Source organism: Gottfriedia acidiceleris, from assembly GCF_023115465.1.
In the GTDB taxonomy this organism is placed as follows: Bacteria; Bacillota; Bacilli; order Bacillales; family Bacillaceae_G; genus Gottfriedia; species Gottfriedia acidiceleris_B.
Window position 1 is genome coordinate 3,574,727 of record NZ_CP096034.1, and the last position, 57,671, is coordinate 3,632,397.

Here is a 57,671-nt window from a genome sequence, read left to right on the forward strand (position 1 = left end):
ACTTAGCTGTTTCAATTAAGTAATTAGCTACTTCTTTGTTTTCTTGATTAAAATCAGGTAACCCATTTATCCATTTCTTTTCTGAACTTGTACTATTTTGAGGATTAAACCAATCCGTTTTTTTTACAAGTTCACTATTTGGCGAAGCATTATTTGCAACAAAATCAATATAAACTTTTATATTTCTTTTATGCGCTTCTTTAACTAACTTCTTAAGTTCTTTATTTGTTCCAAACCTTGGATCAATTTTTCTAAAATTAACGACTGAGAATCCATCATATGAATTTTCGTCATTCTCAAAAATAGGTGAAATAGAAATAGCATTATATCCAAAATCCTTAAGATAATCTAATTTTTGGGTAATACCATCTAAATCCCCGCCCTGAGATTTATTTAAATCTTTCGGGTCTGTATTTTTATCATTCAAAGGATTACCATCAAAAAAACGATCAACTAAAATTCGATAAATCATTTCTTTTCTTAAATCAGTTGTATTTTTTTCTGCAAAACCAATACTTGGTAATGTACTAAAAAATAGTACAGACACTAGTATTAAAAAACCAAATCGCCTCATTTTTTCTCCCCCTGCAAGACACTCGCATGTACAAAAATTTCACTCTCTACATTATTTTGCAAAATATTACAATGAAATTCAAATGTTAAATTAAATTTCATATAAATGGAAGCGATTGCACACACTATTTAATTATACTGTTACTAAATTAGATAGCAAGTTAATTCCTTGCACACATTAATAATAAAATTTACTAAAAATAAAGGGTGGGATCATGCAAATTGAATCAATATATCATCAGCCATATGATCAATATGCTTTTTCAATAGATGATAAAACCTATCGTTTAAGAATTCGAACAAAAAAAGGTGATTGCACAGAGATTATTTTTTATTTCGGAGATCCATTTAAATATAATGATTCAGGTTGGCAAATTGAATCCCCCCTTACCATGTATCTTGCATTTTCCACAGAACTATTCGACTACTGGGAAGTAAATGTAATCCCTCCAAATAAACGAATGAAATATCAATTTCTTTTAAAAAATGAGCAAGATTCTCTATTTTATGGTGAGGGCGGATTTTCAAACAATTTTAACCCTAATGATCAGTCAAACTGTTTTACATTGCCATTTCTTCATAAAAATAATCTAATATCACCTCCAAGTTGGATTAATGATACGATTTGGTATCAAATTTTCCCCGATCGATTTGCAAGTGGCAATAACAAGAATAATCCTATCAATTCGACTCCGTGGGGCTCTACTTTACCAACCAGTTCTAGCTATTTCGGTGGTGATCTAGAAGGTGTTATTCAAAAAATAGATTATCTTAAAAATTTAGGAATATCCGGTATTTATTTAACTCCAATTTTTGAAGCAAATTCAAATCATAAATATAATACAATCAATTATTTTAGAATAGATCCTACCTTTGGAGATGAAAAAGTCCTAAAAACATTAATCGAAAAATGTCATGAAAACAATATCCGAGTAATGCTTGATGCAGTATTTAACCATACAAGTGCATCCTTCCCTCCATTTCAAGACGCATTACAAAACGGAAGGGAATCCGCCTTTTTTGACTGGTTTCACTTTTTTAAAGATGAACAGAACAATACAGCGTATGAAACTTTTTCTTTTGTAAAGGAAATGCCAAAACTAAATACAGAAAATAAAGAAGTACAGAATTTTTTATTAGAAATAGGTTCTTATTGGATAAAAGAATTTAATATAGATGGTTGGCGTTTAGATGTAGCAAACGAAATCGATCATTATTTTTGGAAACTATTTAATAAAAAAATGAAGGAACTAAAAAATGATTTGTTTATTGTAGGTGAGATTTGGCATCATGCAATGCCATGGCTAAGAGGTGACGAATTCGATTCTGTTATGAATTATCCTCTTATGAAATCACTTTTTGCTTATTTTGGGTATCAATCAATTTCAAAGATACAATTTCAATATTCGATTAACGATTTAATAGCTCAATATCCATTACCTGTAATCAAATCACTCTTCAATGTATTAGGTTCACATGATACACCAAGAATAATGACACAATGTAATCAAAACGAAAAACGAGTGGTACTATTATATGTCTTTTTATTTACTTTCTTTGGAACTCCATGTATCTACTACGGAGATGAAATTGGTTTACAAGGTGGAAATGACCCTGAATGCCGAAGCTGTATGATTTGGGACAAATCTAAATATAATTTAAGTATCTTTGATTCAATAAAAAAATTGATTTCGATAAGAAAAAAATACTCAGTTTTAGAAAATGACGGTGAGTTTAATTGGGTACAAACTGAACAGCCCGACATTGTTATGTATGAAAGAAAGAATAATCAATTTCATTTTTTTATCATAATTAATAACTCAAGCGAAAAACAGACAGTTAAAGTACCGATAAATTTAAGTAAGAAAAGAATTACAAATAGATGGAATGGCGAACAGTTTGCAACTGAATCTGATTCAATAGCTGTTGATTTACTAGAGACCGACTTTTTAATCTTGCAAGTAGAAGATACAGACTTATTTAATTAGATCTGTTAACCTGACATCAAATTTTCAAATACAGACTCATTTACGTGAGTCTGTATTTCATGCTGTTGAAAAACTACCTTGTCAATTAATTATCAAATTTTCGTAAAAGGAGTAGAGTGATGTTGATTTCCACTACATGGTGCTCGCTTTCCATGGGGCGAGATTCTTTAGCCTCCTCGGCAAGCCTGTGGGGTCTCAGCCTTCCCGCTAATCCCATAGGAGTCGATCACCCCTTTCGTTCCAATCAACTTATTCAATCAAAAAAGTCTGTAATAAATACTAGTCAAATAGCCTTTACTTAGAGTAATCTAACTGTTGTATATTAATCAGCTTGTAGATCAATTAATATCGAACAATTATTAAATCAAACTTTAAAATTTGTTTCCTAAAAATTGCCCATAATATTTTTAACTTCTAAAAAAAATCATTATTAGTGTTATTGGAATAATGAAATTGCTCAAACACTTTTACATTTAAAACCATTAAAGATCATCCAAAAAATGCTAATTTATCATTATTAAATGTTCATTTAAAATCCGTTTTCCCTATTGACGACTTTATATTTCAACACTCTGAAATACAGACTCATTTACGTGAGTCTGTATTTTTATTCACTTATTTACGATATGTTAGATTTTCTAACAAATAAGATATATGTTAGCGTTTTCATTATAATTTTATATATTTTTTTGGGATTTTCGTGAAATTAATATTGAATTTTGCATATATTCTGAATATGATAACTTATATAACAATTAATGTTATAAAAACTAACATTAAAGAAATGGGGAATGAAGATGAACGGTATTCAAGCTGCGGATAGTGTATTTCTTTTTATTTCAACTGTTTTAGTCATGATTATGACACCTGGTTTGGCACTTTTTTACGGCGGTATGGTTAAAAGTAAAAACGTATTAAGTACTACAATGCACAGCTATTCTGCTATGGCAATCGTATCAATCCAGTGGGTGTTAATTGGTTACTCTTTAGCATTCGGTCCAGATTTTCATCATTTGATTGGTAACTTTTCTTGGGCAGCATTAAAGGATGTTGGTTTTACTCCAAATGATAACTACAGCGCAACAGTCCCTCATAATCTTTTCATGATGTTTCAACTGATGTTTGCAATTTTAACCCCTGCTCTTATTTCAGGTGCCTTCGCTGAGCGCATGAAATTTTCAGCATTTCTATTATTTACTCTTTTATGGACAACATTTGTTTACGATCCATTAGCTCACTGGGTTTGGGGAGTGGATGGTTGGCTTCGAAATCTAGGTGCTTTAGACTTCGCTGGCGGAACAGTTGTTCATATTTCCTCCGGTGTTTCAGGGTTAGTTCTGGCTCTACTTCTTGGCAAAAGACGAGATTTCGGATCTACCTCACCTCATCATTTACCACTAACTGTATTAGGTGCTGGACTATTATGGTTTGGGTGGTTCGGATTTAATGTCGGAAGTGCCTTAACATTAAATGATGTGGCATTAACTGCATTCATTAATACAAATACCGCGGCTGCTGCAGCTTCAGTTGCTTGGGTACTAGTGGAATGGTACGTAAATAAAAAACCTACTATTTTAGGTGGAGTTAGTGGTGCCGTAGCTGGATTAGTTGCAATTACACCTGCTTGCGGATTCGTCACACCTCTCTCATCAATAGTGATTGGATTTTTAGGTGGAGTCATCTGCTTTTTAGCAGTAACATACTTAAAATACAAATTTGGATATGACGATGCTTTAGACGCATTCGGTTGTCACGGAATCGGTGGGACATGGGGAGCTATTGCAACAGGATTATTCGCCACAAAATCAGTAAATAGCGCTGGTGCAAACGGACTTTTTTACGGTGACATATCACTTCTTTGGAAACAACTACTCGCTATCGGAGCAACCTATCTTTTTGCAGGAGTTATTACCTTTTTAATTGTGAAAGTTATAGGCTTTTTCATCCGAATTCGTGTCGATCAAGAGGAAGAAAACCTTGGCCTTGACTTAAGCATACACGGAGAAAAAGCATATCACGACGCAAGTATATAAGGAGGGATAAAAATGACTGCAAAATTAACAAAAATTGAAATCATTACTCGACCAGATAAATTTGATGTTTTAAAAGATGCACTTTCAAAAGTAGGAATCACAGGAATGACCGTAACGAACGTTTTAGGATGTGGAATGCAATCAGGCTATACGGAAGTGTATCGAGGAAAAAAACGAACAATCAATTTACATGAAAAAATAAAAGTTGAAATAGTCGTATGTGACGTTCCTGTTCAAGCTGTAATTGATGAAGCAAAAAGAGTGTTAAAAACAGGAAAACCTGGGGATGGAAAAATATTTGTATACCCTATTGAAAACGCAATTAAAATCCGCACAGGAGAAGAAGGAAGAGACGCATTACAAAACGATTATTAGATTTTTAAAACCTAGTCATTCTATATGGCTAGGTTTTCAGAGTGTTGAAATATAAAGTCGTCAATAGGGAAAACGGACTTTAAATGCACATTTAATCATGATACATTAGCATTTTTCGAATGATCTTTAATGGTTTTAAATGTAAATATGTTTGAGCAATTTCATGATTCCAATAACACTAATAATGATTTTTTAGAAGTTAATAATATTATGGACTTTTTTTAGGAAAACAAATTCGATTGTTTAGTTTAATAATTGTACGATATTAATTGATCTACAAGCTGATTAATATACAACAGTTAGATTACTCTAAGTAAAGGCTATTTGACTAGTATTTATTGCAGACTTTTTTTGATTGAATAAGTTGATTGGAACGGAGGGGTGATCGACTCCTATGGGATTAGCGGGAAGGCTGAGACCCCGCAGGCTCGCCTAGGCCGCTGAATAACTCTATGATTTTTGAAAAAGTTCAATTCCCTAAAATTTCCATCCCCACTTTTGTCTCAAAAATGGGTTAAAACTTAATGTGTCATCCCCACTTTATCTATAAAAATCGAGGTTTTTATGGGAATTGATTTTTCGTAAAAAGCAAAATTTGATCAAAATTTACTTTTTCAGTGGCCTCGGCTCGCCGAGGAGGCTAAAGAATCTCGCCCCATGGAAAGCGAGCACCCTGTAGTGGAAATCAACATCACTTTACTCCTTTTACGAATATTTGATAATTAATTGACAAGGTAGTTTTTCAACAGCATGAAAACCTAGTCATTCTATATGGCTAGGTTTTTTATGATTAATTATAAGACTAATGTGATCCCTTTTCTTAATTGCGATTCCACTTTTTTAATTGCTCTTTCCAACTTTTTATTTGTAGTCCCGCCGTACCTCTTCTTAGCTTCTTTATTTAACCATACAAAAAAGAGGTGAAAAAGATCACCCCTATACTTTAGGCTTTCACATTAATATTGAATTTTTTAAACCAAACATGAATTTGATATAAATGAGCTAGTAATTGAGGTCCAGACATTAATTGTCCGTACCATGGAACTTGAAATGCTTTTCCTTCACTTTCAACTAAACTAGTTAATTGCTCTTTATCAAGAAACTCGTAAAGAGCTGAGCTTTTATCTTTTAAGGCTTCTTTTAATTTTTGAACAACTAATTTTGTATATACTGGGTTATGCGTCTTTGGATATGGGCTTTTTTTGCGGTATAAGATATCATCTGGTAACAGACCTTCAAGAGACTTTCTTAAAATGCCTTTTTCACGGTCGCCATACATTTTAAGCTCCCACGGGATATTCCATACATATTCGACAAGTCGGTGATCTGCGAAAGGAACACGCACTTCAAGGCTCGCTCCCATACTCATCCGATCTTTTCGATCTAATAATTGCGCCATAAACCACTGACGATTTAAATAAAACAGTTGTCTTCTTTTAGCTTCTAATGGACTTTCTCCTTCAAGGATTGGCGTTTCTTTTACAGTCTCATTGTATCGATCTTGAACATACTGTGCTAAATTTAGTTTCTTACTCCATTCGTCTTTTAAAAGCTTTTGACGAAGTTCTGTTGATCTCATCCAAGGAAACGCTGGTCTATTCAAATCATCTTCTCGATGAAACCATGGATACCCACCAAAAATTTCATCAGCACATTCTCCTGATAAACCTACTACAAAGTTCTGTTTAATTTTTTGACAAAACCATAATAATGAAGAATCGACATCTGCCATTCCTGGAAGATCACGACACTCTGTAGCTTCATCTAAATATTGAACCAGTTCTTCATTCGTAATGACACATCTTTGATGATTTGTATTAAAGGTTGCAGACATTAACTCAATCCAAGGTACATCTGAATTTGGTTGGAATACACTTGATGTAAAATATTTATCATTTTCCTCATAATCGATTGAATAAGTGGTTAATTGTCCTTTTCCTTCTTTAGCGTAATGATTTGCAGCGATTGCTGTAATCGTACTAGAATCCACTCCACCTGATAAAAACGTACATAAAGGCACATCTGAAACCAATTGTCTTACGATTGCATCTTCAACATAAAAACGTACTTTTTCAATCGTTTCATCAACTGAGTCTGTGTGTATATCGCTTTTAACATCCCAATATTTCCATATTTTAAGTCCATTTCTTGAGAATGTCATAGCATGACCACCACGGAGTTCTTTAATTCCATCAAAAACACCATTTCCAGGCGTACGAGATGGACCAAGTCCAAATACTTCTGAGAGCCCTTCTTCAGTTAATTCAGCCTTTACCCCAGGGTTTGCTAAAATTGCCTTTACTTCTGAAGCAAATAATAATCTTTTATAATCTTCTTTATAAAATAAAGGTTTAACACCTAAACGGTCTCTTGCAATGAATAAACTTTCCTTTTCTTCATCCCAGATTGCAAAAGCAAATATTCCATTAAATTTGTCTACACATGCTTCCTTCCACTCAATATAGCTTGTAAGTAGAACCTCAGTATCTGAATGCCCTTGAAACGTGTAGCCTCTCTTTAAAAGTTCTTTTCTAATATCCTCTGTATTATACAACTCACCATTGTAACAAAGCGTATACGTGAAGTTACCTTTCGTCTTACGCATCGGTTGTTTTCCACCTACTGGATCAACTACAACTAATCTTTTGTGACCAAAACTACAATGATTAGACGTCCAAATATTCGTATCATCTGGACCTCGTTTTGACAATGTTTCAGCCATTTTTTTTGTGACTGAATTTACATCGGATAAATCCTTTTGAAAATCTGCCCACCCAGTTATACCGCACATGCTTTTTTCTCCTTTCTGGGCTATTTCCCTATAAAACTAAAGTTAATTCTATATCGTATTATTGTTTTTTAAAATAGGTGCGTTAATTCTCAAAAAAAGTTTGTAACTTATCATTATTTGTCCATACGTTTTTTTAATTTTTGCATAGTTATAAAATAGTTAAGTTATGTCAATAAATGAAAAAAGTAGCAGCTTTATTCAAATCGAAATAAACGCAGCTATTTTGATTTATAAATCCTAATACCGGTCGGAAAATAGAGTAAAATTTTTAATCCATTTAAACAATATTCGAGATTCAAAAAAAGGTTCGAACGAAAAAAAGATTCTATTAGATACTTAATTTTATGATTCAATAAAATGTCCGAATCACTACTTTTCACTCGAACCTATGTAATTAAACAATGAACAGCAGAACGCTTGTAACTGGAGGTTACTTAATGCAATTTAAGCACCGATCACAATTATTTCAAAAGCAACCTCGCGCTTTTACTATTGGAGCAATTGAAGAAATAAATGATGAATGGGTCTTTTTCGATGATGAAACTGATGAGGCATTTTTACTTGAGGATCTTATCGATGAAGATTTTGAAGTTTCTATAAATGAAGAGTGGGTTCCAGCTTCTTTAAAAAATGGTAATTTTCTTATTCAGTATTCCAAAAAGAAAAAATTACAAAATGGCGATATCCTTCGTATTCAAAGAAAGCTTTTATATAGCTTCGATTCACTATTGAAAAATTTGAGCGATGAATCATTTTATACTTTAGCGTACTTATTAAATACGCATAGTTTTTCCCTATACGATTGCTTGTACTGTCACAACTTCCTTTCATTTCAACCTGAAGGTTCACCTTCTGAAGGAGTAAATTTCATCGTATTTGATAATGGAGAACTTGTTTGTTCAGTATATCACCAATTTAGAATTTCATCTGAAGAACAAAACCATCGATTTGAACTTACGAAAGCAACAGGTAACCGCTACCTATTAACTCAACTTTCATAAATACAAAAAACTGTCACAAGAAATTTGTGACAGTTTTTTTATTATGCAAAGAAGTGAAAACCTTGTGGTAATCTAAATCCTAAATATAATAAAGCTAAAATAAATACTGTAAAAATAGTTGCCGGAACAACCATTTTACGGTGTTTCTTAGATGACACTGTGAAATATTCAAACACACCTAACATAAGAATACCAAGTGTCATTTTTACGTTATAAAGCATCATCATATTAGACGGCATATTTTCTTTATTAGAAATATGAATAAATAAATACAGTCCTGTTCCTAAAATAACGAAGTATAAAAGACGTAAAATCATATGAGCAACTTTCACATTCCAACCATTTTTGTATCCGTGCCCAACAATTAAAGCTAAAATAATAGCGATTACCCACGATGTAATATGTAAGTGAATCATTTCATTTCCTCCCAAATATATAGTCTAAATAATCATAACATAAGTACTTGAATAAGGAAAAATGTAGATGAAATGGAAATGGAAAAGATTTTAAAAAAATTCACAAATTGTTCAAAAAAAGCTATGATTTTATACCTATTAACCATTATAAAAAGCATGACTTACTATTCATTTTTAAAAATCATAAATTATATTAATCTAGGATTGTAATCTACTGTCGAAAATAAATTCAATATCATCTATAGCTCCTTACAATTCGACACTCAGTATAGTTTATCCTACAAAAACCTTTCAATTTCCACTATCCCAAGATGGAATGCAGATGAATATTGTAGTATTTTGTAAGTTTTACACTTCTTTTAGCGAATGTCTTCTCATATGAAAATGATTTTGTATAATAGCATTACATACATCGTGAGACCTAGACATAATTCCCTATTCTTGAACAAAGTTGGTGACTAAATTGCTGCTTCATGTTATAGAGAAAAAACGGGCCCGAATGGTATATTATGCGGGACGATATGGCTTTACGAACAAGAAAACAGTCTTATGTAGCCAGGAATTGGACAGGCTAATGAATATGATCTCGACCTTTACCTCTTCTAAAAGGAGAGCCTAATAGCTAGCTTGCGATTAGTTTATTCTAATTGCAGCTAGTATTTTTTTGTTAAAGAATAAGATATCCCATTTCTTTTTATTTCCCCCTAAATCCTTTTCTTCCTATTATAAAAATTAATACTTCTGAACAATACATAGTCTACAATCACGTTTTTGGTTAAATAGCCATATAATACATAATCATAAAAAGAACAAAGGGTGTACAGTCATGCCTGCTTATGTTGGAGTAATTAATATTATAAGTATCGGTAGTAGCGGTGTAGTTAACGTAGGTGACGCATATAATATCTTACCTAAAAGTAATGCTCAAACGTATGCCGGTGCTGGTTCGTTTAATACAGGTGATCATGTAACTGTTTATAACAATAAAAGTATTTCGAACGTATATGATCAAGATCAAGTTGATCAACCAATGATTGGCAACATGTAAAGGAGGGTGTCGTTTGAATATATATATACATCAAACAATTATTATTAATCAACTAAAAACCGGTGGGATCGTAAACTCATCTGTTTTTCAAATTGGTACAACAGGACATATAAATGCTAAAACGATAACAAATAATACTGGAGATTATTCAGAAGCAGCACCACCAATTACTGAACCAGGTCAAATTGTTCAAACTTCGCAAGAGACATAATATTATTCCTGTAGCAAATTGAAAGCGAGGGAATGCTATGAATCAACTTGAATTAAGACAGACTCAGATTGAGCAATTACTATATGAGCAATCTCAAATAATTGAACAATTAAAGAATAGAATAGCTCAACTTGAAGCTACTGTTATTGAACTTTCTCAAAGACCCGAGACAAAAATTGATAAAATTGAATATAAATTTGACCAATTAAAAGTTGAAAATTTAAATGGTACGTTAACAATTGGACTGAATCCTCTTCAAGCTCCAACATTCGATGATTTAACAGTAGAAAACCAACAAATTGATATTAAACCTGACAATAATTTGAAAGCCTTGAAAGCATATATAGAAGAAAGAATTCATTTCCACTTGAAAGAAGAGGCACTAGAAACAATCCTCCAATTAGAAGCAGAACTTAGGGTTTCAGTAGATGATTATTATCGTCAAATGATGATTGATGATATTCGAAATCAAATGGATATAAGAATACCTTATTATATCGACCTATACAAAAATAAGCCTGACTTTACTGAAAATCCACTCCGATATTCTGAAGAAGTCGTATTACACATGTTAAATGATATTCGAACTGCGTATAGTGCCTTTTTACAAAACTTACCACATAATATTGGAAAGGAGAATAAAGGATGAATTTAAATGTAACAAATTGCAATTTACAAGTAGAAGAAATAAAGTTTACTGCCATTGCTTCATCTTCATTATTTTTAATTGGAGACGCACATAATATTTCACTATCCTCTTTATATGACACACCACCAGAATCTTTAATTATTGGACCATTTGTACCTTTATCTGTAAGTTAATGTTTAAAATTGATCCAAGATTTCGATTAGCCTCAGTAGAGTCTTATAATGTTAACACAGTATTATTTTCAAGCGTTCTACAATTTGGAGATGCATTTTCAATCAATGCAGAATCAAATGCTCTTGCCTTACAGGAAGAGGGAAACATATTAGCAGTTCCAAACAGAGATGTTTTTGAAATTTATCCTATCTACAAAGTAATTCCAAAGCATCTTCCTTATGTTCCTAATGTGAATTTGAATCGGATAAATCTTAATCCTACAATCCAAATTGGTTTAATTAATTATATGGGTATAAGTTCAGCGAGTGCTTCTGTTATTGGGTCGGTTCATAGTGCTTCTATGTTGTCCCGTGTTCATCAAGTACGACATTTTATATCACCGATTACTATACATTATCAAACCCCAGGTCACCATGCACAACCGACTTTTTCTCAGTTAATGCAACCATTAACTACAACATCGACACAAATAATTCCTGCACAACCTGTAATACCGGTTCCTCCAGTTGCCTCAGTACAACCGGTGTTACCAACTGCGCGAACACAAAAAACAGAAACACCAGAAACAATAATACCAGATTAAGAAAGGAGAATTATAAATGCCAACATTTCTAGGTGCAGTCGTAATCCAACTCAATCAAGGAAATATCAATACTGGAGATCTTAATAATATCTCACCAAAATCTCAAACAAAAGCATATTATGGCTCAGGTTCAGGAAATACAGGTTTTCTAACACCAACAGTAAGTGGTGCTAATGCCACTAATACACTTGATGCCGATTTAGCAGATCAAAATGAAGTTGCAACTTTATAAAAAAAAGCGTTGCAGGAGCATCGCTTCAGATTGTCGACAAAAGGGGTTCGGAATGCTCTTATTCCGAACCCCTTTGTCATTTTTTTATGTTTTGAGTGAGGATTGGCTTCTATTATCCTCATTTTTTATGCTGTTTTTGGACCACTCCATGTCCAGGTGACCATCTTTTTTAAATTCATGGATGCAAAAGTAAGCATCGCCTGCATCGACAATTTTTTAAGTCCCCTTAAAGTTGTCCAACGCATACCATGCTTTTCTTTTGCGTCTGCGAAAACGCGCTCTATTATTTTTCGTTTCGCATAGATCGGTTTTACTTCTTCATGATGACGAAGATGTGCTACTTCTTCGATGTATTGTTGCCAAATACAAATATGACGAGTCACCACTTTTTTGATGATCTTTACTCTCCGTACATTGCGCTAAATAAAGGCATGTCGTACAAATCTTTTAGGTGATTTGTACTCACGATAGCCTTCTTTCGTAGTTGTCGAATAAGCCAAAACTTCTCCTGCAGGACAAAGATAACAATCATAGTGCTCATCATAAACATACTAGTGTTTTCGAAAAAAACCTTCTTTTGTTCGTGGTCGTGTGTATGGTAAAACTGGTGTCATTTCATTATCAATCAAGAATTTCGCAATAGCTGGTGTTTTGTATCCTGCGTCTGCTGCAACCGCAGTAGGTTTTCCGACTTTCTTAATCACTTCTTTTACTAATGGTTCCAACATTTGACTATCATGTATGTTCCCCGGAGTCACTATACTTCCTAAGACAAAGCCGTTAGGGTCTGAAGCTGCATGAAAAGAATAGGCAAATTGTTTGGTCAGTTCATCTTTTACATAGTAGCCACTTTCTGGATCAGTTGTACTCTCTTTGATTGCTTTTTCTTCTTCTTTCTCAGGGGGAAACAGCTTTTTTCCATGGTCCTCACGTTCATCATTAATTTCTTTTTGTAGCTGTTCCTGATACGCTCGGGTCTCTTTACGAAAAACTTTCTTTTCAAACTTATGCTTATTTGCACTCGCTATCACATTGGTAGAATCAATGAAAACGTGTTCGGAACTAATTAATTTTTTCTCCAGCTAATTTTAAAATACGATAGAAAATCTGTTCAAATAAATCGGAATCTTGAAAGCGACGCTCATAGTTTTTACTAAAGGTCGAAAATTGAGGTGCTTTATCGTAAAAGCCATAGCCTAAAAACCAACGATAAGCCATGTTTGTTTCCACTTCTTCAATCGTTTCGCATGGAACGAATACCAAATGTATATTGAATAAAGGTTAATTTTATTAAAATAACAGGATCGATGCTTGGGCGACCCACAGGAGAATACATGTCTTTCACCAAATCATAAAATAAAAGAAAAATCAATTGATACTTCTATTTTTCGAACTAAGTGATTTTCCCGTACAAGTTGATCAAGTGTGATCATTTCTAATTGATCTCTTTGAATTGAATGATGTTTTGAAAGCATAGATCTCACCTCTAGAAAATTTTACTAATTCTATTTTAAAATAAAAAAGACTGTAGGCAAACTCGATATTCATCGAGTTTGTCTACAGTCTGAAGCGATGCAGGAGCATGGCTTTTTCCTATAACTCTACAATATGACCACCATCGAAAAAGTAAAGATATTTAGCTTTAACCTTTTTATCCATCCCCGCTTCAATTGCCTTTGAATAAAGATCGAGTTGAATACCATATCTTCTAATTGCTTCTTGCTTCAAGGCATCAATTGTTGCAAATGCACCAGTTCGATCGGTTTTATAATCAATTAATATAACCTCGTCTCCATCAATTAAAAGTAAGTCAATGATCCCTTGGATTAATACAACTTCCTCTTCATCTTCCCAATCTTTATAAATTTCATTTGTTGAAACACCATAACTAAATGGTACTTCGCGCAGATTTTGATTTGCGTTTGCCACTAATTGACCAAGATGTGATTGACAGAATTCAAAAATCTCCAAGCTATTTACAGCTTTTCCTTGCTCTGGGGTAATTAATTCTTTTAAAACCATATTATTTATCTGATCTATGATTTCTTCATGAGATGAAACAAATTGATAATCTAGATTTTGCATTATAGCATGGGTAGCAGTTCCTTTTTCAGCTGAGTTCATTTTTTGTTCTGACATAAATTTCGGTCTTTCAAGTGGAAAATCTTTTGTTTTAGTCGCTGTAAAACTTTGACTATATGGATCTTCCTCTTGCATTTTTCTTTTTAATTCTGTAACAGATTGTTTTGGTCGATAAAGAGTTGATTGTCTATGATAATATTGCCAGTTTAATTGATTCTCTAGTTTTTCATGCAGCTCATCATTGTTAATTTGAATCGGTTCCTTTGACTGAAAAGCTTGAAATACTTCGATTTTATTATTTTCCACTTCCTCAGTTTCCAATGATTGAATTGTAGAAGCATCTACAATAGAATAATTCCAGCGACATGGGTAAAACTGAATTTCATTTTTTGTATGCCACAAATCATCTTCGAGTCTAATTGCATTACTAGAATCGTGCCGAATGATAGACGGACCAATCCAATCTAGATAACTTTTAGCACCACTAATAACGTTTAATGGCAGTAGCCATTCTTTATGGTTTTCAACTTCCTTCCAATTTTCAATCATTTTTTGTGCATCATTTACCTTACCTACTAAAATAAGCTTTTCTCTTGCACGAGTTAATGCAACATAAAGAATTCGTAACTCTTCGGAAATTAACTCTGAATGCTCCTTGCGCTTGATTGTTTCCTTCAAAAGAGTTGTATTAGTCGTACGATACGCAGGATGTACAAAATTCATACCTAATCCTAATTCCTTTTGTAAAATGAATTTTGCTCTTAAATCCTGCATATTAAATTGCTTAGATGTATTCACGACAAACACGACAGGAAACTCTAATCCCTTACTTTTATGGATTGTCATCATTTGAACGACATTTTCTTGATCACTTAAAATACGAACCTCATCTAGCTTTTCATCTCTTTCTTGCATACGATCTAAAAATCTTAAAAACTGAAATAAACTTCTATAATTTGATTCTTCTAAAACCTTAGCACGATCAAATATCGTAATTAAATTTGCTTGCCTTTGTTTACCACCTGGTAACCCTCCGACAAAGTCATAGTATGTAGATTCCTTTAATACCTTCCAAATAAAGATTGAAAGTGTCTCCCTTTTAACGAGTCGTTTCCATTCCTTTATCTGTGCAAAGAAATTTACTAATTTAATTGAAAGCTGTTTATGACGGTTTTCATAATTATTTAGATAATCTTGACACGCATCGTAAAAGGATCCATTTTTATGATTAAGTCTAATCATCGTTAATTCTGGTTCCGAAAGTCCTACAATTGGAGAACGTAGGACAGACGCAAGCGGAATATCCTGAATCGTATTATCGATTAGCTTTAATAAATTTAAAAAGACTGCCACTTCAATTGTTTGAAATAAGTCCTTTGATTTCTCCGCATATAATGGTATACCTAGCGCTTTGCATTCTTCGATATATAAATCAGCATTCGATAATGAACGGCCTAAAATAGCAATATCATTATATTTTACTGGTCTCATTTCTCCAGTCTTTTCCGTTACTAAATATTCGCTTTCAACTAAATCCTTTATTCTTCTTGCTACGTATCTTGCCTCAATTTGTTCAAGCTTTTCTTCAACAAGATCATCTTCTTCTTGTTCACTGTACTCAGTCACATTTTCTTCTTCATCCGAATTCGTTAATAAGATTAATTCAGCAGCGCAATCTGAGTATTCAGGATAGCTAGCACCTAGCTTTAACATTGCATCTTCATCATATTCAATTCCACCAATTTCACTTCCCATGATTTGTTGAAAAATAAAATTGGTTGCATCTAATACTTCCGCTCTACTTCTAAAGTTTTTAGAAAGATCGATTCTTAAACCAGTTCTTTCATTTTTCTCTTTTTCATATAAATTGTATTTATTTATAAAAAGTTGGGGTTCTGCTAATCGAAAGCGATAGATTGATTGCTTAACATCTCCAACCATAAAAAGATTACCAGAAGCTCCTGAGCCTTTTGTGATTAATCTTAAAATCGATTCTTGTACATAATTCGTATCTTGGTATTCATCTACCAATACTTCGTTAAACTTTTCTTGATAAACTCTTGCAACCGATGAAGGTACTAATAAATCTTTTTCGTCTTTTTCCTTTAAAATTTCAAGTGCATAGTGTTCTAAATCATTAAAATCTAAAATTCCATTTTCTAATTTTGCTTCTTTAAATAACACGATGAAACGATTAACTAGTTCAATTAACTTTTCAACTAGGGGCTTTAATTCACTTATTTGTTTTAATTGAACGTCAATACTTCGATTAAAATACTTATCTTTTAGATCATCAATCTTCTTCTTTACATCTTTTCGGAAATTCGCTACTAATTCCTTTTTCTGTTGATCTCCCTCTGTCTTTTTAATAGTGGGCAATCGATTAAATACTATTTTTTGTAGACCAACATTAATTTCTTCCCATGATTTTTCTGAAGCATAGAATAAACATTCTAAATTACCATACTCTTCTTTAAACACTTCAGCATACTTGATTGGGCCATCAGGACTTTCTATTATATTCAATGCTTGTTTATAAGTGTTTATACAAGCAAACATATCATCTTGAATAAATTTCTTAAGCTCTTGAATAAAAGGAATCTCATCAACTGGTTTACCGACTACATTATATTGATGAATGAATGCATTTAAAAACTCACTTGGGTTTGGGTTAGAAATTGCATGACGATATAGCTTTAATATTAATTTTGGTAAATCATTATCATCTCGATCACTAGTATATCGATCAACTAAATCAAAGAAGACTAAATTAGACTCATCACTGTATTCTGACTCCATCAACTCTTCTAATACTTCATCCATCAGTAATTGAATCTCAATTTCTTCTGCAGTACGGAAGTTTGGATCTAATTCTACCATATAGTAATTTGATCGAATGACTTCAGTACAAAAAGAGTGAATAGTTGAGATTGAAGCTTTATTTAACAAAGACGCTTGTTTCCTTAAATGATCAGATTCAGGATTATTTACAAGTTGTTTCTCTAATGCCATCCCGATCCTTTCTTTCATTTCCTGGGCACTTGCTTTTGTAAAAGTAACAACAAGTAATTCATCAACATTTATTGGATTTTCATCACGAATGATTTTTTGAATAATTCGTTCAACAAGAACAGCCGTCTTTCCAGAACCAGCAGCAGCGGCTACAAGAATATCTGACCCTTCGAAATCGATCGCTTTTTGCTGGTCAACTGTCCATGTTGTTTTACTTACGTTATTTTCTTCTTTACTCATCTTTATTCACCACCTCGATCATTTTTTGTAATGCTTCGCTATCTTCTAAAGGAGGTAGAACACGATATTCATTTCCTTTTACATTTGCATCAAATTGACATACTGATTGGTACGAGCAATATGTACATGGTATTTTATCCTTTTGCTGATATGGATTTGCCTCTACAAAGCCTTTATATATTTGCTGACCAGCTTCAGTAAATTTTTGCTTTATATAATTCGTCATCATTGGGTATTGTTCCGGCTTTACCGTTTTTGAATATTTTGCCATGTACTCTCCGGTTTTTTTAAGCCTAATCGGCACAATTTTTGAAGTGCTTCCGTCTTGAATTAATGCTTCATCCATTAACGTATTACTTTCACGATCTTCTAAAAGTAATCCATTCATTTTAAACTTTTTAAAGATTTCATCCTGAATTTCATCGAGTTCAATATTATTTTTAACTTTAACAATCGGATTTTGTACATGGAAATAAAGAATACCAGCCGGGTCCGCGTTTTTTCCAAGTAATGTTGTTGAATTTGCTACAGCTATATCTAAATATGTTAGTAACTGTAAAGCAAGTCCGTAGTATACATCTGATAATTTTAATTCCTTTTTCGTTGATTTATAATCCAATATTCGTAGGTAATCGCCTTTTTCACTTGTTGCTTTATCAATTCGGTCAATTCGACCATTTAATACCATTCTTCTCTTCCCATCAATCGGAAGTTCATAAGAATTTAACTTTTTACCTATACCAAAAGGTACTTCTAAAGCAACAGGGACGAATTTACCTGCATGCTCTTGTTGACTTAAAATTGAGGATACTTTAGCAATAACATCCTTCATTTTTTTCTTTAAAAACATATATCGATTCGTACTTAGCAAAATCTCACGTTGAAACTTTGGAGAGATTTCATCTACTACTTTTGCTGCTAATTCATCACATTCTGAATTCGTTAAACTACTCCAGCTTTTTCCGGTCTGTAAAAGATTCTCTCCAATAATTGTTAAAGCACTGTGGAATAATTGACCCATATCAAATGATTCAAACTTATAAATTTCACGTTCTTGTAGCTTGAGACCATATCGTGCAAAGTGGGCATATGCGCATTGATGGAAAAGCTCAATTCGTGAAACCGATCCACTCAATTCTTCCCCATATAATTCTGTACTTAAATCTTCTCCAAGATCTTTCGCAACATTGTTATACATTACACTACTTATTACTTTATACAGTTTATCTTTTGAATCAGAATTTTCTCGTAAAACATTATAAAGCGTCCACCATAAATCCATATTCGCTTCAGTTTCCTTAGTCGACCAAACTTGAAGCTGAGAGACTAAATTCGTTAACGCTGTATTATAATTTGTAATAGATGTAAGCTGTTCTTCTACGGAACTAAATGTTAAGTCTCCACTTTCAAAACGTTGATGTATATTTGGAAAAATCGATTTGATCCTTTGAATAAGACTTGATGGGGCAAGACTTTTCCCATCATCACTTGCTAAAGGATAACTAATGATTAACTCATGACTTGCTCGATTAATTCCAGTATAGATATTAAAATTTTCTACAAATAATTGGTGCTTACTTGTTGGTGCTACTTCCACACCAAATGATTGTAAAAACTCTCTGGCAGTGTCGCCTAATAATCCGTCTTCATTAGCCTTCCTTGGAATAACCCCTTCATTTACACCAATGATATAAGCACACTTTACATTTTGTAATCTTGAATGATCAAAATCAGCTATGTTTACTTGATCTAATGATGCAGGAACATTCGCAAATTGAAGAGATTGAAAACCAGTTTGAAGAATTTCAAAAAATGTTTTACGTGATAGTTTTTCTTCTCCTATTAATTCAACGCATTCATCTAAAAGTTGAATAAACCCTTTCCAAACTTGCTCATGATCTTTGCTTTCAATTAAATTGGATCGATTTTCTGCCTCATCCTTTAAACGTTGAAGCTTCCTTGAAATATCTACTGATTCAACAAATTCATATAATGCTACACACATTTCTCTCGCATTTTTTGCTTGCTTTAGATTGCTTTGAAATGTAAGAATTGGCTTAACTAATAAATCTCTTACTGAATTGATTAATGCCTCGAATTCTAACTCTTCATTTGTTGTCCCTCTATCAATACCTTCAGTTGAGCGATACTTTCGATACTTCCATGGCTCTTCAACCGTCCACCTTTTTCCTTGCTTACCATACGCTATGCAATAATTCTCAAATAACTCGAGCTGTTCACGATTCTTATCACGATTGCTTTCAAATGGATAAACTAATTCAGTTTTATATGCATTAAAAACTGATTCATATCGCCAATTTTTTTGAATGATATCGAAAGTAGCTTGTAAAAACGTAAATAATGGATGCGTTAGCATTGAACGCTTTTCTTCTATGAAAATGGGTATTTCGTACGCATGAAAAATAGTTGAAATCAAATGTGAATAGGAATCTCCATTTCTTAAGTAAATGGCAATATCACGATATCGGTATCCTTGATCACGTACCTTATTAATAATATCTTTTGCAATCCCATTTACTTCGGCTCGACGATTAGATGCCGACATAATCTTAATTCCATCTGATTCAAACGAAGGCTTAACTGGTCTGTTATCAAAATTCGTTTCGAAATACTTCAAATCATTCGATTGATTTCTAAAGTTATGATGACAAAGAACAGGTTGCTTTATTGTTTTCTTTGTATTTAAAACAATCTCTTTAATTTGTTGATATAGAAGCGCTGGTTTATAAAATAAATTTAATTCATGTGGTAAAAAATCATCATATGGTCGATCGAGTGTTAAAGAAAAATTCACCTCACTACAACATCTCAATAGCTCCTCAACTACATTTCGCTCTTGAGGTGCCAAGTCATAATATCCATCGATATAAATAATGCTGTCTTTTATATAATCACTTTTAGGTAATTCTTGAATCAACAAATTTAAATAGTCTTCTGAATCAAGATACTTATCTTTCATATATGCATTAAAAGCATCAAACACTATTTGTATATCATTTATCTTTTGTTGAATAAAGATATGATCCTTTGATGAATCTTGCTCCATTTGTAATATAACGGAAGATAATTCATCTGAAGAAACTTGAAAACCTTTAAACTCAGCAATAAGACCTGTTAGTTCCTTATAAAATCCTTGTCGATCAGCAACGTGATGAAAAACTTTCAATTCTTCTTTCTTTTCCTCAATAATCTTTCGAAGTATCATTGAAATTCCAATTTCACCAATATGAATCCGACTGATTCCACCTGTTTCTTGTAGAACCTTCCATGCTAATCGAGTAAAGCTAAAAACTTGGGAATTAATAATTGCTTTTTTTTCCTGCCTCTTAACTAATTCATATTCCATCTGAAAGGTCATTTGGTCAGGTACAATAAAGATGATATTTTTTGTTTCAATCTTTAATCTATCTGTCATTTCATTTAAAATGTGATGCGTTTTTCCACTTCCTGCACGTCCTAATATAAATTGAAACGCCATATAATTCCCCCCTTAATGTATTAGAATAATGGTTGTTTTTTTCAGTAAAATTGTTTTGTTGATTTTCATTTCAACGTCTCGTTTATATTACAATCTAATGTGTAATTAATAAGAAAAGCCCCCATAAGGAGCTTATTTGTTAAAATTCGTATTCAAACTTGAAAGCGGCCAATAAAGTAGGTCGACCTTCCCTACAATTTTATCAATTTTTACAAATCCAAACAAACGACTGTCATAACTTTTTGGTCGATTGTCCCCTTCAACAAAAACATAGCCAGGTGGAACTTTCGTTTTACCTGTAACTTCGTTTAAATTAAAATCAGGTGTAAAAGTTGTTCCTTTTAAAGAACTCTTGTAATCATTTAAATATGGTTCATTCCATTTTTTATTGTTAACATAAAGCTGATCATCTTTATATTCGATTGTATCTCCAGGTAAACCAATGACACGTTTAACATAATCTTCTTGCTTATTTGCATGAAATACAATTACATCAAATCTGTTAATATCACCAATTTCATATCCAAATTTATTAATAACTAGTAGGTTTCCATCCTTTAAAGTTGGCATCATAGATTCTCCATCAACTACATATGTAGAAAATAAGAACGTTCTTACAATAAAAGCAATTGCGATCCCAATAATGATCGCTTTTCCCCAGTCTAATACTTCTTTTCTTAGCATAAAGTTGCTCTCTCCCTTTTGAGTAATAATGCTTTATTGCTCATCAGATGATTCAGACGCACTCTTTTTCTCTGTTGTTTTTTCTTTGATGTCCATACGTTTCTCAATCACTTTTCCAACAATCCATAATACGAATATAAAAATTCCTATGTACAATGCTTTAATCGGCTTTTGAAATACTGAAGTTAAATCTTTCCCTAAATAACTAATCATCGCGATCATCGTAAACTTTCCAAGTACTAATGCGATTAGAAATTGTGATATTTTGATACGTGACAGACCAGCTACTATATTTATTAAAAAAGATGGTGAAAATGGAAACGCAAACATAATAAAAATTGGACCAAATCCCCTTTTTTCAATCCACCCTATTGATGATTCTACTTTCTTATGCTTACTTACAAATGAAAAAAATCGTTTCTGACCAAATTTTCTAACAACATAGAATAGTAAAATGGAACCTAAGCAAGAACCAATCCATGAATATAAAAAACCTAATAGTGGCCCAAATGCTGCTGCATTAGCAAATACAAAAATGACCAAAGGTAGAACTGGACAAATTGCTTCAATAAAAGGGATTGATATTCCAACTAATGGACCATAATCTTTGTATTGTTGAATGAGATGTAAAAAATGTTCTTCTGTAAAAAAAGCCTTTAAGTCAAAAACGTTCATTTAAATATGAATCTCTCCTTAAGCCGTATTTCTAAATAGATATCCTTACTGTTAACATTATCACATATAACTATTTATTCAATAATAATAAATGATTCTAACTAGTATTTTTGTAATAATTTGACTGATTATCTTATAAAAAAATTTTTACTAATTTGTTCCTAAATAATGCTTAATGTAATTCTAATAAACTATTTTAAAAATAAATAAAAAAACTACTTCACTGGATGGAAAAGTAGTTTTTTCATTCATTGAAATAGAATTTGTAAATTTAATAAGTAACATCATGTTGATTACTACTACAGGGTGCTCGCTTTTTTAGTTGAGAGAGATGTGAGCTCTTCGGAACGCCTGCGGGGTCTCACCCTTCTTTCTTTTCCCATAGGAGTAAAGTTTAACAAAGCCTATATGTTCAATTGAATCAATTGTTTAGCAAAGGTCGCTCTTGCAAGTATAGAGCTAAATCTGGACAGTTCCCTTCAACAATTTCCTTTACAATAAGCTTCGACAGCAGCTGGCTGTAAACCGTCCCGTTATCACCAAAGGCAAATAGGAAATAGCTATTTGGAATTGCTTCATATTTTCCGATAATCGGAAGGCCATCGATTGTGCCTCCATAAAATGCAGCTAAGTAATATTCTGGCTGTACTTGAATAGTTGGAAACATTTTATTAAACTCTTCAATCAGTTTCTTCTTTTTGTGAATCAGTTTACTATCACGATCTTCAGAGTACGAAGTATTATCATCAAGTCCGCCTATGATAATCCGGTTATCTCTAGTTGTACGCATAAATAAATAGGGACGAGCCGTTTCCCAAATGAGTGTTCTGTTATACCATTCGGAAAGATCTTTGACTGGTTGGGTAGTTACCGTATATGTACTCACAAAGGAAGCTTTTTTCTCCTTTTTAATCTCTATTCCTTCATAACCTGCTGCGAAAATAATATATCGTGCTTTGATCGAATGACCATTATTTGTAGTAACAATCATCTTTTCTTGTTCTTTATCATAATGGTGACCGTTCATTTCCGTATGTTCAAATATACGAATTCCTTTGCTTGCGGCGTTATCCAAAAGTGCATGGGTGTATCTGAAAGGATTAATTTCTGCATCATTGTATGAATAAATAGCGGCATCCCTGCTAAAAGGATATTTTTCTTCAATATCATCCTTTGTTAAAAAAGTTAGTTCACAGTTTTGCTGTTTTAAGAATTCATATTCCTTCTTAAGACTTTCAACATCATCTACACAACTTGCGGAATAGAGAGTATCTCTTCTGTTGAATTCACAATTAATGATGACATTCTTTGAGGCAGCTTCAATTTCATTTATGGCTTCTTTCAGTAGTTGTAAATGCTTTTTAATGTAATCTTCTCCGAAGGTGTTAATCAAATCAGTAAACATTTTTTCACCGGAATATTGAAGGAGGGCCGTATTCGTACTAGTACTCCCGCTGCCAATGGTTGATTTTTCAATTACCGCCACATCTAAATTAGAATCGGAAAGATAGTATGCACATTGTGCCCCTGAGCTTCCACCCCCAATGATTAATACATCACAAGATAGGTCTTCCTCCAATGTTGGATATGATGGAGCATCAGGAAAAGTAGTAGGCCAATAATAGGTTCCAGAGTGTAATTTCATCTATATCCTCCAGTTATTAAAAAGTAAAAAGTATAATGTTACTATTTCCAACCTCAATTTGTGTATGCAAGAAATTCTACTCAGATTGAACACTTTATAATATTAAATGTGAAAAAATGAATAGTACTTGAGTGAAATTCAAAAATAGAAACCGAAAGAGCCAATCGCTATACTAAAGTTCCATACCATTTGTAGTTACAAAAAAATCAACAATCTACTTTAACAAATCCTTCTTATTAAGAATTAAACGGACTAAATTCCGGAATTTATCAATAATCTTTTCTATTATTTCTTTTACATACTTGTTCAAAAAATCCCCATAAAAAAACTACTTTACTATATGTTAAGTAGTCAAAATTTTTATCTTTCACTTTTATTTTTCGTGAACTGATATTCCTTTTATATATGAGGTAATTTCGTTATCAGGAATTAATTTGTAAGATTTTTGTTGGGTATTTTCAGGATTGAGCCGATCTTCATAAATCGCCCTTAAATGTGCTGTTCGGTATAATTGGTTTTCAAATGAACCACGAGATATTTCTAATGGAAGTTCAACACCATTGAAAAATTCAACAACTGATCGATTGTATTTACCGCCTCTGAAATTAGCAACATGATTGTAGGAGATCCAAGAACATTCTACTTTTAAAGAAGATGAAGTGGGGAAAAAGAAAATTTGATTCATTGAGCTGATCGCTATTGGTGGTTTGTGAGTGATGGAAATCATTTGTTTAGTTCCTTCACGCCTACCCCGGTAACTACTCCCGAAGTAAGCACAGCTTCTTTCAATAATTTCAATCGGTTTCATTAAAACATAAAAATGATCATCTGTTTCGTATACCTTTGAAATTACAACTAAATCGACAGTAAATTCTGGAATGATTGCCATTGTTGACTTATTAATCTCGTACTCATTTAATACTTTAACTTGTCCTTTCACATGATTCATCCTTACAACTCCTTCTGTTATTAGTATTGAACTGTTAAATTTTGTTGGCTTCAAGATAGTCTCTTAAGTAAATAGATGACCATCAATTAAGTTTAACAAGATCAGATAAAAAATTTTTTAACATGAAGTATAGTAGCAACATTGATGTTAGAGAAATAATATCACAAATCTTTATTTGTAAAATCATTTTTTGAATACTTTAACAGAAGTGTCATTGTTTACTAAATTTTAGGATAAAAGCCAATAGAAAAACCACCTTTCTCACAATTGAAAAAAGTGGTTTTTTACTAATTAATTAGATGAAAATTGTTGTTCTTCAGTAGAGCCTTTAAGAGCTGTTGTTGAAGAAGTTCCACCAGTAATAATTTGAGCTACTTGATCAAAATATCCTGTTCCAACTTCGCGTTGGTGTCTTGTTGCAGTATAGCCATATTGTTCACTTGCAAATTCAGCTTGTTGAAGTTCTGAATATGCTCCCATTCCACGATCTTTGTAGTTTCTAGCTAATTCAAACATGCCAAAGTTTAATGCGTGGAAACCAGCAAGGGTAACAAATTGGAATTTATAACCCATTGCTGCAATTTGTTGTTGGAATGTCTCGATTGTTTCATCATCTAGTTTCTTCTTCCAGTTAAATGAAGGTGAACAGTTATAAGCTAGTAATTTACCTGGGAATTTAGCATGAATAGCATCTGCAAAACGTTTTGCATCTTCTAGGTTAGGCTCTGACGTCTCACACCAAACTAAGTCTGCATACGGTGCATAAGCAAGACCACGAGCAATTGCTTGATCTAACCCCGCTTTCGTACGATAAAAACCTTCAGGTGTTCTTTCACCAGTAATAAATTGTTTGTCGACTGGATCAATATCACTTGTAATTAAATCTGCTGCATCTGCATCAGTTCGGGCAACAATCAGGGTAGGAACTCCCATTACATCCGCTGCTAAACGAGCAGAGATTAAGTTACGAACCGCCGTTTGTGTTGGTAATAATACTTTCCCACCTAAATGGCCACATTTTTTTTCTGAAGACAATTGATCTTCAAAATGCACACCTGCTGCTCCTGCTTCGATCATACTTTTCATTAGTTCAAATACATTTAATTGTCCACCGAAGCCAGCCTCTGCATCTGCCATAATCGGTGCGAAGTAGTCGATTTCTTCTCCACCTTCAACATATTGAATTTGATCTGCACGTTGGAAAGCCTGATTAATTCGTTTTACAACTGCTGGTACAGAATTTGCCGGATATAAGCTTTGATCTGGATACATTTGACCTGAAAGATTTGCATCGGCTGCTACTTGCCAGCCACTTAAATAAATAGCCTTTAAACCTGCTTTTACTTGTTGAATTGCTTGGTTTCCAGTTAATGCTCCTAGTGCATTCACATAGCTTTCTTCATTTAGAAGTTTCCATAATTTTTCCGCACCCTTTTTTGCCAATGTTTGTTCAATATCAATTGATCCTCTTAATTTAATTACATCTTCAGCAGTGTATGTTCTTGTAATGCCATTCCATCTAGAATCAAGCTCCCAGCTTTCCTGTAATTCAGCAATACGCTTTTCACGATTTTTCGTCATATTCAATTCCTCCTAATTTTATAAAAAGTTATATCCTTTTAAAGTCAGAAAGTCAGCAAATTCATCGTTGGTAATTAACTCATCAAATAATCCAATTGCTTCACTAAATCGTTTTGCTTCAAATTGTTCTTTCCCAATTTCTAGTTGAAGTTTCATCATTTCTTCATTTTTTAATGATTCCACTAATTGTAAAGTAATGTTTGTACCATCCTCTAAAACACCTTTTTCATGACGCACCCATTGCCAAATTTGCGCACGCGAAATTTCAGCAGTCGCAGCATCCTCCATTAAGTTGTATAGCGGCACCGCACCTCGACCGCTTATCCATGCTTCAATATACTGAATCGCAACTGTTATATTTGTTCTGAGACCTTGCTCCGTAATAACACCACTAGGAATCTCTAAAAGATCCGCCTCAGTTACATTAACATCCTCACGTTTTCTATGAATCTGATTTGGTGTAGGCATAAATCGATTAAACTGTTCAAGAGCTACAGCTACTAAACCAGGATGAGCTACCCAAGTTCCATCGTGTCCATCTTTTGCTTCACGCTCTTTATCTTTTCTTACCTTTTCAAACGCAACTTCATTTCGCTCTTTATCATCTTTAATTGGAATTTGAGCTGCCATTCCTCCAATTGCTGGAGCATTTCTACGATGACAAGTTTGAATAACTTTTTGAGAATATGAACGCATAAAAGGTACTTCCATCGTCACAACAGATCGATCAGGTAAAATAATTGATTTGTCGTATCGCATCATCTTTATGAAACTAAAAATATAATCCCATCTTCCGCAATTAAATCCTGCTGAATGATCCTTTAATTCATAAAGTATTTCATCCATTTCAAATGAAGCAGCAATTGTTTCAATTAATACAGTTGCTTTAATAGTTCCAACAGGTATATTCAATTCATTTTGAGCAAATAAAAAAACATCATTCCATAATTTTGCTTCCAAATAACTTTCCATTTTTGGTAAATAAAAATAAGGTCCTGATCCGTTTTTTATTGCCTGTTTTGCATTATGAAAGAAATAAAGTCCAAAATCTACTAAGCTACCAGACATATTTTCACCATTTACAGTGATATGTTTTTCTTCTAAATGCCAGCCTCTTGGTCGAACTACTAGGACAGCTGGCTTCTCTTTTAACTTATATGTTTTTCCATTTGATTGAAGTGAAATTGTTCGATTCACAGCATCTCTTAAATTAACCTGACCTGAAATTATATTTTCCCAAGTTGGAGAAGTAGCGTCCTCAAAATCAGCCATGAAAACAAACGCATCAGAATTCAATGCATTGATAATCATTTTTCGATCAACTGGTCCTGTTATCTCTACTCTTCGATCTTGTAAATCCTCTGGAATAGGTGCTATTGTCCAATCACTTTCACGAATGTATTTTGTTTCCTCTAAAAATTCGAGCTTTCCCCCATTTTGTAAAAAACACATTCTTTCTTTTCTGTTTAATAACAGCTGTTGTCTACGTTGATCGAATCTCAGATGTAATTGCTCTAAAAAACTTAATGCTTCGGTCGTAAGAATGTCAGTTGAACCCTCTACATGATTACCTAGAACTTTAATTTTTGAAAGCTCTGTTGTCATATGATTCCTCCATTCAGTTATATAACAGATATTGATTACTTATGTTATTATATAACAGTATATTCGGATTTGATATTAAATTCTGAAAATATTTCTAAAGAATTTTCGACAGTAGTAATCAAAAAAGTCATCCATTAAGGATGACTTTTTTCTGTTGATTCCCTTTTCAAATCACTTAAAATGAATGTTTTCTCGGAAAGTGCAAAGGACTATTTTTTGTTACCAACTAAAAGATCCATTGATTCCATTTTGTGACCCTTACTATAATTTATATGAGTAGTTAATTTATACCTCCCATTTTTAGGTAGTTTAGTATTAATCGTATATATACCATTTTTATTACTCATATTTAAAGAATTAACATAATTAATATCATTATTTTCTATCTGTAATATAACCTCACAATTTTTTAACAAACTTCCTTTTTTATTTAATATGTTGACTTCAATCCTAACATCTTTATTTGGTATAACTGGATTTGGATTAGTTGAAATTTTTAAAAATTCAATTTCATTTAAGTCCATCTGCATATCACCAAAAACGTCAGTGTATTTCTTAATAATAGTTTGACCTTGATGAGTTAAAGTATATATAATATTCCATCTACCTTCTTTCGGTAGTTTTTGACTAAAAGAGTATATTTCTCCATTATTTTTTAATTTTAAAATACTGATTTGTTTATTTTCCTCAGACATGCTTAATTTTGCATTTAACTCCATATTATGTTTAGCATATTTGGAGGGAATTTTAATTTCTCCACTTAAAATGTTATTATTATAAGAGTGTTCAGCTCTTATTTCATAGGTTTTTATATACGAAGAAGTAGTCTTGTGACTGCAACTTACAAGTAAAAGAATTAAACAAATAAATAAAATCCTCTGATTCAAACTATTCACCGAAACTTTCATTAAAATACAAATACTTCTTTTGATTATTAAGAAAATTGTTATCAAGCTGACTAGCATAACTTTGGTTTAAAATTACACTTTTCATTTCACTGTTTGTTTTATTTGGAAACTGTTCAAATAATATAGAGACTAGTCCTGACAAAACAGCTGTAGCTAAGGATGATCCTGAACTAATTGTGTATTTTTCTTTTAAATATATGGTATGACTGGGAAGGTATCCTATATTTGAATTAAGTGTAAGAATTTTAGTACCTGGAAGAATAAAGTCTGGTTTAATGTACATCCATTTATTAATGTAAGAAACTGTATATGGGGCTATTCTGTATTTGTTTGTTGAATACATTGTATCTCTTGTTAAATAATCCATAGCTCCAACTGAAAGAACAGTATTAAAAGAAGCAGGGTAGGTAGATTTTTCACTATTAATAAACACGTTTTGTATGATTTTTTTATTTCCAATTGAACAAATGACCATTAAATCATTTTTATCTGCATTATTTATACTAGTTTTTAAAATCCCTAAACTTCTTTTACTTAATTCATTAAAACCATAGGAAATATTAATAATTTTTATATTATATTTGTCCTTATTTTCAATAACCCAGTTAATTCCATTAATTGTGTTTTGAATATTACCTTCACCATATTTATCTAAAACTTTTACTCCAACAATATTAGTTTTATTATTAATACCTTCATATGTGTTGCCATTTCCGGCTATCAACCCTGCTATTAAAGTACCGTGCCCATTATCATCATATGGTTCAGCATAATTATTAACAAAGTCTTTAAAAGCAATTATTTTATTAACATGTTTAGTTAAATCTTCATGTGGAAATACACCAGAATCTAAAACTGCTATGGCTATTTGCTTAGAGTTTTCATTAGTAGTAGAGAAATGTCTACTAGGGGAAATTCCTAACATCTTTTTTATTATCTTCGGGGTTAATACAACACCATTCCTATTTATTAATTGTTCGTAAGATTTTTCTGAAGAGTCTAATATTTCAACAGTTTGATTGAATCTAAAAAAATAATTATTTAAACACAATACAAGGAAACATAAAATTATATTTAAAGTAAGAAATCTAATCATATTATTATATACAATAATTTTTTATGAAATTAATGAGTGTGTAGTCTTTCTGAATGATCTCTAAACCATGAACAATTGTAATGCCCACCATTTTTTTTCTTGGCATTACAATATACGTTTGTTGACTTATCGCCCATGTAAGAAAGTGCACTTTGAATACTTTCTATGTAACATACGTAATTTTCACTCCAATAAAAAAATAATGTCTTATTACTTGCGTATGCTGCACCACGTTCAATTGCAATTGAACAATCAGAGCTATTAAAAGGGAATTTTGCAGAATCTGCAATTTTTTTTGCAGCCTTATTGCACCCTACAATGTTATTACTTGCAATAATTTTCATTCTTCCCTTACCCTCACCGACGTAGCTACCAATAGCCTTTGTAGAGTAATATGTTGTTGTTGCCTCACCTATTTCTGAATTAACCATATTAGTTTCAGACATTATTTGTGAACCCTCAAAAAATGCCTCTCCACTTAAGTTAATCTCAATTTCAAAATGATTTTCACCCTTTCTTATATCTAAAAAATCACTAGTTATGATATTTTCTTTAAACTTTATTATTAGATTATACTTACCTACGGGTATATTATGAAATTTAAAATCACCATTTTCATCAGTAACTGTTTCAAATTCACCCAACTTTACTGTTAAATCTGGTAAAGGTGTATTGATATTTGATCCCATTTTTTTGTCAGTAAATATGGTTTTACTTTTTTTATCTTTCAAAGATTTCATTAATTTTTTGATTTCTTTAGCCTCTTTATTATTTCCTTTATTCTCTGCGTTTTTAAGTCTAACTGGTAATTCCTGAACTAGGGCTTCATTTAAATTTGTATTAAAATTCTCTTTAGCTTTTTTAGTTTCATTCTCGTCCAATTCAATTATGTTTGTGACATTACCTGAAAGGTTTCCATTTTTTATTGATGCTGCACTAGCCAAATTACTAATTGAACTTAAACTAAATAACATTAGAATTAGTATACTAGTAAACTTTTTCATATTAATATATCAACATCTCCTTTTAGAAACTATTTGAATTTGTAATTTTTTTTCTTTGTTAACTTATTATTTTTATAAAGTTCAATTTTAAATTGACCTTTATAAAGCCTAGTACTATCTAAAGTGAAGCTATATCCAGATGTTTCTTTTTCTTCTGTCCAGTTTTTTTGAAACAGTACTAAATCCTTTTTATTTTTTATTACTAATTTTCTTGGAACAATTTTTTCATCCTCCCCTTCCCTAGGATATTGATAGTTCACAGATACCCAAATATTTTTATTTAGGTCAAGAACTCCATCATATTTTTCCATTTTCTGAGATTCAGAGTTAATTACATACCCTAATTGAAAATCTTCAATTCGACTTCCATTGTCTTTTGTAAAATTAATTAAAATAATAATAAAAGGTACACACGAAAGTATTAAAATAGGTATTAAAAGTATTTTTTTTATAATTTCACCACCTTTATAAAAATGAAATAGATTCCTTTAAATTTGCGATTACTTCATTCAATAAATTGAAATTAATTTTAGGTATCGCATAGAAATAGAATATTAAGTAAAATTTTACTAAGTTTTACTAAATTCAATGTAAACTAAAGCTATTATTGATTCAATGAAAATTTTGTGAATTTTTTAACAAACTTTATAACTTTTTATAAAATGACACATTTAAAGTAGTTAATCCTGTACAATTTAGACATTTAAAGGGTTTTTCTTAAATTTTAAAAAAAGCTTGCAGATATTGGTATAAAACCAATCAATCTACAAGCTAAACATTCAATAATTAACTCTATTTATTGTTGATTGTTTTTTCAGCTGCCTCTAAATACTTCATTCTTTCCAACATTGTCGGATGATCATATCTAAACAATTTCACTAAAAATGGTGGATTTACTTGAGACAAACTGTTTTTGGATAACTTTTGAAATGCTATAATTCCTGCCTCCGGATCATGTGTTAGCTTAACTGCATATAAATCTGCTCTTTTTTCGGCACTTCTTGAAAATGCATTTGATATCGGATCAGAAATAAAACCTACAATTCCACTTATGATCAAAAATAAGGTTAGGATGACGGCCATTTTATCGGTTGAATGACTACTCCTACTCTTTGATAATACGTACTTCATTAATAAATGAATGATATACAGACCGACTAAACTACCTGCTAACATACCAAACATTGATTTATAGATGTCTTTATGGACGTAATGTGACATTTCATGAGCCATGATGAACATAATTTCATCTTCAGTAAGTCCTTTTAGAGTTGTATCCCATAATACAATCCTAGCGTTTTTACCTATACCAGTAACATATGCATTATAAGTAGTTGTCTTAGTGGACATATTTACTTCATATACACGATGTGCAGGAATATTTGCTTCTTTAGCTAGGGTAATAATTTTCTTTTCAAGATTTTTATCTTTTAATGGGTAAAAATCATTATATAAGGGATCAATTACTACAGGCTGAATAAACGTTAAGAAAATCGTAAAAGGAATACTTAATAGCCATGCAGTTAGCCACCATTTCTTTGGCTGTTTTTTTATTAACAAATACACAACATACATCACAAAAAACATCATTCCAAAATTTATCCAAAAACTAATCATTTCATCCTTCATCCAGGCATTAAATGTTTGAACAGACAATCCGTATTTCGTCGATAATTTAAATCGATAGAAATCAATTGGAAATGAAACGATATATGTAGCGATTGATACAAAGAAGAAATATAAAAAGACTTGTATAAACTTAAATCTAGTCAACTTAGATAATGAGTCACCTAATCTTTCAATTGATCCACTTAATAATAAAAGCGATAATACAATCCAATCAATCGGCAAGGTAATAAAGTAAAGAACATTTTTTAAAGTGCTATAACTAGAACTTAAATTAGCTTCCTTATGATTCATGAATGTATGTGGATCAACAAACGTTCCTTTATATTTTGAAGGTAGGTCAGAAGTCGTAAAAACATAAAAGTATAACAGGACTAAAATGATATAAACGAGATAGCCTAGACAGATGAATTTGGTTAGTTTAGATTTAGTTGCTTTTTTCATAAAATCTCCCCCCATTCTATATTATCAACTTTGTCCAATTTTTTAGAACTTCAACCTATTATATTTTTTAAATACTTTTTTCTATTTTAAAGGGATTTTTAGGAAAATAATGATACAACCAATATCTAACTAAGAAGTTCCGTCCGACACTTTTAGAATAAATTAGTCAGACCATAATCTGTTTTTATAAATACAGGAATTAGTAATCTATTTTAATAGAGTGAAATTTAAAATGTGAGGTGGGTATATCGGAGGTACATTTCATTTCTAGTATAAATTTAACTTTATTTTATAGATAATTAGCAGTCTTGAAATTTGAAAGAAGTAGAACAGTTTTGCATGTTTTCCATTTGAAAGAGTAACGTCTGTACATTTTTTAGTGTGTAATTCCTTTACAACTTTATATCCCTATTAAATAGGAGAGATCCCCTAAAAGAGCTCTCTCCTCTATTATCTCAAATTATTGTCTAACTGAATCTTTCAATGCTCTTCTAAGTATTTTACCAGTTGCATTTTTTGGAAGCTCTGGAATGAACTCTATTGATCTCGGTACTTTATATTTTGCTAAGTGTGCCTTGCAATATTCAGTCAACGTCTCCACACTTAATGAAGGATTTTTTGACACAACATAAGCTTTTACACTCTCTCCAAAATTATCGTCTGGTAATCCAATCACCGCACATTCTACAACATCTGGATGATTATAAATTACCTCTTCAACTTCACGAGGGTATACGTTATAGCCGCCAACAAGAATCAATTCTTTTTTTCGATCGACTATATAGAAATAACCATCTTCGTCTATTCTTGCTAAGTCACCAGTATATAACCAGCCATCTCGTATCGTCATTGCTGTTTCTTCTGGCATATTATAATAGCCTTTCATTATATTTGGTCCGCGGACGATTAATTCACCTACTTCACCAACTGCTACTTCTTCACCAAGAGCATTTACAACTTTATTTTCTACATTGCTAATATTTGTCCCAATTGATCCTGCTTTTCTTGGACGGTCTAATGGATTAAACGTCGTAACAGGCGAAGCTTCTGATAATCCATATCCTTCTGAAATAATAACTTTAAATTTCTTCTCAAAATTCTCTAAAAGTGCAACAGGTAATGAAGAACCACCTGAAATGCATAGTCGAATTGACTCAAAGTCTTCTGTTTTTCCTTCAGGGAATTGATATAAGAAATTATACATTGTTGGTACTCCTGCAAATACAGTTGCTTTGTATGTACGAATAATATCAAATATTTCTTTTGGGCTAAATTTAGGCACCAAAATAACAGTAGCTCCATACATTAAAGGCGCGTTTAAAGCTACAGTTAAACAAAATACATGGAAAGCAGGTAGAGTTGCAATTACCTTTTCTGTATTTGAAAAGCTTAAGAAGTGCCCAGCATCCATAGCATTTGAATATAAGTTTTTATGCGTTAACATAGCTCCTTTTGGTTTTCCTGTTGTACCAGAAGTATACAAAATGACCGCTAAATCATCATCATGCAATTCAGGTCCTTTGAAATCTATATCTCCAAGTCCAACTACATTTGTAAACGATTTCAATTTATTGCTCTCAAATTCATAAGGATTCTCTTGTTTTGTTTCACAAATAATGAAGTGATCGATAGTAGGAAGAATCGGTGAAGCTTTTTCTACTAGTGGAAGAAATAAGTCTAAGGTGATAACTGCTTTTGCGTCGCCGTTTGTTAATATGTATACTAATTCATCTGGTGCATATAGAGGATTAACTGGTATTACAGCCGCTCCAACCTTCAACGCACCATATAGTGCTATAATAAAATGAGGAGAATTACCAACAACTAGAGCTACTTTATCTCCTTTTTCTATCCCTAATTTTGAGAGACCACTCGCAAATTTCGTAATATAGGTCTCTAGTGTTGAGTATGAAAATGTCTGCCCTTCAAAAATAATAGCAGAATGTTCAGGATGCCTCAAAGCTGATTGTGACAGTGTTTCAACTAAATTCAAGAAAAACTACCCCCTTTAAAAATAAAAATTTAAAATATTCTAAATATATTATATTGCTAGAAAACAATTCTGACAAGTGTGAAAACTAGCACTTTTTAGACTTCTGATTTTTTATCAAACAAAAAAAGAGTAGTCTCCTACTCTTTTTTTAAAATAATAAACTCATAAATTCTTCTTTCGTTACATTACCAAAATAATGTGTAAAATTAACTTCATTTAGCTTATTTTCAATCTCTTGTTGATCAAATTTACTACCAATCAGAAGTTGTTCTATATCAGATACATCTCCTACCCCAAAGAAGTCACCATAAATTTTAACATTCTCAATGATTCCTTTGTTTACATCTAAACGAAGATCAATCGAACCAGCTGCAAATCTTTTACTTTGTTGGATATTGCATTTAGGGGATTTCCCAAAATTCCAATCCCAATTTCGGTATCTACTCTCAGCAAGTTCTTTAATATTTTTTATATCTTCATCTGTCCATTCGTATCGCTCTATTTTCCCATGTTCTTTAAAAATAGATTGTAAAATTAAATCTTTAAATTCTAAGATTGTTAAATCATCTTTTAAAAATTCCTTAATATTTGCAACTCTACTTCGGACTGATTTAATTCCTTTAGATTGAATTTTTTCTAGCTTTACATTTAATGCATTTACAACTTCATCTATATCACTATCAAACAACAATGTACCGTGGCTAAACATTCTACCTCTAGTAGAAAATTGTGCATTACCTGAGATTTTTCTGCCTTCTGCTAATAGATCATTTCTTCCACTAAGTTCAGCATTCACACCGAGTTCCTTTAATGCCTCGATCACTGGTTCAGTAAATTTTCTAAAATTATGAAAGCTGTCACCATCATCTTTTGTAATAAAACTAAAATTAAGATTGCCTAAATCATGATATACCGCTCCACCACCAGATAATCTTCGAACTACGTGGATATTATGATCATTTACATATGAAGCATTAATCTCCTCGGCAGTATTTTGATTTTTACCAATAATGATTGATGGTTCATTAATATAAAATAAAAAGTATGTATTTTCAGGATCTAGATTTTTTAGCGCATATTCTTCCATCGCTAAATTTAATGTTGGATCCGTTATTCCCCTATTATCTAAAAATAGCATGTGTTTCCTCCTATAATTTTGATTTCCATTCAAATCCTGTATAAGCTAAATGAACAAGTCCATTATAATACTTTTGGGCTTCACTTATTAAATCTTTTGTATTACCGCTATGAGGAAGATGTGATAATAATAATTCTTTTACATTCGCCTCAATTGCAATTGTTGCAGCATCTTTGCTGCTCATATGCCCCACTTTAGCTCCATCTTGATTTTCATACATATTACAATCACTTATAAGCAAATCCGCGTTGGAAGAAAACGGTATGAAGTCTTCCGTATAGCTCGAATCAGCTGTATAGACTACTGAGTGAGTTGCTGTTTCAATTCGCATGGCAAAACAATCTACAGGATGTACTGTTTTAATAAATCGAATAGTAAACGGACCTAGGTCAAGAGCTTCATTTGGATGATATTCATAACCTTTTGTTGCTTCTTTATATGTTAACGAATTAAATTTTACATTATCAAAGTTATGTCCATATATAGGTAAAGCAAACTTATCCTTTCCAGCGTTTACAAGTTTGAAGTATTGTAATACGCCTATATCTGCCATATGATCATGATGATAATGTGACAGGATTACAGCATTTAAGCTATTAGGATCAATGTAATTTTGTAATGTAGCTAATGCACCAGAACCACAATCAACCAATAGATTAAAATTTTTGGATTTAAATAAATAACATGAAGTTGCTTCACCTTTACCTGGATAGCCGCCCCAATAACCAATAACGGTTACTTTCATAAAACAAACACACTCCTTTATACTTATTATTTCTATGAAAATTTAAATTTATAAGCTCGTCCTTACTGTTTAGTAAAAATAGGCGTTTAGATTATTTTTTAAAAATTGTACTAATACAGATTGACACAAAATAAGTTGTAGTAATACAATACTAATAAGTTAACTAAAGGAGAGGGTAACATGCTTGTAAAAATGTCCGAATTTTTAAAACTATTACCAAAGAAATTATGTAAACACTGTAATTCGACGATTGAAGAACAACATGATTGCTACAGTAACACTTGTTCAAAATGCTTAAAAGATAGTTTTTAAGCAAAGTCTTTTAGGATCAGCAATTTTCTTAATGACATGATTAAACATATGATTAGTACAGAGACATAATAAAAAGAGCAACCTAAAAGTATCAATCTACTTTTTTGGTTGCTCTATTCTTTACTAATTGTTTTAAAAGCCTTAATAGCTTCGAACAGCTTGTTTTTCATGTGCGAACAAGTATTCAATTGTATCTGAAACTGCTTTCTCACCTTGATCTATGCAGTCTGGTAAGCCGGATCCATAAAATGAGCAACCGATTACCGATACACCAGGCATTTCTTTTTGTAAATATTGTTCCATATTTTTCGTACGCTCTTTATGATTAATCGTATATTGAGGCATAGCATCTTTCCATCTTGAAACAATATAAAACTCTGGTTTCTCAGTTATATCCATCGTTTTTCTTAAGTCTTCTAAAACAATTTCAACAAGTTCTTCATCCGTTTTATCGACTATTTCCTTATTGTAAGGTCGTCCAACGTAACAGCGTAATAGAACTTTACCTTTTGGACATGCATGTGCCCATTTTTTATGTGTCCAAGTACACGCTGTTATATTATAGTCATTATTACGTGAAACAACAAAGCCTGTACCATTTATATCCTTCTTAATTGCATGCTCTGGAAATGCAAGTGCAACATTCGCAACTGATGTAGAAGGAACTTTTTTGAAAGGCTCAAATACCGGTTTGTTGTTAAATAGTTGTGGAATGAAACGATGAGGTACAGTAACGATAATGGAATCTGATTCTATCTTTTCATTATTGCTAAGTACAACCTCATATTTTTTTCCAATTTTATTAATATTAACTACTTGTACACCTTTTAAAACTTCCTCTTGATCTAACTCTTCTTCAATTCGTTCAACGATTGTTTGAAGACCTGTACTTACAGTTTGGAAAATTCCTTTTCTCGGACCTTTCGATTTCTTCACAGGCATCTCTTTTTTCATACCTAGAACAATACTTTGATGTTTTTGTTCAATTTGGAAGAATTGAGGGAACGTTGCCATTAAGCTCATTTGGTCAATGTCACCTGAATAAATACCTGATAAAAGGGGTTCAATTAGATTCTCAACTACTTCATTACCTAGTCTTCTTCTAAAAAATTTACCTAGTGACATATCCCCTTGGACATGTGTTTTTGGTAAAACAAAGTCTAAGCCTGCACGAATTTTTCCTGCTGGTGAAAATAGACCTGAAAAAATAAAAGGCTTGATTTGTGTAGGAATCCCCATGTTTGAACCTTCTGGCATACCATGTAATTTATTATGGGCTAATACGTATGATTTTCCAGCAGAGTTAAAAACGATTTGATCTTGGATCCCTAAGTTTTCTGCTAATCGATATGCACTCTTTTTCCTAGCCAAAAACGAGTCAGGGCCACGCTCAATAACAAATCCATCTTTCCTAATTGTTTGGATTTTTCCTCCAAGCCTTGATGAACCTTCAATTAATTGAATATCAATTGGCAGATTATTTTTTAATTTTTCTTGTTTTAAATAGTAGGCAGATGTCAATCCAGTAATACCGCCACCAATAATGACAACCTTCTTATTCACTTCTTTACCTCCTATTTCAAAACCATATTATTGTTCGTTCAATTTTCTTAATACAACCGTACTAAGCCCACTAATAAATAATGGATCCGTATTAGGCATCGGTGGACGAACATATGCTTTTTGAATTTCATCCGTTACTTGTTTGCATTCTATATCATTATCATACAGTACTTCTAAATGCTCACTTACAAATCCTAATGGTAAGTAGACGTAAGTTTCAAAATCATAATTTTCATCTAACTCACGTGTTAAATCTTGAACATCAGGTCCTAGCCAAGGGTCTGGTGTATTACCAGCACTTTGCCATCCTAGAAAATAATGACGAATATCAGATTGCTGAACGACTAACTCGGCAGTTTCCTTAAGTTGCTCTGGGTATGGATCTCCAAAGTTAAGAATTTTTTCAGGTAAACTATGTGCTGAAAAAATAAACGCCGTTTTCACACGTTGCTCTTCATTCATTGGTTCAAGAATTGCTTCCACTTCACGAACCCAATATTGAATAAATCGTTCTTCTTTGTACCAATCATCTACATGGATAATTTTTGGTCCATCAATTTTTTCTGAATGATTTGTAGCACGTTCGTTATATGACTTTACACTAAACGTAGAATAATGTGGTGCAAGTACGATACTTACTGCTTTTGTTATACCATCTTTTTTCATATCTTCTACTGCATCTTCTATGAATGGTTCAATATGCTTCAGTCCAATGTACATTTTGAATTCTACATTGTCTTGGATCTTATTTAAATCTTCTTCTAATGCTTTTGCTTGTTCAATTGTTATTTTTGCTAATGGAGAGATTCCTCCAATTGCACGATATCGTTCAGTCAGTTCTTCCAACGCCTCAGGTGAAGGCTTTCTACCTCTACGAATATCTGTATAATAACGCTCTATATCTGATTCTTTATATGGCGTGCCGTAAGCCATAACTAATAAACCGATTTTTTCTTTCATGTCATCACCATAGTCCTTTTATATTAAGCTTTAACCCTTGATGAATACTCATGTACAAAACTAGTTAATCGTTTAAGAGTATCAGGATTTACTTCAGGGAATACCCCATGACCTAAGTTGAAAATATGACCTGGATTTGCCATACCTTCATCTAATATTTCTTTCGCACGTTTCTCAATAACTTCCCATGGTGCTAATAAAAACGCAGGATCTAAATTACCTTGAAGTGTTTTCGTAATCCCTAGAGAGCGAGCTTCAGTAATAGAAGTTCTCCAATCAAGACCAATTACATCTACAGGCAGTTCATTCCATTCATGAATTAAATGGCTTGCGCCAATTCCAAACATCGTTGTTGGAATATGATCTGCTTTAAGTGCTGTAAAAATCTTTTCCATACAAGGTTTAATATAAATACGATAATCATTTGCATTTAATGCACCAACCCATGAATCAAATAATTGTATTGCACTTGCCCCAGCTTTAACTTGTGCCTTAACGTATTTGATCGTCATGTCTGCTAGATGATCCATTAAAGCAAACCATGCTTCTGGCTCTGCGTACATAAATGATTTTGTTTTATTATAGTTTCTAGACGGTCTACCTTCGATCATATAGCTAGCAACTGTAAAAGGTGCACCTGCAAATCCAATTAATGGAACAGATAGAACCTCTGTTGTTAATAATTTAATCGTCTCATAGATATAAGGTAGTTGCTCTTCTGGATGAATATCAGTTAACTTTTTTACATCTGCTAAAGAACGAATAGGATTGCTAATTACCGGTCCTACTCCTGATTGAATTTCTACGTCTACTCCAATTGCGGGAAGTGGCGACATAATATCTTTATATAAAATAGCTGCATCAACATTATATTGGTCCACTGGTAGCGCTGTTACGTAAGCGCATAACTCAGGTTGATGAGTAATTTCAAATAAAGAATATTTTTCTTTTATTTTTCGGTATTCTGGCTGAGAACGCCCTGCTTGTCTCATATACCAAACTGGTGTATGCGTTACTTCTTCTCCTGTAATCGCTTTAAGAAATGTATCGTTAAAATCTTTTTTCATCCTTCAAAGTCTCCCTTTCACTATTCCAAACTCTACTATTAAATATACTGATTGAACCATTAATTGTATAGAAAACTCGAATTTTGACACATAATGTTCACTGATTTAACAATTTTTCTCAATTAATAGGCCTATTTTACTACCAGACTTTTCCCATTAAAAATTATATCAAAATATGTCTAAAATATCGAATTAATAATCTTTATTTATTAATAATAAAGAAGTTTTCTAATTCTTTTTTTAATGTTCGGTTAATCGTTATCTCATCGTTCAAACTTGCTAATCTCTTTACTATTCTTTTTTAAGAGATATAGTTACGATCATCGTTTTAATAGAAAATAAAAAACTCCCCTTCAAATCATTTGATAAGAAGGAGAGCCTTAAAATGTCTATTCCTTATTTCTTATGTTGGGTTTGACAAGTTTAGACCTATCACCTTCTTCTTTTGTTTGAGGATTGTACGGTACTACATAATAAGAAGGGACATTAAATACATTTACAAAGGAATCTTTGTACTCATCTAAACCAGTAACAGTATCTATTAATTTTTCTTTTCCATTCTTCACTCGATAGATTCGATATTGTTGTCTGTGGTCAGTTGGTGCATTCCAATTAATGACGACAGTGAATAATCCAAATGGAGAGAATGATACTTTTGATTGAACATTAGAAATAGGCTCTAAATTTATCGGTGATTCTAAATCGTCTATATTTTTTGGCTTTTTAAATTTAGTAGATGGTTCTCTTCCTGCTTCACTTAAAATCTTTTTAAATAAAATGGTTGGATATGTACTACCATTTCTTAAAAAATGTTTTGAATCTGTTTTATCATATCCCATCCAAATTGCGCCTACTACGTCAGGTGTATAGCCTACAAACCAAGCATCTTTGTTTCCGTTTGTTTGGCCAGGTATATTTGTAGATCCGGTTTTACCAGCTAAATCGCCAGTAAAACTTCCTCTACTAGCTGTCCCTTCATTTACAACACCTTTAAGCATTTTTGTCATATACCAAGAGGTTTGTGATGAAAACACTTTATATTCCTTTATTTTCGCTTCAGCAACTAATTCATTGTTCCGATCATAAATTGCATTAATAACAAAAGGCTCTAATGCATCTCCATCATGATCAAAGGCACTATATGCTTTTACTAGCTCTAATGGTGTTAAACCAATTTTCAGTCCTCCAAGTGCCATACTTAAACCTTCATCGGGAATATTCAAATCCATTTTTTCTAAATACTCTTTCGCATTATCAATTCCAATATCATTTAATAACCAAACTGCCGGCACATTTGCTGACTCTATTAATGCATTAAACATCGAAATCGTTTTCGTATAAACTCCATTATAATTCTTCGGTTTATAATCTCCTAACGCACTCTGTTCATTTGGTAATAAAGAATACGGATTGTAGTTTCCCGTTTCAAGCGCTGGCGAATAGACAAGTAAGGGCTTCATTGTTGAACCAGGCTGCCTTTTCACGTTAATACGATTTAAACCTTGAAAATAGTAATTTCTACCACCAATTGCTGCCTCTACACCGCCTGTTTCGGAGTTTATTAATACAAAGGCTCCTTCTGCATTTTGATCAGTTCCCGGAAAATAGTTTCCATTTTTAAAATATTTATAGGCGGTTAATTGTGTTTTTTTATGGATTGGAACGACAACTTTGTATCCACCATTTAAAAGTTGGTCATAAGAAATGCCATATTTCTCTTTTGCTTCTTTTATAACCATATCAATATATGTAGCATATCCGTTTTCAAATTTTTGTTCCGTAATATGTAATACTGATGGTTTGCTTTTGGCTTTCTGATACTCAGATTCGGTAATATAATGCGTATCTAGCATTTTATAAAGAACAAGATTCCTACGTTCTAAAGATCGCTCTGGTTGTGTGACTGGATCATAATGTGATGGAGCTTTTAATAGGGCTGCTAACGAAGCACTTTCCTCGATAGTTAAATTTTTAACATCTTTTCCGAAATAATATTTTGCAGCTCCGCCGATGCCATATACCCCGTGACCGAAATATACCTGATTTAAATACATTTCTAGAATTTGATCTTTTGTATACTTTCTTTCTAGATTAATTGCTATAATTACTTCCTTTGTTTTTCTCATAAATGTTTTATCGTTCGTCAAAAAAACATTCTTTGCAAGTTGTTGAGTTAGCGTACTCGCACCTTGTACTTTACTAAATGCCTTTATATCATTTACTATAGCCCGAAAAATTGATTGTGTATCAATTCCATGGTGCTTATAGAAACGTTCATCTTCAATTGAAACTACTGCTTGTTTAGTATAATCAGGTATATCACTAATTGAAACGATTTGATGATTTTCATTATATAGCTTTGATACAAAATTCCCCTCTAAATCTACCATTTCCGATGATGAGTGGACGACTAACTTATCTTCATCTATAACATAATTGCCTAGGAAAACGATTAGTAAAAATCCAACAAAGCTAATTAACAGGACACCTAACAGTCCTATTGCTAAATATCCCCATTTTTTCAATTATTTCACCTTCATTTCTCTTACCATATAACAAATAGTATATCCATTTATTCCCATCAATAAGTCATTATTTCCTTTTTTTCGATGTATATTTCCTCGGAAATACATTTTTCGCCATTTCTTAATTGAAGATAATTTTGAAGGATATCAATTACATTTCTTGAATAGGTTATATAGATAGTAAGTAGGAGGGTGAAATAATGTCAGATTTATTTTCTTTATTAGATTCATATTATCCCGAAATGGTATCTACACGTAGATACTTACATGAAAATCCTGAGCTTTCATTTAAAGAATACGAGACAGCAAAATTCATTCAAAACTTTTATCAACAATTAAATATTCCATTCAAATCAAATATAGGTGGAAATGGTGTTGTTGCTACAATTCATGGTCGTAACCCCGGAAAAACAATCGCTTTACGAGCTGATTTTGACGCACTACCTATTCAAGATGAGAAAAATGTTCCTTACTCCTCAAAAGTACCTGGCGTTATGCATGCATGTGGTCATGATGGTCACACTGCTACACTATTATATTTAGCAAAGGCACTTCATGAGCAAAAAGATTCATGGGACGGTAAGGTTGTGTTCCTTCACCAACATGCAGAAGAATATGCTCCAGGTGGAGCAATTTCTATGATTGCAGATGGCTGTTTAGACGGTGTTGATGAGGTTTATGGAACCCATTTGTGGGCAATTGAAGATTTAGGAACAATTGGTTATCGAAAAGGACCAATCATGGCAGCAGCTGATCGTTTTTCAATCACAATCCAAGGTCAAGGCGGTCATGGTGCAGAACCCCATCGAACAAAGGACAGTATTGTTATTGCTAGTCAACTTGTTATGGCTCTTCAACAAGTTGTTAGTCGTGAAACAAATCCAATTGACACTGTAGTGTTATCGATTGGAAGTTTCGAAGCAAAAAATGCTTTTAATGTAATCGCCGATCGAGCAACTTTAATAGGAACGGTTCGTACGTTCAAAAAGGAAACACAGGAAAAAGTAAAAAAACAAATAGCTAGAATCATAAAAGGGATTTGTCTAGCAAATGATGTTACATACGAATATAAGTACGATGATGGATATCCTCCAGTAGTAAATCATGAAAAAGAAACTGATTTATTAGTTAAAGTAGCCGAATCAATTGATGAAGTTAGTCATTTAATAGAAATGGACCCTAAAATGGGCGGTGAAGATTTCGCATACTACTTACAAAAAGTACCAGGAACCTTCTTCTTCACAGGAGCTAAACCTCCTCACATTACAGAAGCATATCCTCATCACCATCCAAAATTTGATTTTGACGAAAAAGCAATGCTAATTGCAGCAAAAACACTAGGGTCCGTGACATTAACTTCATTAAAACAATCACAAAAATTAGTTGAGCAAAAATAAAAAAAAAGGAGAACTTTTTAGTTCTCCTTTTAGTGTGTAGACAAAGTACTAAAAACTTGATTTTCAGACTGATTGCAAGCGCTTGTCTTTCGAGGCGCGAAGCCTGGTGAGGAGCGGAGTTACCTTAAACGGTAATGAGCACCGCAGACAGGCGAAGTAACGAAGAAAGCGAGCGTTTGTCAACAGTCTGAAAGGAGAACTTTTTAGTTCTCCTTTTAGTATGTAACTCTTTAAATCAAATCGTCCTTCTTCTTCATATACCTTAATCGATAAGCATTTTTAGCTGTTTCACCTAATTGTTCAAGAAGTTGATAATTTACATAAGCTCCAACCGGTGCTCCAATAATAGGGACTAATTGCAGAAGTTTTGCTAAATCGATATGATCTCGATATTCTAGTTGTAATTGCTCCCAATTGACTTGAGGATTTTCATCTACTTTATCTTCCCACTTTTCAATAACTTGAAATACTTTTTTCCGATGGCTATCACTTGAAAAAGCAAGTTGAAAAATATAAAGCATAAATTGTCTTTCAAGCTCATCTTTAGGTGAGTAACCATAAATTTTTGCTGCCTCAACTAAAAACCTAATTTTTATCCCAAGTAATAACGGAAAATCGGCAAGACCGAGTAATATTCCACCTGCTCCTGTTCCCGCACCTTCTACAGCTGAAATCTTTTTGTACTCGTTTAATTTTTTATCTAAGATTAAATCTCTTTCTCTAAGTGTTAATGCTTTATATTCTTCATCACTGCCATTAAAAATAGTAGATCCTCCCATGAATAAAACCATCATATTTTTAACGGTTTTTGTGAGCAAATCTTGGATTTGTTCTGGTAATAATGATTGAAGCTTTAACTGAACTTTTTTTGCAGAAGTTTGAAAAATATTTGAATCTGACATTACTTTCTGTTTCCATCTAGATAGTTCGTACTGAATACGAAGTTCATAAGAATCCATTTTGTCCACCCTTTACAATTTTTGTGGCTTACTTAACCTTTTATGCACATAAAATTTAATTAACCACATTGAAAATAAAGTATACACAACGATTGCAATAATAAAGTTTAAGATTGACAAGCCCTTTATTAAACCAATAATACTAAAAGCTAGACTACATATTATTAGTAGTATATACAAAAGTGTCGAAATAGATTTTTTATTTTCTTCATTTGTATAAGGATAAATTTTCCACAGCAAATGATAGTTATACTGTTTTAAAATTGACATATTCTGTAAGGAAATTACATAAAGAAATAAAATGCCAATCAATATTTTCCCAATTGTAGTTGGCACCAAGTAAACTACAAACCCACCTACGAAAAGTTGTCTTAAAAACATACTTAAATAGTTACCATTTCTGATGAATGTACGAACTAGTAAATAATTCGCAGCATTTCTCATTTTAATTTTATTAATGATTGGATCGGCCCACTTTCTTCGCTTAACCTGTTGCTGAATAGACGGCACATCAGTAAACATATTCGCAAATCGATAAAAAGTCGCTAGTCTTGAAGTATCAAGTTTAACATTTCTTTCCCATTGTACTCTTTTATTTTTACTACCTATTTGATTAGATAATGCATAAACAGCTAAAATGACAATCATTATGACAAGGAAAAAACTGCTCCATTTACTTAATAACCCATAAATAAATAAGAAAGTACCTAGTAACCTTAAACAATAATCAAAAGCTCGGTTTAAAACACCACTATTTGTAAGGTGCAAGAATGAAACAAAGAGATTGTATCCTTTTAATAAGAAAATTATTACAATAAAGACGATAAAACTTGTTGTTTGTCCTAGTGAAAATTTCTTATAAATTGGATAAATAACACCTAACATCATTAACATTAAGTAAACTTGAATGATGTACGTTATGAAAAAGGAACGGACAAAGTAGCTTTTCATCTTTTTTTCTAAAGGTAGTAAATAATGTAAATCAGGTCCTTTAAAAAAAGTAGTTACTTGACCTGTTACAACAAGAAAACTAAAAAGAATAGCAATTAGTAATATAGCCGGAAAGTCTGGAGAAATTGTTTTTAGCATTTGTTGATAATAATATGCTCCCCCTCCAAACCCAAAAACAATTACAAATTTTATATGATCATTAAAAATATAACGACCATATTTACTCACTTCTTTTATGAAGCTCCTATACCGTGCTAACCATAAATCTTTTATCGTACTCATATTTCTTTTTCCTTCGTTGCAAAAATATAAATTTCATCTAATGAAGCATTTGGCATCTTATATTGAGTTTGTAATTCGTTTAATGTACCTTTTGCAATAATTACTCCTTCATGCAAAATAATAAATGAATCACAATAAATTTGAGCAGTCGATAAAATATGAGTAGACATTAAAATGCCTGCTCCTTTTTCTTTTTCATTGTTCAAAATCTCAAGTAAATCATTTATCGCGATTGGATCTAATCCTAAAAAGGGTTCATCTATTATGTATAACTGTGGTTGGACAATAAGGGCACAAATGATCATTACCTTTTGTTTCATCCCTTTAGAGAATGTAGAAGGAAAATATTTTCTTTTATCATATAATCTAAATGTTTTTAATAGCTCTTCACTACGTTTTTTTAAATCCTTTTCAGGAATATTATATGCCAAGGCTGTAATTTCAAGATGTTCCTGCAAAGTTAATTCATCATAAATCATCGGTGTTTCAGGAACATATGATATGCTAGCACGATATGCAGTTGGATCTTTATCAAAAGATTCACCATTAATTAATATGTCACCTTTAAATGGTTTCAAAAGTCCTAATATATGTTTTATAGTCGTACTCTTACCGGCACCATTTAACCCGATTAACCCAACAAGTTCATTCCTATTAATCGTAAACGAGATATCTTTAATGACAGGCTGTCTAGTGTATCCACCTGTGACATCTTTTACATGTAATAAAGTCATTCTTTACAAATCCTTTCAAATGTACTTTTCCTATAAATTTTATTGTATCAAATAATAATCTTAACTTCCTTATTATCATATTTATGGAATGCTAAAAAAAAATCCTTCTTTTTTTGAATACTATTTTAGGTTAAGGGTATTATAATTCTTGAAGGGAAAGCAACACACTTTCCAGTTCAAAATTTGAAATGAGGTGTGTGTTAAAGGAAATTTAATTTGCGTTCAAACCTAAGTCAGATACTTGTTTAAGTGAAATGAGGTATCTCCAAAGATTAACATCGTTGTCATATACAGCAATGCAAATATCTAAGGAGATGGTGCGCTTGAACATGATCTATAAAAACAAAGGTCATTAGTATACCAATTTGTAAATGAGGTGTCTCGAGCAGAACATATAATTTATTTATAGGTGTACCAATTTATTGAACATTAAAGCAAATGAGGTGTCTGTTAAAGACAATTTAACTTATTAACCTAAAATCATTTTCTAAAATCTTTCCCCTTCATCAAGGAGCAACTACTGGTTGCTCCTTGTTTTATTTGTTGAAAAACAAACTTTTTAAGTTATTATTAAGAACAATGATTGTTGATTTCCACTACAGGATACTCGCTTTCCATGGGTCGAGACCTCAGCCACCTTGTCATCATCCGCTCCAAACAACTAATTCATTTAATCTATACCTTATTTATCCAATTAACTAACGGCCATTTCTTCAATCTGATTCAAGTCCCTCTCTGTTATCTAGCTTTCCTCTCATCCTTTGATGTCTTTTAAATTTTCATCCCCTATTAAGAATACTTTCTTTACCGCAGGGCATCATAAGTTTTGAAGAGAAAGCAACACACTTTCTAATTCAAAAATTTGAAATGAGGTGTGTGTTAAAGGTAATTTAATTTGCGTTCAAACCTGTGCAAGGTAACGGTTAAAGTGAAAAGTCTCCCAAGATAAAGCATCGTTGTATAAACAGCAGTGAAAATATCAAAGGAGATGGTTAGCTTGAACATTACCACTTAAAAACAAAGGTTTTAGTATACCAATTTGTAAATGAGGTGTCTCGAGCAGAGCATATAAATTTATTTTAAGGTGTACCAATTTATTGAACATTAAAGCAAATGAGGTGTCTGTTAAAGACAATTTATAATTACTCCAATATTCTTTCCTCTTCATCAAGAAGCAACATTAGTTGCTTCTTGTTTTAGGTTGTAGAATAGAAGTTATGTTACCCACTTCTAGATGTCCACTTTAGGTTTGTTCATCGAGAGCACGTCCTTCCCGTCCCTATACTATACTTTTAATAATCCAAATAAATTAATTAGTCTAAAACTGCTTTTGTTTTTATTGTTTTTGCATACTTTCTTTTATACAGGGCATCATAAGTTTTGAAGGGAAAGCAACACACTTTCTAATTCAAAAATTTGAAATGAGGTGTGTGTTAAAGGTAATTTAATTTGCGTTCAAACCTATGCAAGGGTAGATGTTGAAGTGAAATTTCTCCATAGATAAAACATCGTTGTATAAAACAGCAGTGAAAACATCATAAGGAGATGGTTAGCTTGAACATTATCACTTATAAACAAAGGTTTTAGTATACCAATTTGTAAATGAGGTGTCTCGACCAGAGCATATAAATTTCTTATAAGGTGTACCAATTTATTGAACATTAAAGCAAATGAGGTGTCTGTTAAAGACAATTTATAATTACTCCAATATTCTTTCCCCTTCATCAAGAAGCAACATAGGTTGCTTCTTGTTTATTTTTTCCTGGCCCTATTTCCCCTTTAACCTACGCCTATGTTAAAATAAGGAAAAAAGTGAAAGGAAGTATAAAAAATGGCACATGACGCTAATTGTATTTTCTGTAAAATTGTTGAAGGTAGCATCCCAGCTTCAAAAGTATACGAGGATGATGATATTTTAGCTTTTTTAGATCTAAGTCAAGTTACAAAAGGACACACTTTAGTCATTCCAAAGGATCATGTTGAAAACATATTCGAAATGAGTGAAGAGACAGCTAGTACATACTTCCGAAAAGTACCTCAAATTGCGAATGCAATGAAAGAAACTTTTAATGTCCAAGGTGTAAATATTTTAAATAATAGTGGTGAAGTTTCAGGCCAAACTGTATTTCATTATCATATGCATATTTTACCACGATACGGAAATAATGATGGCTTTGATGTAAAATGGCATTCAAACCAAAATCAATACACAAATGAAACACTACAAGAGATTGCAAAATCTATCGAAAATAACATTATTAAAAAATAATAAAATAATCCCTTTTATATACGAAAACAGGAGAGTGAATATCTCCTGTTTTCGTTTTTTTTATGTAAATTCCATCTATTTTCTGCATTTTATACTATATTTTTATAGCGTTATATTATATATTTACTATATTACCAATAATATTTTATCGACAATCACTCTATAGTTTCGCTAAAATTATTATATAAGCATAATTTTTACAACCCACAACACTTAATTATAATATAAAAATGTAGAATTTTATCAACTACTTTGTGAAAATTTTTAAAAATTCTAACTAAAAGTTCTTTATTTATTCACATATTATTGGCATAATAATAAATAGATAGTTAAATAGAAAAGAAGGTGAATTGATGAAAACTGAACAAAAATTATACACAATGAAAGAAGCTTTGATTTTTAGTCAAAGAATTGCCCAAATTTCTAAAGCATTATGGAAGTCAGTTGAAAAGGACTGGCAACAATGGATTAAGCCCTATGATTTAAATATCAATGAACATCATATTTTAATGATCGCCTTCCACTTAAAGGGTGCGTCTATTTCTGAAATTGCTAAATTTGGTGTAATGCACGTATCGACAGCTTTTAACTTCTCTAAAAAGCTAGAAGAACGTGGTTTATTAGTGTTTTCTAAAAAAGTAGAAGATAAACGTAATACGTATATTGAATTAACAGAAAAAGGTAAAGATATGCTATTAGAGATTCTAGGTGAATTTGATCCAGAGACAAATTCAGTTTTTCAAGGTACTTTACCATTAAAAGAATTTTATGGTAAATTTCCAGAAAATATGGAAATTATGGCTATTTTACGTAATATTTATGGAAAAGATTTTATGGATATATTTGAAACAACGTTAGGTAACATAGATAAAGAATTTATTGAAGAAGATAATCGTTTAATTAAGAAACCTTAATATCTTCTTTAAAGCTACAATTTCAGTTTATTTGTCTTTGAAATTGTACAAATAAATAGAAGCGGGGCAAGATTAATTAAATCCTTCCGCTTTTTATTTCGGCCACTTTTGTTCAAAATTTCACATAATTACCTCTTTAAATCCTTCAGGCTCATTTCCATTTCTATATTTCTAAATTTCATTTAACAAAGTATATGTACATCATTAACTATTTTAATCTGGAATAAAAACTCAACCGGAGGTACAATACCTCCGGTCGAATATTTGTCTTATTTACAAATTAGATGCAAGCTGCTCCTACGATAATTAATAAGATGAACAATACAACGATTAACGCAAATCCTCCACCATGGAATCCTACGCCCATCATTCACACCTCCTTTTGCTACATATCTTATCTTATGCGTGTAGTAAAAAATGGTCTGGGCAAATGTATAAATAACCTTCATTTTTGAAGATTCATACTACTTATAAAAATGAACACCCAATAATGATTAACAAAATAAACAGGATCACGATTAATACAAATTCACGCGATGCTTTCCCCTCCATTTTTCCACCCTCCTAACAGTAATCCATAATAATATATAGACGAATGCCTTAAATGATTGGGCGAATGTCACGATTGACAAGTTTTTAATTTGCAGGAAAAACATGATTTTTAGACAAAGTCAGGAGTTAAAATATAAAAAAATAGAAATCTGCCTTCATTTATTCCCCTTCTCTTATATTGCCTACATTTCATTTAAAACTAGTTCAAGTTTCCTTAAAATTAATTAATATTTAATTAAAAAGCATACCAAATTATTCTTTTTTTGGATAAACTTTGTCACATTGAAGAAAAATATGTTATATTAAGTGAAGTTATTTCCAGTAAAAGGTATGTCTAAATACAGGAAAAATTAAGATTTAAGCTCCATACTTTAATAAGTAAAATTTTTCTTTATAAGAAATCATTTTAAATTTTTATTAGGAGATGTTTAAATGAAAAAGTTAATCGTATCTGCAGTTTTAGCTACCTCAGTATTCGGACTAGCAGCATGTGGATCTGCTGGTATTAGTAACGATGTTGTTGCTACATCTAACGCGGGAGATATCACATCTAAAGATTTATATAACAAGATGAAAGATACAGCGGGATTAGCAATGCTTAAGCAAATGGCTATTGAAGATTATTTAAAGAAAAACTACAAAGTTAGTGATAAAGATGTTGACGCTAAGTTCAATGAGTACAAAGCACAAAATGGTGACCAATTTAAAGCTTTCTTAGCTCAGTACGGATTTAAAGATGAAGCAGCATTTAAGGATCGTGTTAAAATCGATTTATTAACTGAAAAAGCTGCTGAAGCTTCAGTAACTAAAGCTGATCTAGCAAAATATAAACCAGAAATTAGAGCTAGCCATATCTTAGTAAAAGATGAAGCTACAGCTAAAAAAGTTGAAGATGAATTAGCTAAAGGTGCAGATTTTGCAGCAGAAGCAAAAAAATATTCTACTGACACTGGTTCAAAAGATAAAGGTGGAGATTTAGGCTATTTTGGAGAAGGTGCAATGGTACCTGAATTCGAAGCAGCTGCTTATAAATTAAAAGTTGGAGAAATTAGCCAACCAGTTAAATCACAATTTGGATACCATGTTATTAAATTAACTGGTAAAAAGACTGCTAACGAAAAAGATGCTCGTAAAAAAATTGCTGAGTCTAAGCTAAGCCAAGAAAACTTCCAAGCATTCTCTGATGAACTTCTTAAAAAAGCTAAATTTAAAGTAAAAGATAAAGACTTAGAAAAACAAGAGAAAAAATCATAAAAAAAACCTGCCTAAATGGCAGGTTTTTTCACGCTGTTGAAAAACAACCTTGTCAATTAAATTACCAAATTTTCGTAAAAGGAGTAAAGTGATGTTGATTTCCACTACAGGGTGCTCGCTTTCCATGGGGCGAGACCTGAGCCTCCGGGGTCTCAGCCTTCCCGCTAATCCCATAGGAGTCGATCACCCCTCCGTTCCAATCAACTTATACAATTAAAAAAAGTCTGTAATTAAATACTAGTCAAATAGCTTTTACTTAGAGTAATCTAACTGTTGTATATTAATCAGCTTGTAGATCAATTAATACCGAACAATTGTTAAACTAAACTATAAAATTTTTTCCCTAAAAAAGCCCATAATATTTTTAACTTCTAAAAAAATCATTACTAGTGTTATTCGAATAATAAAATTGCTCAAACACTTTTACATTTAAAACCATTAAAAAATCATTCAAAAAATGCTAATTTTATCATTATTAACTGTTCATTTAAAGTCCGTTTCCCTATTGATGACTTTATATTTCATCCAATTAAAAAACCTGCCTAAATGGCAGGTTTTTTAATTGGATGAAATCTCAGAGTTAATAAGTAATTGCTCTCTTCGTTCTCTTTCTTCTTTAATTCTTTGTAAGTAAATTTCTCCCTCTTTTTCAATGTAAGCTTCATCTGCATCTCTTTCTTGTTTCGAGGTGTAAAGCACCATAAATCCACTTACAAAAATTCCTAAAATCACGATATACATCCAAAATGGTAAAATTGGCATTGATTTTCCTCCTTAGTAGACAAGCATTTGCTTCATTATATGGCTAATAAAGAGGAAGTATGATTAATTTAAAATTTTGGTTTGTAAAAACTACGATTTTCTAATGGGAAAATACGCTCTGTATATTCTCCTGGTTCAACTCTTTCAAGTGCGCGGTCTAACATATTCATTTTTGCATCGATATTATCAATATAATGTAATATTTCCGCTTCTTTAATTAAAGGTAGTTTTGGACTACCATACTCATACTTACCATGATGACTTAAAATAAGATGTTGTAGAACAGTGACCTCTTCTCCCTCAATACCTAGCTCGATTGAAGCATTTCCAATTTCAATTGCCATAAGCGAGATATGTCCTAACAAATTACCTTCGACAGTATACTTTGTTGAAACTGGACCAGATAACTCTCTTACTTTTCCTAAATCATGTAGTATGATTCCAGCATATAGTAAGTCCTTATTGATCGAAGGATATAAATTCGCAATTGACTCACCCAATTTCAACATACAAAAAACATGGTATGCTAAACCAGAAACAAATTCATGGTGATTTTTAGTAGCCGCTGGAAAATCAAGAAAATCTTCTTGATTTTTTAATACTAGATACTCAGTAAGCTTTTTAAGTTTTTCATTGGTCATATTATTAATATATGAAGTAATTTTCTCATATAATTCTTCTTTAGAAACTGGTGCTCTTGCGAAAAAATCTTCCGGATTAACTTCGTCTGTATCTTTAGTTGGACGAATTTGGCGTAATTTAAGTTGAAGTTTTCCTCTATAATCGTGAAGCTCCCCTTCAACTTTTACTACAGTTCCTTCAACATACGCTTCTTCTTGCTCTGAAGAAATATCCCAAAGTTTCGCCTCAATATCTCCACTTTGATCTTGTAAAGTTAAAGATAAGAATGTTTTTTGATTACTTGCTACACCTTTAGTAACAGCTTTGACAAATAAAAATGTTACAAATCGTTCGCCAACTTCATAATCATATACTTTTTTATCCATAAGTACCTCCATTTTGTATATGCTTCCTTAAGCTCTACTTAAGTAAATAGCTTAAAATATTTTGGAAAATTAATTTCACAAAATAAAAAAGGAAAATCAAATTATGTATTAGTCGTTTTACTTATCCTATTATACGTTAAAATAGATACTTAGCCCAACAATGTTCTTACAAAAAATTAAGACATAATCTAACAATTCTTAAAATCCGTTATACCTACAAATGTCAAAATTTTAAATCTGAACTGAATTTTTTTATAATTCAAATTATTACTTTACACAGCTTTTCAATCTATGCCAAAATAGTAATATCGCAACTACTTTAGGGAGGTCTAGGACATGGCAACATATCGAATTACAGCTTTTGAAAAAAGTGGCGAATCAATTGTCGATGAACAATTTGAAGCTAATTCTGACTTAGAAGCAAAAAAAATTGGTACAGAAAAACTTACTACACTCGGTGCACTTGATAAAACACACCGTTGCATTAGTCAAACTGGTAAACTACTTTTATTTCATCCATAATGAAACAAGCTGCGAAAATTTATCGCAGCTTGTTTTTCCATCTAAATTAATGTTTAAACTACCAATCAAAGTTTCAACATTTTCTAACTTCTGCTTGGCCAGGAACGTCCCTTTTAATGAAATAGCTGTCGAGAATTGCTCAACAGCCATAGGATTACTTTTAAGTGCATCCTATTGACATTTTAGGAAGCAGGTTCAACTTTTGTAGCTTTATAGCCAGAGCCATCCCATATGAGATATACTCGATATTTTTGCGAGCCTTTTGTCTTTGCTGATACAGTCCCGACTGAACCACCTGGGTTGCTTTTATCACTTCCTAAAAACCAAACAGTCATATTACTTGAATCTATTCCAGCAGCAGATGAGATTGTCTGTAGCATTGCCTGCCAGTCTTGAGAATTTCGATCATAGCTTGTAACATGCTTCGTACTTTGTGCACCCGTTTGTTCTGGTGTTTCCGGTGCCGTGCCATTTGAATCGTCATCATCAATTGTTTGAACCGTTGTAGATGTCTCTTTTACACCATTATCATCATTCTTTTCGCTGTTTTTGGCCGATGCATAGTCACTTTTATTAGAACCTGCTTTATTATCATTCGGCGAAAAAATGGAATACGAGACAAATGCTATTAGTATTAGTACGATTCCAATTGATCCAAATAAAATGAGTTTTGTTTTTTTTCTTTTCGCTCTTGACGTTGTACGTGAATTACTTTGAATCTTTTTCAATCTAACCACTCTCCCAAAACTGAGAATGTCAACATTCTACCATGAGTGGAGAAAAACTTATAGTCTTGTATTTTAAAATTAACCATTTCGTAAAACAACTGTTAAGTTTTTTTCATTGTCAGACATAATTGAACTAACAAAGACTAGTGCATAATAGAATATAGACAATCTAATTTTTAATGAAATATTCTTTATTTATTAAAGACATAGAATTACAGAAAGAAAATAGTAGTGTGATAGTAAATAGTCTTTAAAAAATTATATCTATTATTTCAGGTTATTTAATTGTACTTTTGTTAATTTTATTTGTACATCTTTTCTTTTCTTCTAATCAAAAAAATCGACCGAATCCAGTCGATTTCACAATCCTTATTTCCCAGTAAAAACAGGAAGTCTCTTTTGTAAAAATGCCTGTAAACCTTCTTGATGATCAACTGTTCTTCTCATTGCACTTTGTCCTTCTTTTTCATATAAAAGTACATTTTTTAGGGAATCTAAGTTACCATTACTGTAGATTTGTTTTGTTTGGATCATCGCACTTACGGGTTTATGAAGAATAGACTTCACACGTTCATTAATTTTTTGTTCAAAGTCCCCACTGATTACTTCATCAACTAAACCGATTTCTAGCGCTTGCGTTGCATTTAGTTTTTTACCTTCCCAGATCAGTTGTTTAGCTTTTGTTTCACCTAGCCTTTTTTCTAAGAAGTAATGTGCACCACCATCAGGAATTAAGCCAATTCCGATAAAGTTCATTGCCAATACACCTGATTCGTGAGCAAGAACGAAATCACTAGCAAGAGCAAAACTTAGTCCTATTCCAGCAGCTGGCCCATGAATCGCACTAATAACGATTTTAGGTAAAGTATATAATTTAACTACTACATCTGTAATTAAATCCATTACTGGACCAAAAGCAGACTCATCTGTGTTACTTAGCATTGATTTTAAATCTCCACCTGAAGAGAAACCTTTGCCATTTCCACATAGTACGACTACATCAACGTCTGAGCTAGCAATTTCATCCAGTACATCTCGAAATTGTCTGAATGTATCTTCATTCATTGCATTCAATACTTCAGGTCGATTAAAGACAACAGTTGCAACTCGTCCCTCTTTTCTTAATAAAACATGTTCTGCCGTGTTTGAAATAGACATAAAAAAATCCCCCTTGTTTTCATGGTTAATTTAAACATTAAACATCGCAAGGGGAATTTCCTTTATTTCTCATTAATTTGATTGATTACTTTTGGAAAATAACTCATCTAAAATCTTAATTTTTGCATTTGTATAATGTTCATAACCTTCATTATACGATTTAGGATCTTTTGCATTAGCAAAACGAGTTATTTGACGAGTTTCCGGATTTACAAACTTACTAGATGCACCACAACCTAAACCAATAATTGTTTGTTCTTCTTCCATAATTAAAATATTATACAAGCTTTCTTGACCATCAACAGAGTATCCAATGTTTTCAAGATTACCTAATATATTTTTTTGACGGTATAAATAGTAAGGATGATAGTTATGATTTTTTGTCCATACAGTTGCTTCAGTCATCATTTGCAGCACTTCATCTCGATCTGCAACTTTATATTTTTGTTTGTTTTGCGTCATTTCTGAGGCTCTTTTAAATGAAAGTGTATGAACAGTCAATGATTCAGGCATTAACTTTTCAGTTTCATCTAATGTATATTGAAATTCTTTTAAACCTTCTCCAGGTAAACCAATAATCAAATCCATATTTATATTATTCATACCCATTGCACGGGCTAAATGATACTTTGTTATTGTTTCATCTACAGTGTGATGTCTTCCAATCGCTTTTAAAGTTTCTTGGATATAGGACTGTGGATTTATACTAATACGATCAATATTCCATTTATTTAAAACATCTAATTTTTCTGGCG

51 protein-coding genes and 1 pseudogene (2 of these 52 running past the window's edge) are annotated in these 57,671 nt (G+C 32.1%); 17 read left to right on the plus strand and 35 right to left on the minus strand.

What is annotated here, in order from left to right; genetic code table 11:
* Positions 1–574, minus strand: partial view of an alpha-amylase family glycosyl hydrolase gene (locus tag MY490_RS16925; RefSeq protein WP_248266722.1) — the 5' end (the start) only. 929 nt of this gene lie to the left of the window's left edge; 574 of the gene's 1,503 nt are visible here — the first part of the coding sequence; its start codon is at positions 572–574; its stop codon lies off the left edge, out of view.
* Positions 575–788: 214 nt separating this feature from the next.
* Here MY490_RS16925 and MY490_RS16930 point away from each other — a divergent pair, with 214 nt between their 5' ends.
* The 3 genes from MY490_RS16930 (at position 789) to MY490_RS16940 (ending at position 4,969) form a co-directional block, all read left to right on the plus strand.
* The gene (locus MY490_RS16930; protein ID WP_248266723.1) at positions 789–2,561 is read left to right on the plus strand and encodes a glycoside hydrolase family 13 protein; all 1,773 of its coding nucleotides are present in this window, start codon (positions 789–791) and stop codon (positions 2,559–2,561) included.
* A gap of 806 nt (positions 2,562–3,367) precedes the next feature.
* On the plus strand, positions 3,368–4,594 hold the full coding sequence (locus MY490_RS16935; RefSeq protein WP_248269410.1) for an ammonium transporter: 1,227 nt from the start codon (positions 3,368–3,370) through the stop codon (positions 4,592–4,594).
* Positions 4,595–4,606: 12 nt separating this feature from the next.
* Complete coding sequence (locus MY490_RS16940) at positions 4,607–4,969, plus strand: P-II family nitrogen regulator (RefSeq protein WP_069032963.1); 363 nt, start codon at positions 4,607–4,609, stop codon at positions 4,967–4,969.
* Between the two features lie 943 nt (positions 4,970–5,912).
* Here the strand turns inward: MY490_RS16940 and asnB are convergent.
* Positions 5,913–7,760: an asparagine synthase (glutamine-hydrolyzing) gene (gene asnB / locus MY490_RS16945; protein ID WP_248266724.1), complete on the minus strand. Its 1,848-nt coding sequence runs from the start codon at positions 7,758–7,760 to the stop codon at positions 5,913–5,915.
* Positions 7,761–8,197: 437 nt separating this feature from the next.
* On the opposite strand from asnB, the gene MY490_RS16950 reads away from it, so the two are divergent.
* Positions 8,198–8,761 (plus strand): DUF2777 family protein, encoded by a 564-nt coding sequence (locus MY490_RS16950; RefSeq protein ID WP_165347025.1) that lies wholly within the window; start codon positions 8,198–8,200, stop codon positions 8,759–8,761.
* Between the two features lie 41 nt (positions 8,762–8,802).
* Here the strand turns inward: MY490_RS16950 and MY490_RS16955 are convergent, their stop codons facing one another.
* Positions 8,803–9,177, minus strand: a complete 375-nt coding sequence (locus tag MY490_RS16955; RefSeq protein WP_098427745.1) for a DUF1516 family protein — start codon at positions 9,175–9,177, stop codon at positions 8,803–8,805.
* Between the two features lie 499 nt (positions 9,178–9,676).
* Here MY490_RS16955 and MY490_RS16960 point away from each other — a divergent pair, with 499 nt between their 5' ends.
* The 7 genes from MY490_RS16960 (at position 9,677) to MY490_RS16990 (ending at position 12,074) form a co-directional block, all read left to right on the plus strand.
* Positions 9,677–9,796 carry an aspartyl-phosphate phosphatase Spo0E family protein gene (locus MY490_RS16960; protein WP_082459568.1) on the plus strand — a complete coding sequence of 40 codons (120 nt, stop codon included), beginning with the start codon at positions 9,677–9,679 and terminating at the stop codon, positions 9,794–9,796.
* A 207-nt stretch (positions 9,797–10,003) separates the two neighbouring features.
* The gene (locus MY490_RS16965) at positions 10,004–10,225 is read left to right on the plus strand and encodes a spore germination protein (protein ID WP_248266725.1); all 222 of its coding nucleotides are present in this window, start codon (positions 10,004–10,006) and stop codon (positions 10,223–10,225) included.
* 13 nt (positions 10,226–10,238) lie between these two features.
* Complete coding sequence (locus MY490_RS16970) at positions 10,239–10,436, plus strand: spore germination protein GerPB (protein ID WP_248266726.1); 198 nt, start codon at positions 10,239–10,241, stop codon at positions 10,434–10,436.
* Between the two features lie 37 nt (positions 10,437–10,473).
* The gene (gene gerPC, locus MY490_RS16975; RefSeq protein WP_248266727.1) at positions 10,474–11,085 is read left to right on the plus strand and encodes a spore germination protein GerPC; all 612 of its coding nucleotides are present in this window, start codon (positions 10,474–10,476) and stop codon (positions 11,083–11,085) included.
* The gene (locus MY490_RS16980) at positions 11,082–11,258 is read left to right on the plus strand and encodes a spore gernimation protein GerPD (protein WP_248266728.1); all 177 of its coding nucleotides are present in this window, start codon (positions 11,082–11,084) and stop codon (positions 11,256–11,258) included. The genes gerPC and MY490_RS16980 overlap by 4 nt, the downstream gene beginning before the upstream one ends.
* The gene (locus MY490_RS16985; protein ID WP_248266729.1) at positions 11,258–11,842 is read left to right on the plus strand and encodes a spore germination protein GerPE; all 585 of its coding nucleotides are present in this window, start codon (positions 11,258–11,260) and stop codon (positions 11,840–11,842) included. Before MY490_RS16980 ends, MY490_RS16985 begins: the two co-directional genes overlap by 1 nt.
* A gap of 16 nt (positions 11,843–11,858) precedes the next feature.
* The gene (locus MY490_RS16990; protein WP_248266730.1) at positions 11,859–12,074 is read left to right on the plus strand and encodes a spore germination protein; all 216 of its coding nucleotides are present in this window, start codon (positions 11,859–11,861) and stop codon (positions 12,072–12,074) included.
* 125 nt (positions 12,075–12,199) lie between these two features.
* Here the strand turns inward: MY490_RS16990 and MY490_RS16995 are convergent.
* The 17 genes and pseudogenes from MY490_RS16995 to MY490_RS17075 form a co-directional block, all read right to left on the minus strand.
* Positions 12,200–13,549: pseudogene (locus tag MY490_RS16995) on the minus strand (IS1182 family transposase).
* Positions 13,550–13,667: 118 nt separating this feature from the next.
* Complete coding sequence (gene addA, locus MY490_RS17000; RefSeq protein ID WP_248266731.1) at positions 13,668–17,408, minus strand: helicase-exonuclease AddAB subunit AddA; 3,741 nt, start codon at positions 17,406–17,408, stop codon at positions 13,668–13,670.
* Positions 17,401–20,907, minus strand: coding sequence for a helicase-exonuclease AddAB subunit AddB (gene addB / locus MY490_RS17005; protein WP_248266732.1), 3,507 nt, complete (start codon positions 20,905–20,907; stop codon positions 17,401–17,403). Before addB ends, addA begins: the two co-directional genes overlap by 8 nt.
* A gap of 132 nt (positions 20,908–21,039) precedes the next feature.
* Positions 21,040–21,591 carry a signal peptidase I gene (gene lepB / locus MY490_RS17010; RefSeq protein ID WP_248266733.1) on the minus strand — a complete coding sequence of 184 codons (552 nt, stop codon included), beginning with the start codon at positions 21,589–21,591 and terminating at the stop codon, positions 21,040–21,042.
* 33 nt (positions 21,592–21,624) lie between these two features.
* Entirely contained in the window at positions 21,625–22,266 is a 642-nt protein-coding gene (locus tag MY490_RS17015) for a TVP38/TMEM64 family protein (protein WP_248266734.1), read from the minus strand.
* A gap of 421 nt (positions 22,267–22,687) precedes the next feature.
* Entirely contained in the window at positions 22,688–23,911 is a 1,224-nt protein-coding gene (locus MY490_RS17020; RefSeq protein WP_248266735.1) for an NAD(P)/FAD-dependent oxidoreductase, read from the minus strand.
* Positions 23,912–24,284: 373 nt separating this feature from the next.
* Positions 24,285–24,860: a competence protein ComK gene (locus MY490_RS17025; RefSeq protein ID WP_248266736.1), complete on the minus strand. Its 576-nt coding sequence runs from the start codon at positions 24,858–24,860 to the stop codon at positions 24,285–24,287.
* Between the two features lie 291 nt (positions 24,861–25,151).
* On the minus strand, positions 25,152–26,441 hold the full coding sequence (gene aceA, locus MY490_RS17030; protein WP_098234710.1) for an isocitrate lyase: 1,290 nt from the start codon (positions 26,439–26,441) through the stop codon (positions 25,152–25,154).
* Between the two features lie 18 nt (positions 26,442–26,459).
* A complete protein-coding gene (aceB, locus tag MY490_RS17035) occupies positions 26,460–28,046 on the minus strand; it encodes a malate synthase A (protein WP_248266737.1) in 1,587 nt (528 codons plus the stop codon).
* 209 nt (positions 28,047–28,255) lie between these two features.
* A complete protein-coding gene (locus tag MY490_RS17040) occupies positions 28,256–28,933 on the minus strand; it encodes a hypothetical protein (RefSeq protein ID WP_248266738.1) in 678 nt (225 codons plus the stop codon).
* Between the two features lies 1 nt (position 28,934).
* Complete coding sequence (locus tag MY490_RS17045) at positions 28,935–30,050, minus strand: S8 family serine peptidase (RefSeq protein WP_248266739.1); 1,116 nt, start codon at positions 30,048–30,050, stop codon at positions 28,935–28,937.
* Positions 30,051–30,079: 29 nt separating this feature from the next.
* Positions 30,080–31,054 carry a carboxypeptidase-like regulatory domain-containing protein gene (locus MY490_RS17050; RefSeq protein ID WP_248266740.1) on the minus strand — a complete coding sequence of 325 codons (975 nt, stop codon included), beginning with the start codon at positions 31,052–31,054 and terminating at the stop codon, positions 30,080–30,082.
* A gap of 29 nt (positions 31,055–31,083) precedes the next feature.
* The gene (locus MY490_RS17055) at positions 31,084–31,365 is read right to left on the minus strand and encodes a hypothetical protein (protein WP_248266741.1); all 282 of its coding nucleotides are present in this window, start codon (positions 31,363–31,365) and stop codon (positions 31,084–31,086) included.
* Positions 31,366–31,846: 481 nt separating this feature from the next.
* Complete coding sequence (locus MY490_RS17060) at positions 31,847–33,124, minus strand: M48 family metallopeptidase (RefSeq protein ID WP_248266742.1); 1,278 nt, start codon at positions 33,122–33,124, stop codon at positions 31,847–31,849.
* Between the two features lie 460 nt (positions 33,125–33,584).
* Positions 33,585–35,117, minus strand: coding sequence for a fatty acid--CoA ligase family protein (locus tag MY490_RS17065; protein WP_248266743.1), 1,533 nt, complete (start codon positions 35,115–35,117; stop codon positions 33,585–33,587).
* Between the two features lie 148 nt (positions 35,118–35,265).
* Positions 35,266–36,255, minus strand: a complete 990-nt coding sequence (locus tag MY490_RS17070; RefSeq protein WP_248266744.1) for a lipoate--protein ligase — start codon at positions 36,253–36,255, stop codon at positions 35,266–35,268.
* A 10-nt stretch (positions 36,256–36,265) separates the two neighbouring features.
* Positions 36,266–37,000, minus strand: coding sequence for an MBL fold metallo-hydrolase (locus tag MY490_RS17075; protein WP_248266745.1), 735 nt, complete (start codon positions 36,998–37,000; stop codon positions 36,266–36,268).
* A 192-nt stretch (positions 37,001–37,192) separates the two neighbouring features.
* Between MY490_RS17075 and yhfH the strand changes: the two genes are divergently transcribed.
* Positions 37,193–37,312, plus strand: coding sequence for a protein YhfH (gene yhfH, locus MY490_RS17080; protein ID WP_432707089.1), 120 nt, complete (start codon positions 37,193–37,195; stop codon positions 37,310–37,312).
* 141 nt (positions 37,313–37,453) lie between these two features.
* On the opposite strand, the gene hemY is transcribed toward yhfH, so the two are convergent.
* The 4 genes from hemY to MY490_RS17100 form a co-directional block, all read right to left on the minus strand.
* Positions 37,454–38,875, minus strand: coding sequence for a protoporphyrinogen oxidase (gene hemY / locus MY490_RS17085; RefSeq protein ID WP_248266747.1), 1,422 nt, complete (start codon positions 38,873–38,875; stop codon positions 37,454–37,456).
* Positions 38,876–38,902: 27 nt separating this feature from the next.
* Positions 38,903–39,835 (minus strand): ferrochelatase, encoded by a 933-nt coding sequence (hemH, locus tag MY490_RS17090; RefSeq protein WP_248266748.1) that lies wholly within the window; start codon positions 39,833–39,835, stop codon positions 38,903–38,905.
* A 23-nt stretch (positions 39,836–39,858) separates the two neighbouring features.
* Positions 39,859–40,902 (minus strand): uroporphyrinogen decarboxylase, encoded by a 1,044-nt coding sequence (gene hemE / locus MY490_RS17095; RefSeq protein WP_248266749.1) that lies wholly within the window; start codon positions 40,900–40,902, stop codon positions 39,859–39,861.
* A 389-nt stretch (positions 40,903–41,291) separates the two neighbouring features.
* A complete protein-coding gene (locus MY490_RS17100; protein ID WP_248266750.1) occupies positions 41,292–43,427 on the minus strand; it encodes a transglycosylase domain-containing protein in 2,136 nt (711 codons plus the stop codon).
* A 197-nt stretch (positions 43,428–43,624) separates the two neighbouring features.
* Here MY490_RS17100 and MY490_RS17105 point away from each other — a divergent pair, with 197 nt between their 5' ends.
* The gene (locus MY490_RS17105; protein ID WP_432707090.1) at positions 43,625–44,824 is read left to right on the plus strand and encodes a M20 family metallopeptidase; all 1,200 of its coding nucleotides are present in this window, start codon (positions 43,625–43,627) and stop codon (positions 44,822–44,824) included.
* Positions 44,825–45,054: 230 nt separating this feature from the next.
* Here the strand turns inward: MY490_RS17105 and MY490_RS17110 are convergent, their stop codons facing one another.
* From MY490_RS17110 to MY490_RS17120, 3 genes are read right to left on the minus strand one after another with little or no spacing between them, the layout of a single operon-like run.
* Positions 45,055–45,783, minus strand: coding sequence for an EcsC family protein (locus tag MY490_RS17110; RefSeq protein WP_248266752.1), 729 nt, complete (start codon positions 45,781–45,783; stop codon positions 45,055–45,057).
* 12 nt (positions 45,784–45,795) lie between these two features.
* On the minus strand, positions 45,796–47,016 hold the full coding sequence (locus MY490_RS17115; RefSeq protein ID WP_248266753.1) for an ABC transporter permease: 1,221 nt from the start codon (positions 47,014–47,016) through the stop codon (positions 45,796–45,798).
* The gene (locus tag MY490_RS17120) at positions 47,013–47,750 is read right to left on the minus strand and encodes an ABC transporter ATP-binding protein (RefSeq protein WP_248266754.1); all 738 of its coding nucleotides are present in this window, start codon (positions 47,748–47,750) and stop codon (positions 47,013–47,015) included. Before MY490_RS17120 ends, MY490_RS17115 begins: the two co-directional genes overlap by 4 nt.
* A gap of 1,831 nt (positions 47,751–49,581) precedes the next feature.
* Between MY490_RS17120 and MY490_RS17125 the strand changes: the two genes are divergently transcribed.
* Both MY490_RS17125 and MY490_RS17130 read left to right on the plus strand, forming a co-directional pair.
* Positions 49,582–50,019: an HIT family protein gene (locus MY490_RS17125; protein ID WP_248266755.1), complete on the plus strand. Its 438-nt coding sequence runs from the start codon at positions 49,582–49,584 to the stop codon at positions 50,017–50,019.
* 353 nt (positions 50,020–50,372) lie between these two features.
* Positions 50,373–50,933, plus strand: coding sequence for an HTH-type transcriptional regulator Hpr (locus tag MY490_RS17130; RefSeq protein WP_097973757.1), 561 nt, complete (start codon positions 50,373–50,375; stop codon positions 50,931–50,933).
* Between the two features lie 280 nt (positions 50,934–51,213).
* Here MY490_RS17130 and MY490_RS17135 read toward each other — a convergent pair whose 3' ends face one another.
* Positions 51,214–51,303: a YjcZ family sporulation protein gene (locus MY490_RS17135; RefSeq protein ID WP_097973758.1), complete on the minus strand. Its 90-nt coding sequence runs from the start codon at positions 51,301–51,303 to the stop codon at positions 51,214–51,216.
* Between the two features lie 98 nt (positions 51,304–51,401).
* On the minus strand, positions 51,402–51,485 hold the full coding sequence (locus MY490_RS17140; protein ID WP_098234279.1) for a YjcZ family sporulation protein: 84 nt from the start codon (positions 51,483–51,485) through the stop codon (positions 51,402–51,404).
* A gap of 432 nt (positions 51,486–51,917) precedes the next feature.
* Between MY490_RS17140 and MY490_RS17145 the strand changes: the two genes are divergently transcribed.
* Positions 51,918–52,739, plus strand: a complete 822-nt coding sequence (locus tag MY490_RS17145) for a peptidylprolyl isomerase (RefSeq protein WP_248266756.1) — start codon at positions 51,918–51,920, stop codon at positions 52,737–52,739.
* Positions 52,740–53,297: 558 nt separating this feature from the next.
* On the opposite strand, the gene MY490_RS17150 is transcribed toward MY490_RS17145, so the two are convergent.
* Positions 53,298–53,501, minus strand: a complete 204-nt coding sequence (locus tag MY490_RS17150; RefSeq protein WP_248266757.1) for a sporulation YhaL family protein — start codon at positions 53,499–53,501, stop codon at positions 53,298–53,300.
* Between the two features lie 68 nt (positions 53,502–53,569).
* Positions 53,570–54,508 carry a 3'-5' exoribonuclease YhaM gene (gene yhaM, locus MY490_RS17155; RefSeq protein WP_248266758.1) on the minus strand — a complete coding sequence of 313 codons (939 nt, stop codon included), beginning with the start codon at positions 54,506–54,508 and terminating at the stop codon, positions 53,570–53,572.
* A 336-nt stretch (positions 54,509–54,844) separates the two neighbouring features.
* Here yhaM and MY490_RS17160 point away from each other — a divergent pair, with 336 nt between their 5' ends.
* The gene (locus tag MY490_RS17160; protein ID WP_248266759.1) at positions 54,845–55,030 is read left to right on the plus strand and encodes a YhzD family protein; all 186 of its coding nucleotides are present in this window, start codon (positions 54,845–54,847) and stop codon (positions 55,028–55,030) included.
* On the opposite strand, the gene MY490_RS17165 is transcribed toward MY490_RS17160, so the two are convergent.
* The 4 genes from MY490_RS17165 to MY490_RS17180 form a co-directional block, all read right to left on the minus strand.
* Complete coding sequence (locus tag MY490_RS17165) at positions 55,016–55,180, minus strand: hypothetical protein (RefSeq protein WP_248266760.1); 165 nt, start codon at positions 55,178–55,180, stop codon at positions 55,016–55,018. The two genes, MY490_RS17160 and MY490_RS17165, sit on opposite strands and share 15 nt — an antisense overlap.
* A 32-nt stretch (positions 55,181–55,212) precedes the next feature.
* Positions 55,213–55,758, minus strand: coding sequence for a YrrS family protein (locus MY490_RS17170; RefSeq protein WP_248266761.1), 546 nt, complete (start codon positions 55,756–55,758; stop codon positions 55,213–55,215).
* Between the two features lie 369 nt (positions 55,759–56,127).
* The gene (locus MY490_RS17175) at positions 56,128–56,916 is read right to left on the minus strand and encodes an enoyl-CoA hydratase (protein ID WP_248266762.1); all 789 of its coding nucleotides are present in this window, start codon (positions 56,914–56,916) and stop codon (positions 56,128–56,130) included.
* A 72-nt stretch (positions 56,917–56,988) separates the two neighbouring features.
* Positions 56,989–57,671 carry the end of a coproporphyrinogen III oxidase gene (locus tag MY490_RS17180; RefSeq protein WP_248266763.1) on the minus strand. It continues 805 nt past the right edge of the window, so 683 of the gene's 1,488 nt are visible here — the last part of the coding sequence; its start codon lies beyond the right edge, outside the window; the stop codon is at positions 56,989–56,991.

Coding starts and splice junctions, on each gene's coding strand:
- yhfH (WP_432707089.1), top strand. CDS start 37,193: ATGTCCGAATTTTTAAAACTATTACCAAAGAAATTATGTAAACACTGT.
- MY490_RS17125 (WP_248266755.1), top strand. CDS start 49,582: ATGGCACATGACGCTAATTGTATTTTCTGTAAAATTGTTGAAGGTAGC.
- hemH (WP_248266748.1), bottom strand. CDS start 39,835: ATGAAAGAAAAAATCGGTTTATTAGTTATGGCTTACGGCACGCCATAT.
- MY490_RS16965 (WP_248266725.1), top strand. CDS start 10,004: ATGCCTGCTTATGTTGGAGTAATTAATATTATAAGTATCGGTAGTAGC.
- MY490_RS17115 (WP_248266753.1), bottom strand. CDS start 47,016: ATGAGTACGATAAAAGATTTATGGTTAGCACGGTATAGGAGCTTCATA.
- addA (WP_248266731.1), bottom strand. CDS start 17,408: ATGAGTAAAGAAGAAAATAACGTAAGTAAAACAACATGGACAGTTGAC.
- MY490_RS17045 (WP_248266739.1), bottom strand. CDS start 30,050: ATGATTAGATTTCTTACTTTAAATATAATTTTATGTTTCCTTGTATTG.
- MY490_RS17060 (WP_248266742.1), bottom strand. CDS start 33,124: ATGAAAAAAGCAACTAAATCTAAACTAACCAAATTCATCTGTCTAGGC.
- MY490_RS16990 (WP_248266730.1), top strand. CDS start 11,859: ATGCCAACATTTCTAGGTGCAGTCGTAATCCAACTCAATCAAGGAAAT.
- MY490_RS16955 (WP_098427745.1), bottom strand. CDS start 9,177: ATGATTCACTTACATATTACATCGTGGGTAATCGCTATTATTTTAGCT.
- MY490_RS17145 (WP_248266756.1), top strand. CDS start 51,918: ATGAAAAAGTTAATCGTATCTGCAGTTTTAGCTACCTCAGTATTCGGA.
- aceA (WP_098234710.1), bottom strand. CDS start 26,441: ATGACGAAAAATCGTGAAAAGCGTATTGCTGAATTACAGGAAAGCTGG.
- MY490_RS17110 (WP_248266752.1), bottom strand. CDS start 45,783: ATGGATTCTTATGAACTTCGTATTCAGTACGAACTATCTAGATGGAAA.
- MY490_RS17075 (WP_248266745.1), bottom strand. CDS start 37,000: ATGAAAGTAACCGTTATTGGTTATTGGGGCGGCTATCCAGGTAAAGGT.
- MY490_RS17140 (WP_098234279.1), bottom strand. CDS start 51,485: ATGGAGGGGAAAGCATCGCGTGAATTTGTATTAATCGTGATCCTGTTT.
- MY490_RS17160 (WP_248266759.1), top strand. CDS start 54,845: ATGGCAACATATCGAATTACAGCTTTTGAAAAAAGTGGCGAATCAATT.
- MY490_RS17120 (WP_248266754.1), bottom strand. CDS start 47,750: ATGACTTTATTACATGTAAAAGATGTCACAGGTGGATACACTAGACAG.
- MY490_RS16985 (WP_248266729.1), top strand. CDS start 11,258: ATGTTTAAAATTGATCCAAGATTTCGATTAGCCTCAGTAGAGTCTTAT.
- MY490_RS17165 (WP_248266760.1), bottom strand. CDS start 55,180: ATGGCTGTTGAGCAATTCTCGACAGCTATTTCATTAAAAGGGACGTTC.
- MY490_RS17070 (WP_248266744.1), bottom strand. CDS start 36,255: ATGCTATTTTTAGATAATAGGGGAATAACGGATCCAACATTAAATTTA.
- gerPC (WP_248266727.1), top strand. CDS start 10,474: ATGAATCAACTTGAATTAAGACAGACTCAGATTGAGCAATTACTATAT.
- MY490_RS17130 (WP_097973757.1), top strand. CDS start 50,373: ATGAAAACTGAACAAAAATTATACACAATGAAAGAAGCTTTGATTTTT.
- MY490_RS17015 (WP_248266734.1), bottom strand. CDS start 22,266: ATGAACGTTTTTGACTTAAAGGCTTTTTTTACAGAAGAACATTTTTTA.
- MY490_RS16950 (WP_165347025.1), top strand. CDS start 8,198: ATGCAATTTAAGCACCGATCACAATTATTTCAAAAGCAACCTCGCGCT.
- addB (WP_248266732.1), bottom strand. CDS start 20,907: ATGGCGTTTCAATTTATATTAGGACGTGCAGGAAGTGGAAAAACGCAT.
- MY490_RS17055 (WP_248266741.1), bottom strand. CDS start 31,365: ATGGAAAAATATGATGGAGTTCTTGACCTAAATAAAAATATTTGGGTA.
- yhaM (WP_248266758.1), bottom strand. CDS start 54,508: ATGGATAAAAAAGTATATGATTATGAAGTTGGCGAACGATTTGTAACA.
- MY490_RS16980 (WP_248266728.1), top strand. CDS start 11,082: ATGAATTTAAATGTAACAAATTGCAATTTACAAGTAGAAGAAATAAAG.
- asnB (WP_248266724.1), bottom strand. CDS start 7,760: ATGTGCGGTATAACTGGGTGGGCAGATTTTCAAAAGGATTTATCCGAT.
- MY490_RS16940 (WP_069032963.1), top strand. CDS start 4,607: ATGACTGCAAAATTAACAAAAATTGAAATCATTACTCGACCAGATAAA.
- MY490_RS17050 (WP_248266740.1), bottom strand. CDS start 31,054: ATGAAAAAGTTTACTAGTATACTAATTCTAATGTTATTTAGTTTAAGT.
- MY490_RS16930 (WP_248266723.1), top strand. CDS start 789: ATGCAAATTGAATCAATATATCATCAGCCATATGATCAATATGCTTTT.
- hemE (WP_248266749.1), bottom strand. CDS start 40,902: ATGAAAAAAGATTTTAACGATACATTTCTTAAAGCGATTACAGGAGAA.
- MY490_RS17150 (WP_248266757.1), bottom strand. CDS start 53,501: ATGCCAATTTTACCATTTTGGATGTATATCGTGATTTTAGGAATTTTT.
- MY490_RS16960 (WP_082459568.1), top strand. CDS start 9,677: ATGGTATATTATGCGGGACGATATGGCTTTACGAACAAGAAAACAGTC.
- MY490_RS17175 (WP_248266762.1), bottom strand. CDS start 56,916: ATGTCTATTTCAAACACGGCAGAACATGTTTTATTAAGAAAAGAGGGA.
- MY490_RS17025 (WP_248266736.1), bottom strand. CDS start 24,860: ATGAATCATGTGAAAGGACAAGTTAAAGTATTAAATGAGTACGAGATT.
- MY490_RS17020 (WP_248266735.1), bottom strand. CDS start 23,911: ATGAAATTACACTCTGGAACCTATTATTGGCCTACTACTTTTCCTGAT.
- aceB (WP_248266737.1), bottom strand. CDS start 28,046: ATGACAACAGAGCTTTCAAAAATTAAAGTTCTAGGTAATCATGTAGAG.
- lepB (WP_248266733.1), bottom strand. CDS start 21,591: ATGCTAAGAAAAGAAGTATTAGACTGGGGAAAAGCGATCATTATTGGG.
- MY490_RS17135 (WP_097973758.1), bottom strand. CDS start 51,303: ATGATGGGCGTAGGATTCCATGGTGGAGGATTTGCGTTAATCGTTGTA.